Below are 56,111 nucleotides of genomic sequence, written 5' to 3' on the forward strand. Positions count from 1 at the left end.
TCAGCGAGAAGATGCGTGTGACGTCGGTGACGGCGATGCGCAGGCGGATCAGGCCGCCGGCCGGCGCGTCATATTGCGGCTCCTGATGCCAGTTCGCGGTACGCACCGTGCCGTAGGTGCCCGTCTTCGCCGCGTCGCGCGGCCGGAACGCAGCAATGAACTGGCCGTCGCCGCCGAGACGCCAGTCGCGCAGGTTCAGCACGACTTCGGAATCGAATGTGGGGTCGGCCGCGTCCTCGACCACGATCACGCCGGTCATGCCCTGACCCATCTGCGCCAGCGTGTTGCAGTGCGGATGATACCAGAAGGTGCCGGCATCGGGCGGCGTGAAGGCGTAGTCGAAGCTGTCGCCGGTATAGACGTAGGGCTGCGTCATGAACGGCACGCCGTCCATCTTGTTGGGAATGCGCAGGCCATGCCAATGAATGGTGGTGGGTTCGTCGAGCGTGTTGGTCAGCCGCGCCGCATAGGGCTTGCCCTTGGTCATGCGCAGCACCGGCGGCATTCCCGCACCGCCCTGCGCGTCACCCCCCACAGCACCCCACGTCATGATGTTCTTGGTCACGCCGGCGTCGGTAAGCGTCGCTTGGGTCTTCAGCGCTTTCAGCACCTGCGGCTCGGGCGCCGCTTCCGCCATGCCGAACTTGCCGGCGATGCCGATGCCTACCCCGTAAGCGCCGGCGACGGCGGAAGCCTTCAGAAGGTTGCGACGGGTGAGGAGGGGCATGGCGGGACTCCGGAGAATGTCGATGCCTCCTCTTTAAAGTTGACCGCGACCTTCAGCAATATGCCTCGTGCAGCCAAACTGCCGCAGAGCTTGGCATATGATAAGGTTGCAACCACGTCGAAAACCGCGCGCAAAGCACGCGTGAGCCGTGCCAAGTCTTGACAAATCAGGCCGTCCATGCGCTTTTCCGCCCGATTTTCTTGTCGGCGCGAGAGAGCTTTTGAAGCCCCTGCTGCCGTCTTCAAGCCAAATACTGGAAATTGAGATGATGCATCGTTACCGCAGCCACACATGTGCAGCCCTCCGCAAGTCGGATGTCGGCGCCAATGTCCGGATTTCCGGCTGGGTCCACCGCGTTCGTGACCATGGCGGCGTTCTCTTCATCGACCTTCGCGACCATTACGGCATGACCCAGGTCGTCGCCGACCCGGATAGCCCGGCCTTCAAGATCGCCGAGACCGTTCGCGGCGAGTGGGTCATCCGCATCGACGGCGTCGTCAAGGCGCGTTCGGAAGACACCGTCAACAAGAACATGGCGACCGGTGAGATCGAACTCTACGCCCAGGAGATCGAAGTCCTCTCCGAAGCCAAGGAACTGCCGCTGCCGGTCTTCGGCGAGCCGGATTATCCTGAGGACATCCGCCTCAAGTACCGCTTCCTCGACCTGCGCCGCGAGACGCTGCACAAGAACATCGTCAAGCGCAGCCAGATCATCTCCGACATCCGCAACCGCATGACGTCGGCCGGCTTCGGCGAATACACGACCCCGATCCTGACAGCGTCCTCGCCGGAAGGCGCGCGCGACTTCCTCGTGCCGTCGCGTATCCACCCCGGCCAGTTCTTCGCCCTGCCGCAGGCCCCGCAGCAGTACAAGCAGCTCCTGATGGTGGCCGGTTTCGACCGCTACTTCCAGATCGCCCCGTGCTTCCGCGACGAGGACCCGCGCGCCGACCGTCTGCCGGGCGAATTCTACCAGCTCGACCTGGAAATGAGCTTCGTCACCCAGGAAGACGTCTGGGACACGATGGCCCCGATCATGACCTCGGTCTTCGAGCAGTTCGCCGAAGGCAAGCCGGTCACCAAGGAATGGCCGCGTATTCCTTACGACGTCGCGATCCGCAAGTACGGCTCCGACAAGCCCGACCTGCGTAACCCGATCGAGATGCAGGCCGTCACCGAGCACTTCGCAAGCTCCGGCTTCAAGGTCTTCGCCGGCATGATCGCCTCCAACCCGAAGGTTGAAGTCTGGGCCATCCCGGCCAAGACCGGCGGTAGCCGCGCGTTCTGCGACCGCATGAACGCCTGGGCGCAGTCGCTCGGCCAGCCGGGCCTCGGCTACATCTTCTGGAAGGAAGAAGACGGCAAGGTCGGCGGTTCCGGTCCGCTTGCCAAGAACATCGGCGAAGAGCGCACCGAAGCGCTGCGTGTCCAGCTCGGCCTTGAAGCAGGCGACGCCGCCTTCTTCGTCGCCGGCGAGCCGGCGAAGTTCTACAAGTTCGCGGGCGAAGCGCGCACCAAGGCGGGTGAAGACCTGAACCTGGTCGATCGTGATCGCTTCGAACTGTGCTGGATCATCGACTTCCCGTTCTACGAATGGAGCGAGGAAGACAAGAAGGTCGACTTCGCCCACAACCCCTTCTCGATGCCGCAGGGTGGTCTGGAAGCGCTGCAGACCCAGGATCCGCTGTCGCTCAAGGCCTACCAGTACGACGCCGTCTGCAACGGCTTCGAAATCGCCTCGGGCTCGATCCGTAACCAGTCGCCGGAAGCCATGGTCAAGGCCTTCGAGCTGGTCGGCCTCAGCCAGACGGATGTCGAAGAGCGCTTCGGCGGCATGTACCGCGCCTTCCAGTACGGCGCGCCTCCGCACGGCGGCTGCGCCTTCGGTATCGACCGTGTGGTGATGCTCCTGCTCGGCGCCAAGAACCTGCGCGAAATCACGCTGTTCCCGATGAACCAGCAGGCGCAGGACCTCCTGATGAACGCCCCGTCGCCGGCAACGCCGAAGCAGCTGATGGAACTGTCGCTGCGCGTCATGCCGCCGGTCAAGAAGGACTGAGCGAAGATCGCTTGAATGAAAAAAGCCCGGCGCAGGTCGGGCTTTTTTCGTTTTCGGACAAGTCAGAGAGCCGCGTAGATCGCCTGTTTGAGGTCGACGGTGAACCGGCCCCACATGCCCTCCAGCGTCGTATTGGTGAGCGCGACCACCGTCAGCTTCTCTGTCGGATCCACGAACCAGCTGTGGCCGTAGACCCCGCCCCATTGCAGGCTACCGCGTGACAGCGGAACCTGCGCGGCATCAGGATCGGTCACCACGGCCCAGCCGAAGCCGAAGCCCGAGCCGGGCTCCACCTGCTGCCGTAGGCCGTTGGCCTGATCGGTCATCATGGTCGCGACCGTTTCCTCAGATAGCAATATGCCGCCGCCCTGGCGGATGGCTTCGAGAATGCGGAGTATATCGCCCGCCGTGCCCGCCATTCCTGCGCCGCCGGAGTGATAGGACGAAGGGTCGAAGATCCGGTCCGGCGCAAACCGCACTGAGCCCGTCAGCGCTGGAATGACTGCTTCCTGTCCCATCCGCTCCGGCTCGGGAGAGGCATTGAAATACGCAGCCGCCAATCGCTTCCGGTCGCGCACCGAAAACGCGGTGTCTGTAATCCCGAGCGGGCCGGTGACGAGTTCGGCGACCGCATCGTCGAGCGACATGGCCATTTCCTGCTCGATGACGCCGCCGAGAACGTCGATCGCCAGAGAGTAGCACCAGCCTTCGCCCGGCGCGAACCGCAGCGGTGCACTCGCAATGCGCTTCAGGTTCTCCGCGAGCGCCATACCAGGCTCGCCGATGCCGTCCGAAACGCCGGCGCGGGTGTAGGGACCATCCTCGTCGATGAAGCAGTAGCTTAGGCCCGCGGTGTGGGTGAGCAGATGGCGAAGGCGGATGATCGCTTCCCCACCATCGGCAAGCCGCGGCCGGAAGTCGGGCAGTCAGCGTGTGATCGGATCGTCCAAACCCATCCGGCCCTGTTCGACCAGTCGCATGGCGGCAATCGTCACGATCGGCTTGGTGACCGAAGCAAGGCGGAAGATCGTGTCCTCCGTCATCGCCAGTCCGGCCTCCCGGTCCGCCAGCCCGGCTGCGCGCCGGTAGACCGGCTTTCCATCTTGCATGATCAGGACCACCGCGCCCACCAGCCGCTTATCGGCAAGTGCGGCATCGATCGCCTCATCGACGCCCGCGCCGAAGGATACCGCCGCGTTATCAATCTTGATGTCTGGGGGAAGACTCATGAGATCAAACCTTCTATAATCACAATGACCATTCCTGAATATAGCGGATCGCAAGATAATTCCAGAGTGAACGTTGTGAAAAATACAGAAAGTTCGAAACCTGAAACTCAACGCAAGCGCGGCCGCCCACCCGCTTTCGACAGGGAGGTCGTTCTGGCGGCGGCGCGTGACGTCTTCTGGCAGCACGGCTACGATGGCTCATCGATCGCTGACCTGACGGCGTCCATGGGGATTACCCCTCAAAGCCTCTACGCGGCCTTCCGCTCAAAGGCTGATCTCTATCGCGAGACGCTCGATCAGTACCGCCGCATGCCACGGCAGGAGCCGGGCAACCCGTTGCAGGAAAACATCGATACGGTAACGGCTTTCACGCGTTTCCTGCGGAACTCCGCATTCCTGTTCACGGCGCCCGAACATCCCAAGGGCTGCATGATCTCGACCGCGGTGCTGAACTGCGCGGCGGAAAACGAGGACATCGCCTTTCACGTTTCATCCCTGCGGCTGCGGACGCTGGGCGCGTTCCAGGCGCGTATCGAGCGTGGGGTAGAGGAGGGCGATATGCGCGCCGACACCGATGCCGGCTCGCTTGCCCGTTTTCTCGGCGCCATGGTTCAGGGAATGTCGGTCCAGGCGCGTGACGGTGCGGGCGTCGACGAACTCTTGGCAGCGGCTGATCACGCGATCAGCGAATTGAAACGCCACAGCATACGATGAAAAAAAGGCCCGGCGAGCAATGCGCGCCGGGCCTTCCTGATTTCATGTCGAGGCGATCAGTCGTTCGCCGAAACCTTCACGCCGAGCACCTGCGGCAGCGTGTTCGGTGCGCCCATGGCGGCACCCATGATCATCGGGAACGGCACGGGCTTTTCCGGTGCGGCGTTGACCGTCAGGCTCTTCGGGTCGTCGAGGAAGGTGTTGACGGCGGCCGATACGGCGTTCTGCAGCTCGGGGATGTTGAGCTGCGCCAGCATGATCGGCGCCATCGCCTTAAGCGAGTCCGCCATCTGCTTGCCTGACATGCCCTGCTGGCTGCCGGCGTAATCAAGCGCGCGCTTGGTGATAGAGGCGTCGTCGAAGCGGATCTGGGCGCTTTCGAAGGACAGCTGCTGCAACAGGCCAAGCATGGCAAGGCCGAAGGCCTGCTGGGCCTGGTCCTTGTTCTGGTTGGCTTCCGCCTGCTGGGCGGCTTCCTGCAGCGACTTCACGAAGGCGAGCGTATAGCCGTTGACCTTGAAGGCGAGGTTGAGCTTGCCGACATTGCTGAAGTCGAAGGCAAACTCCGACACGTCGATCGTGCCGGGTGCCAGATCCCAGGCGCCCTTCATGGTGATGTCGCCATTGACCTGCTGCAGCGCCAGCTTCTCGATCGCTTCCTTGCTCTGCGGATCGGCTGCCTTGCTGAGGTCGGCCTTGAGGCTCTTGAAGGCGCCGTCGAAATCGAAGCCGGACTCGTCTTCGCGCAGCGTCAGGTTCACGTCGCTGCCGCCGAGCGAGAATACTTCGACGCCATCCTTGACGACCTTCAGCGGGCCGCTGTGGGCGCTCTCGTAGAGCAGCATGGAGGAGAGGCCTTCGCCCTTGGGGTCGGCCGGGACGGAGATGCCGCCGAGCGTCAGCTCGCTGACGGTCAGGGTCGCGCCGTCATTGGTGGTGTTGATATCGGGGAAGGCTGCTTCCTCGATGTAGTAGCCGCCGTCGTCATCTTCCTCGACGCCCGAAAGCGTGATTTCGCCGATCGGCAGCGCGCCGCCGTTGTTCGGCTTGAAGCTGGCGTTCTTCAGCGTGACGGTCTTGCCGTCGACATCGACGCCATCGGCTGCGAGCGTGCCGCCCTGCAGCGTGTAGGCGGCATTGATCTTCTTGAGCAGGTCTTGGCCATCGAGCGCGAAGGCGGAGCCGGCGAGAGAAAGAAATGCCACGCCCGAAAGCATGAGCCGTGTCGTCCGGTAAAATGTCATTGGTGTTCCTCAGATCCAGGTGGGCGGTTGGCCGTCAATCTACGATGGATTTGTGCCGGTTTATATTTCGTGTTTTCTAAAATTATGTTGAAGGGATAAGCAAACAAAGTCCAAATTCGGGCAGAAAGGTTTTAGCGGTCGTTTTCTTTCTGTTCGGAGACTTCATCCACAGCCGCAATGCCCGGATTCCTTGCTCACATCAACCATCTCGGTTAGTCAGAAGGTATGGGACAAGAGATTTTGCCGCCCTCTGGCGGAGACGATGACAGCATTCTTCCGATCGACCTGAAGGCGGCGCTCGAAGAGCGTTATCTCGCCTACGCGCTGTCGACCATCATGCACCGCGCGCTGCCCGACGTTCGCGACGGCCTCAAGCCTGTCCATCGCCGCATCATCCACGCGATGAGCGAGATGGGCATCCGCCCGAACTCGGCTTTCAAGAAATGCGCCCGTATCGTCGGTGACGTCATCGGTAAATTCCATCCGCACGGTGACCAGTCGGTCTACGATGCGCTGGTCCGTCTCGCCCAGGATTTCTCGCAGCGTTATCCCGTTGTCGACGGGCAGGGGAACTTCGGCAACATCGATGGCGACAGTGCCGCCGCCTATCGATACACCGAAGCCCGCATGACCGATGTCGCCGGGCTGTTGCTCGAGGGTGTCGACCAAGACGCCGTCGATTTCCGTCTGACCTACAACGAGGAAGACCAGGAACCGACGGTTCTCCCCGGCGCCTTCCCGAACCTGCTCGCCAACGGCTCGTCGGGCATCGCCGTCGGCATGGCGACCTCGATCCCGTCGCACAACGCACACGAACTCTGCGACGCGGCGCTGCATCTGATCAAGCATCCGGATGCGACGGTCGAGACGCTGGTGGAGCAGTTCATCCCCGGCCCGGATTTCCCGACCGGCGGCATCATCATCGACGACCGCCAGACGATCATCGACGCCTACAAGACCGGCCGCGGCGGTTTCCGCACGCGCGCCAAGTGGGAGACCGAGGATCTCGGTCGCGGCGGTTATCAGATCATCATCACCGAAATTCCGTTCCAGGTGCAGAAGTCGCGCCTGATCGAGAAGATCGCCGAGCTCTTGATCGCCCGCAAGCTGCCGCTGCTGGAAGACATTCGCGACGAGTCGGCTGAAGATGTCCGCGTCGTGCTGGTGCCGAAGAACCGCACCGTCGACCCGACGATCCTCATGGAATCCATGTTCAAGCTGACGGAACTCGAAAGCCGTTTCCCGCTGAACATGAACGTTCTCTCCATGGGCCGTATTCCGCGCGTCATGGCTTTGAACGAGGTCCTGAAGGAATGGCTGGACCACCGGCGCGACGTGCTTCAGCGCCGCTCGCGCTTCCGCCTTGCCGCCATCGAGCGTCGCCTGGAAGTCCTGGGCGGCCTGCTGATCGCCTACCTCAACATCGACGAGGTGATCCGCATCATCCGCGAAGAGGATGAGCCCAAGCCCGTCATGGTCGCGCGCTGGTCGCTGACCGAGATCCAGGTCGAAGCGATCCTCAACATGCGCCTGCGCTCCTTGCGCAAGCTGGAAGAGTTCGAGATCCGCACCGAGTTCGACGCTCTGAGCAAGGAAAAGGCCGAGATCGAAGCGCTGCTCGCCTCTGAGGACAAGCAGTGGCAGACCGTTGCCTGGGAAATCGGCGAGGTGAAGAAGAAGTTCGCCAAGGCGACCGAACTCGGCCGCCGTCGAACCCAGTTCGCCGAAGCGCCTGATGCCGACGAGCAGGCGATCCAGCAGGCGATGATCGAGAAAGAGCCGATCACCGTCGTCGTTTCCGAGAAGGGCTGGATCCGCGCGTTGAAGGGCCACATCTCCGACACCGCGACGCTGACCTTCAAGGAAGGCGATGCGCTGAGGATCGCATTCCCGGCGCAGACGACGGACAAGATTCTTGTCATCACTACGGGCGGTAAGGCCTTCACGCTCGGCGGCGACAAGCTGCCGGGTGGCCGCGGCCATGGCGAGCCGTTGCGCATCATGATCGACATGGACAACGATCAGGACGTGCTGACGGCCTTCGTCCATGATCCGCAGCGCAAGCAGATGATCGTCTCGACGGCCGGCAACGGCTTCGTCGTCGCTGAGACCGACATGGTCGCCAATACCCGCAAGGGCAAGCAGATCATGAACGTCTCCATGCCCGACGAGACCAAGCTGCTCGTGCCCGTATCCGGCGACCACGTCGCCGTTGTCGGCGAAAACCGCAAGCTCCTGGTCTTCCCATTGGATCAGGTTCCTGAAATGTCGCGCGGCAAGGGCGTTCGCCTGCAGCGCTACAAGGATGGCGGCATTTCGGACGTTCGTTGCTTCGCGATCGCGGATGGCCTTGTCTGGGAAGACAGCGCCGGCCGGACGTTCAGCAAGAATAAGGAAGAACTCGCCGAGTGGCTCGCCGACCGCGCTTCCGCCGGCCGCACGGTTCCCAAGGGCTTCCCCCGCAGCGGCAAGTTTGCCGGCTGAAATATATCAGCGCCCCGCTCTTGGCGAGCGGGGCAATTCCTCTAGTTTTGTCCTGTAATCACAACATGGACAAACATCATTCCGAAGGCGGACGGAATGATCGTATGTGGCGTCTTCGTGGAAGGCGGCATGTCCGATCATGGAGGTCCGATCACGGAGGAATGTTGATGAGCGCCTGCAAGACCATTACGCTTTCAGTTGGCCACACCTACAACGCCTCGCCCTGCGAGGTTTACGACGCCTGGCTCAATCCCGAAATCGCCAAACGCTTCCTCTTCGCCACCGATGACGGCCGGGTCATCCGCGCCGATATCGAGCCGCGCGTCGGCGGCCATTTTCTCGTCATCGACAGACGACCGACCGGCGATGCCGTTCATTACGGCGTGTTTCTCGAAATGCGTCGGCCGCGCCTGATGGTGTTCTCGTTCTCGGTCGCCGAACACGATCACAACGCCGATCGCATCCGTGTCGAAATCGAGCCGCTGGGGGAGGGCACGCGCCTGACGCTGTCGCATGAAATGTGCGCCGAGTGGTCGGCCTTCGAAGAGCAGACCCATCGCGGCTGGACTCATGTGCTGAACGGGCTGGAGCGCGAGCTCGATGCGGCTCACACGGTCAAGCTGCCGGAGCTTGTTGCGTCCCAGGCTGTTTCCGAACCATCCAAAGCGAGTGCGCCATAATCGCGGTGACGAGGATGGAGCCGCCTATCAGTGTCATGACCGGCGGCGTTTCCGCGAAGATCAGCCAGATCCAGATCGGCGCCAGAATGGTTTCGAGCAGGTAGAACATGCCGACCTCGGGCGCCGACAGATAGCGCGGCCCACTGGCAAGACACCAGAACGACACGGGCATCAAGACGGCGCCGTTGAAGATGATCCAGGCGGGATGCTCGATCACAAGACCTGTTGGCAGGGCGTTTGCAAGGCCAAGGACGGCGGGAAAGGTGGCGCCAAGCAATGGCACGAAACCCATGGCGCGACGCGATGCGCGCCCGACGGTAATCGCGCTAGCAAGCACCAGCGCCGCCAAGAGCGCCATCGCATCCCCGAAGCTGTGGCCGCCGGCCAACCCGTCGCCGACGATCATGCCGACGCCGAGGATCATCACGGCCATCGTCACGAGCGTCGATACGGATGGGCGCTCCTTCAGGAACCGCCAGGATAGCAGCGCGCCGAACATCGGATTGAAGGCGACGATGAAGACCACGTTCGCGGTGGTGGTGTGAAACACCGCAAGCAGGAATGTGATGGTAGAGAGCCCATAGAGAAATCCCGCAAGAAGGCCCGACTTGCCCGGCACCATCGCCGGCCAGCTTCCCTTCATCCACCGGATCGCGCAAAGGATCAGCAACGTCACGGCAACCGTCGTGATGCTGCGCATGCCGACGATCGACCACATGTCGCCATGTGCAAGGCGTACGAGCGGAATGTCCATGGAGAGCGCAAGGCCGCCGATCGCCGTCAGCAGCAGGCCCTTCCGATGATCGGAAAGGGTAGGGAGAGACATTTAGGGCTGGCTACCTTCGGGAAGGGATGTTGGGTCGAAGCGTTCCCAGCCGCGCGCGGTCAGATGTTCCTGCGGCTGGTAGCGGGTCTTGTAGTCCATTTTCCGCGAGCCTTGAACCCAGTAGCCGAGATAGACATGCGGCAGGCCGAGTGCCTTTGTCCGCCTGATGTGATCGAGGATCATGAAGGTGCCGAGCGAGCGCTTGTCGAGATCGGGATTGAAGTAGGAATAGACCATCGAGAGTCCATCGCTCATCGTGTCGGTCAGCGCTGCCGCGATCAGCTCGCCGCTTGGCCGCGTTTCCAGTCCTGATCCCTCGACACGCCGGCGATACTCGATGATCTTGGTGTTGACGTGGGTATCCTCGACCATGATCGCATAGTCGAGCACCGTCATGTCGGACATGCCGCCCTGCTGGTGGCGATAGTCGAGATAGCGGCGAAACAGCGAATATTGCTCGCTCGATGGCTGCGCCGGAAATTCGGTCGAGATGATATCGGAATTGGTTGCGATCACCCGCTTCATCGACTTGGTCGGCTCGAACTCGTCGGCGAGGATGCGAACCGAGACGCAGGCCCGACAGGCCTCGCAGGCCGGGCGGTAGGCGATATTCTGCGAGCGGCGAAATCCGCCTTGCGTCAGGATGTCATTCATCTCGGCGGCGCGAGGCCCGACGAGATGCGTAAAAACCTTTCGTTCCATCTCATGCGCAAGGTAAGGGCAGGCAGCCGGGGCCGTCAGATAAAACTGCGGAGATGGCGTGGTCTGCGTATTCATCTGCTACGGAGATGTCCTTGGGTTGCATGCTGAAATGACAGCATGACTTAAGAAAAGAAAACGTCAACAGCGCGGCAGTCAGCCGCGCTTTCTGATCGATTATACTTTCGGATATTGGCCGAAAATTTCCCCTCAAAAGGAGGGGAAATCCGCTTATTTCAGAGGCTTGAGCGATCTCAGGCGGTTCTGACCGTCACCGTGCCGACGAGAAAATCGTGCAGCAGGCGGCTGCGTTCGGTGAACAGGCCAACCAGCAGAATCAGCGGCGTCAGAACCGAGTTCAGGATCCAGAACAGCGCCAGGTGAACGATCGCCGTCAGGAAATCCATCTCCCGCCCGTCGACGCGCACGATCGCAATCCCCATCGCCCGCATGCCAAGCGATGCCTGGCTCGAGCCGCCGACCGTAAAGCCGAAATAGAGGCCAGCGACGATCACGAACAGCGCCGGATAGAGAAAGAAACCGAGGCCGAGCGTGACGATCGACAGGAAGAACAGGATCACCGCCGCCGGAATGCAGAGCAGCAGAATGATCACATAGTCGAGGATGAACGCAAAAACGCGCCGGCTCAGCGTGCCGCTATAGGCGCGCCAATCGTCAGGTGCGGCATAAAGCGGGTTCGGGTTGAGCGACATCGTTGCGGTCTCCTTTCGAGAGTGGCTACCGCTGATATGGTGACGCTCGCCCCGAATACAATATTGGCGCGAAGCGATCAGCGCTTGGCGAGGATCTTGGCAACCTCGATGGAGAAGTAGGTGAGGATGCCGTCGCAGCCGGCTCGCTTGAAGGCGAGCAGGGTTTCGAGCATAGCCTTTTCGCCGTCGATCCAGCCGTTCATCGCCGCCGCCTTGATCTGCGAATATTCGCCCGACACCTGATAGGCGAAGGTCGGAAGGCCGAATGCTTCCTTCATCCGCCAGCAGATGTCGATATAGGGCAGGCCGGGCTTGACCATCAGCATGTCGGCGCCTTCTTCGACGTCGAGTGCCGCGTCGCGGATCGCCTCCGTGCCGTTGGCCGGGTCGATATAGTAGCTCTTCTTGTCGCCTTTCAGCAGCCCGCCCGTCGAGATCGCCTCGCGGTAGGGGCCATAGAAGGCGGAAGCGAACTTCGTCGCGTAGCTCATGATCCCGACATCCTGATGCCCGGCGGCGTCGAGCGCACGGCGGATCGCGCCGATGCGGCCGTCCATCATTTCGGATGGGGAAATGATGTCAGAGCCGGCATYGGCCTGCATCACGGCCGCGCGTGCCACCTGGTCGACCGTCTCGTCATTGACGATCTCGTTGCCGCGCAGGATGCCGTCATGGCCGTGGCTGGTGAACGGATCGAGCGCCACGTCGGTGATAACACCGATATTCGGCACGGCCTTCTTGATGGCGATTGTTGCCTGGTTGATCAGGTTGTTCGCTTCCAGGCTGTTCGAGCCGGTCTCGTCGCGCAGCGACATCTCGATATTCGGGAAGGTCGCGATCGCGGGGATGCCGAGATCGGCCGCTTCCTTGGTGGCTTCCACCAGCTTGTCGACGCTCATGCGGTTGACGCCAGGCATGGCGGGGATCGGCTCGACGATGCCGGAACCCGGAACCACGAAGACCGGCCAGATCAGATCGTCGACCGTCAGCCGGTTCTCCTGCACCATCCGGCGCGTCCAGTCGGCCTTGCGGTTGCGCCGCATCCGGCGGTGGCCCGTGATTTCATCGACGAGGTGTGTCTTGTCCTGCATGATCGTTCCAGCTCTTGGCAGTTCCAATTGTTGCTGCGCTCATTATCATGCCGCCAGGCAAATCCAAACCGGGCGAATGGCCGCAACCAATCAACAGCTTGCGATCAACCGCTGGCGAAGACGCCGCAGCACTCTTATTGTCTGACGCATGAACGCTGATTCTCCGACCATACCGAAAAGCACGCTCACCGGCGTTCTCTTTGTCCTGTTCCTGCGCCTGATCGCGATCTCGTGTTTCTGGTTCGGATTGCAGTACTGGGCGATGCTGGTCGGCTACTCGCTGATCGGCGCGGGACGCTTCGATCTTCTGAGCCTGCCGTGGAAGGTGGCGAGCACCAGCCTCGCCGTCCTTTTCCCGGTGGCTGCCCTCGGGCTCTGGCTGGCTGTCTCCTGGGGACCTGTCATCTGGGTGCTCGCGGCCGGTGGCCAGATCATAATGTATGGCTTTCTTCCGGATATTTTCGGAGCCAACAAACTCATCATTCTGCTGCATGCGGCAGTGGCCATTATCTATGCCGTTTTCCGCTTTTTGCTCTGGCAGGAGAAGCGCCGGCGCCGGCAGCAGGTAAGCGTTGATTTACCCTGATACAACAGCGCGTTTTGGTAAGGCACTGTTAAGCCTGCAGTTTAAGTAGAATTTTATCTGTATTCGATAGGGTCTGTCTCAAGGCGGGAAGACAACCAACACCGCCAAACAAAACAGTGAGGCAGTCATCATGAATACGAAAATCAAGCCGCAGGCGGTATCGAACTTCCGTGAACAGCAGGACCTGGGTATCCGCGATCTTTACATGGAATCCCTTCATCTTGTCGAACGTCTTCACCGCCGTCTTCTGGATGTCATCAAGGACGAATTCGACCGTCAGGGTCGCAGCGACGTCAACGCCATCCAGGCTCTCCTCCTTTTCAACATCGGCAACTCGGAACTGACCGCCGGCGAACTTCGCTCTCGCGGTTACTACCTGGGCTCCAACGTTTCCTACAACGTCAAGAAGCTCGTCGACCTCGGCTTCATCAACCACCAGCGCTCGCGCATTGACCGCCGCTCGGTCCGCATCAGCCTGACGGAAACCGGCCAGGAAATCGCCGAAACGGTTGCCAAGCTCTATGAGCGCCACACGGCATCGATCGACAAGGTCGGCGGCATCGGCACCGACGAGTTCGCGCAGATGAACAAGCTGCTGACCCGTCTCGACCGCTTCTGGAACGACTCGATCATGTATCGTCTGTAATAACCCAAGCGACGGTAATCGCTGCCTTATTAGAAATCGCCAAGTGGCGCGAGAAGGCGTAACGGGGCATAAGAATGCACGAGATGGCGCATGAGCGCGCGCCACTCGCGCCCCAGCCTATCCGACCTCCAATCGGACAAAAAACGCATTGCGGCTTCCCTGCCGCAATGCGTTTTTGCTATATAGCCTCTTACATACCATCCACCACGGCAAGATATTCATCCGAACTGAACACGGTTACAGGACGCGACGTGAAATCGAAGACGCGGATCACGCGGAGTCTGAACGTGAGTTGGGGCCGTTGATCAGATAGTCGGCCCTCGAATAGAGGAGTTGTAAAACGACCTAAATCAGGCCCGTCGGGGCCTTTTAATTTACAGTTGTATTGTTATAGCTACACTCGCAGGGACCGCGAGGAGCCAATGTTTGATCTTATCGAAACTATCAGCCTTGTATTCATCGAGGTACAGAGAAAATATACTAAAATAAGATGGGCGATCGTTGGCGTGGCGGTCGGAATGATTGGTGCGTCAGCGGCTGCGCTTTACACTGGAGCATTCGGTCGCATTGTAATCAACGGATACGAGCTAGGAATTAAGGATGTCACGCCGTTCGTTGTCGCGAATCTGGCGGTGGCCTTCCTTCTGCTACTAAGTTCAGCGTCGGCTGCGCTAGACCGGGACAAACTAAAAACCATTGTCAACAGAGACGATGACGGAGAGTTTCTGCGAGCATGGACGCGGAGCTTCGCCACCACGAATTATGCCCCCGCCGATTACCTGACAAGAAAGTGGCTGGAGCGGCCCAACGTAGACAGCAGCACTGAAGGATCGCCTCCGGCCGCACAGCCGGAAGAGGACATTATTCAGGCGATTCGGGGCAACCTCGGACAGCTGATCGAATACTATATCATGAACAAGAGCCAAGCTCGCAACAGCTTCAACGCCAGCTTGTTCGCGGTGATTCTCGGCTTCATCACCATAATTGTCGGTGCCTATTGGGCGTACTCATCAGGCCGGAGCGATGTCACTGCCTATTTGGTGCCATTTGCCGGGGTTATCCTTCAGTTCATTGGCGGTGCATACTTCTATCTATACAACCGTAGCCTTATTCAGCTTAACTTCTTCTTCTCGCGTCTTGCGCAGATGCAGGACACGCTGCTTGCCATCCACCTCACGGAGTCACTTCCTGATGCCAAAGATAAGACAAAGGCCATCGACCGTCTCATCACCATCGTGGCCGAGCGCAGCACCACCGCACCTGCTTACCTGACGAGCCCGCCAGAAAAGCGCACTCCAGCTCGTCGGTCGAAGGCGCAGCCCGCAGCCGTAACGGAGTAGGAGCTATTGTCCGAGCCCATCGATACGGTTTGAAATCTTCTTGGCGGCGTACATCCAGTCGATGCAGTCAAACCATTTTACGCGAATGGATATGAAGCCTACGTAATGACCTCTACCTCTGTCTGTCGTGCTCGGCTAGGAGAGACACCGGACGGAGATCTCGCCAGACGACTGAAACCGGATGCGTTTCCCTGCGCGTCCGGCTTTGCCGTTTGCGCCGACGTGGCATCTTTGCAACGCATGACCGGTCAACCGTGCTTCAAGCGGTAACCCCCTGTATTCAAGCCGCCTTTTAGCCGCTATTACCCGGCAGAATCCTTGCAATGGTTTGGTTCATTCTTCGCTTCGATCGCTATCGAAAGTTGCACTTTTCGGCGGAGACACGAATTGGCCATATTAGCATGGCAGCGGAAATACACGGCAATCGGCGCTTTTCGAATCCGGGGTTTTGATAACCTCGTCTTTCCTGCTCGCGATCATGTGATCGCCGGCAGCGAGAATTTGAGGTGCGCCGTGGCAACGGATGGGTAGTGACTGCGTTATTCGCGGTGACGAAGGGCAAAGCCACCGGTCTCTCAAGCGGCGGCATTATTGTGGTTGGGATGCATGTCTAAAAAAACAGGTACTGAAGCTCTCTCTCGGCGGGCATTTCTTGCTTCGGCCGCAGCCGTTGGCGCAAGCTCGGTAGCGGCGCCGGCTCTGGCGCAATCGGCGATCGATTCGCTTATCAATGCACCGGAGCGCGGTGACTGGGACGACCAGTTCGACGCGAAAGCAGCGTCCCGTACGGCCACTGCCGTGGTGTCGAACACCCCGATCCTCGGACCGCAGTCCGTCCCCAGCATTCAGCAGGCGATTGCCCAGTACCAGCAGATCGCATCCGCAGGCGGTTGGCCGCAGGTAAACCCGGGCCAGCAGCGCCTGCAGATCGGCGTCACCGATCAGTCCGTCCAGGCCCTGCGCCAGCGCCTTTTCGTCACCGGCGACCTGCCGCAGGAAGCCGGCATGTCCTCTTCCTTCGATTCCTACGTCGATGGCGCGGTCAAGCGCTTCCAGGCGCGTCACGGCCTCCCGGCCGACGGCGTGCTCGGTGAATTCACGCTGAAGGCGATGAACATCCCGGCCGACGTGCGCCTGCAGCAGCTGAACACCAACCTGATCCGCCTGCAGACCTTCCCGGAAGAACTCGGCCGTCGTCACGTGATGGTCAACATCCCGGCAGCTTACGTTGAGGGCATCGAGGACGGCAGCGTCGTCACGCGTCACAACGCCGTTGTCGGCCGCCTCAGCCGTCCGACACATCTGGTCAACTCGAAGATCTACGAGGTCATCCTCAATCCTTACTGGACCGCGCCGCGTTCGATCGTCGAAAAGGACATCGTGCCGCTGATGCGCAAGGACCCGACTTATCTCACGAAGAACAACATTCGTCTGATCGACGGCAAGGGCACGGAAGTCGCGCCCGAGACGATCGACTGGAATGCCGAAAAGGCGCCGAACCTGATGTTCCGCCAGGACCCGGGCAAGATCAACGCCATGGCCTCGACGAAGATCAACTTCTACAACAAGAACGGCGAGTACATGCACGACACGCCGCAGCAGGGCCTGTTCAACAAGCTCATGCGCTTCGAATCCTCGGGCTGCGTGCGCGTCCAGAACGTTCGCGACCTGACCACCTGGCTACTGCGCGACACGCCTCCGTGGTCCCGCCAGCAGATGGAGCAGGTGATCACCACCCGCGTCAACACGCCGATCAAGCTGGCCGAGGAAGTGCCTGTATACTTCGTCTACATCTCCGCCTGGGGCATGCCTGACGGTATCGTGCAGTTCCGCGACGACATCTACCAGATGGACGGCAATGCTGAACTCGCGCTCGACACGACCGCGGGCATGGAGCAGCCGGTTCAGTAAGAGCCGTAAGCTGTGTTTGAGTTATAAAAAAACCGCGTCTTTCATGGCGCGGTTTTTTGTTGCGCGTGGATTGCCCAGCAAATGTCGCTCTCCGTATTGCCCTTGAACGGGCAGGGCGCTAATAGCCTAGCGCATTCCAGTTGAGGAGCCCGCCGATGACCAATGCTTCTACCCAGACCTTCTTCAATCGCTCGCTTGCCGACACCGATCCGGAAATCTTCGGTTCGATCCAAAAGGAACTCGGTCGCCAGCGTCATGAGATCGAGTTGATCGCTTCGGAAAACATCGTTTCCCGCGCGGTTCTGGAAGCCCAGGGCTCCATTATGACCAACAAGTACGCCGAGGGATATCCGGGCAAGCGCTACTACGGCGGCTGCCAGTTCGTCGATATCGCGGAAGAGCTTGCGATCGAACGCGCCAAGAAGCTGTTCGGCGTCAACTTCGCCAACGTTCAGCCGAACTCCGGTTCGCAGATGAACCAGGCTGTCTTCCTCGCGCTGCTGCAGCCGGGCGACACCTTCATGGGCCTCGACCTCAACTCGGGCGGTCACCTGACGCACGGTTCGCCGGTCAACATGTCCGGTAAGTGGTTCAACGTCGTGTCCTACGGTGTTCGCGAAGGCGACAACCTGCTCGATATGGACGACGTCGCCGAGAAGGCACGCACCCACAAGCCGAAGCTCATCATCGCCGGCGGCACCGCTTACTCCCGCATCTGGGACTGGAAGCGCTTCCGCGAGATCGCTGATGAAGTCGGCGCCTATCTGATGGTCGATATGGCCCACATCGCCGGTCTCGTTGCCGGTGGCCAGCATCCGTCGCCGTTCCCGCACTGCCATGTCGCGACCACCACGACCCATAAGTCGCTGCGCGGCCCGCGCGGTGGTGTCATCCTGACTAACGACGAAGATCTGGCCAAGAAGTTCAACTCGGCCGTCTTCCCAGGCCTCCAGGGCGGTCCGCTCATGCACATCATCGCTGCCAAGGCCGTTGCCTTCGGCGAAGCGCTGCAGCCCGAGTTCAAGGACTACGCGGCTCAGGTCGTCAAGAATGCCAAGGCGCTGTCGGATACGCTGATCACAGGCGGCCTCGACGTCGTTTCCGGCGGCACCGACAACCACCTGATGCTGGTCGACCTTCGCAAGAAGAACGCGACGGGCAAGCGCGCCGAAGCCGCACTCGGCCGCGCCTACGTCACCTGCAACAAGAACGGCATTCCGTTCGACCCTGAAAAGCCCTTCGTCACCTCTGGCGTTCGCCTCGGCGCGCCTGCCGGCACGACGCGCGGCTTCAAGGAAGCGGAATTCAAGGAAATCGGCAATCTCATCGTCGAGGTTCTCGATGGCCTGAAGGCCGCCAACTCCGACGAAGGCAATGCCAGCGTCGAAGCAGCGGTGCGCGACAAGGTGATGAACCTCACCGGCCGCTTCCCAATGTACGACTACATCGGCTAAGGATAGCGCATGCGCTGCCCATTCTGCGGATCGGAAGACACACAGGTCAAGGATTCACGCCCGGCGGAGGACAATACGTCCATCCGCCGCAGGCGTATCTGTCCTGATTGCGGCGGTCGCTTCACGACCTTCGAGCGCGTGCAGCTGCGCGAGCTCATGGTCTCGAAGAAGACCGGCCGCAAGGTGCCTTTCGATCGCGACAAGCTGGTGCGTTCCTTTGAGATCGCGCTGCGCAAGCGCCCCGTCGACCGCGACCGCATAGAGCGCGCGGTCTCAGGCATCGTGCGGCGTCTGGAAAGCTCCGGCGAAGTCGAAATCAGCTCCGAGCAGATCGGCTTGCAGGTGCTCGAAGCGTTGAAGAGCCTCGATGACGTCGGCTTCGTGCGCTACGCTTCGGTCTATCGCGACTTCTCTCATGCCGAGGATTTCGAGAAGGTGATCTCGGAGATCAACGCCAAGATCGCTCGCGATCCTTTGGATAGCTGAGCGATGAGCGCTTCGTCAGACGACGCGCAATTCATGCAGGAGGCGATCCGCCTGGGTCTCCTCCATCTCGGCCAGACATCCACAAACCCCTCGGTCGGTTGCGTCATCGTACGCGACGGCAAGATCGTCGGCCGTGGCACGACGGCTGTCGGCGGCCGTCCGCATGCCGAACCGCAGGCCTTGGCCGAGGCAGGTGAACTGGCACGCGACGCCACCGCCTATGTCACGCTCGAGCCATGCTCCCACCACGGGAAGACGCCGCCCTGCGCCGATGCGCTGATCGCATCCGGCGTGTCCCGCGTCGTCATCAGCGTTACCGATCCTGATGAGCGTGTGTCGGGCAGGGGCATCGCTATGCTCCGCGACGCCGGCATCACGGTCGAGACCGGGTTGTTGGAGGAAGAGGGCCGCCACTCGCTCGCCGCCTATCTCACCCGCCAGACGAAGAACCGCCCCTATGTGATTCTGAAGCTTGCCGTTTCTCAAGATGGCATGATCGGTCGCTTGGGCGAGGGGCAGATCGCCATCACCGGTCCCGCGGCGCGCGCCGAAGTACAACAACTGCGCGCCGAGACGGATGCGATCCTCGTCGGTATCGGGACTGCCATTGCTGACGATCCGGAACTGACGGTGCGTATTCCGGGGCTTGAGGCGCGCTCGCCGGTGCGGATTGTGCTGGATCCGTTGCTGGAGTTGCCGTTGACGTCGAAGCTGGTGCGGACGGCGCGGCAGGTGCCGGTCATTGTGGTGGGGCGTGAGGAAGTTTCCGGTTCGGAGACTGGGGAGCAAGGATTACCCCCCTCTGTCCTGCCGGACATCTCCCCCACAAGGGGGGAGATCGACCCGTTGCGGGCGGTTTCGCAAAACGCAGACCTTGGAACGAGCGGGCAAGCCCAGCCAATCTCCCCACCTGTGGGGGAGATGCCCGGCAGGGCAGAGGGGGGTATCCCAACCACCAACGCCAACGAAACCACCGCACAACTCGAAGCCCGCCGCCAAGCCCTAGAATCCGCTGGCGTCGAAGTCGTCTACTGCCACCCCTACCACCCGGAACAGCTTCTCCCGGCACTCGCCTCCCGCGGCATTTCCTCGCTGCTGGTCGAAGGCGGCGCCAAGACGGCGCGGCTTTTCCTTGAGGCCGGCTATGTCGACCGCATCCTGCTCTACCAGGGGCCGGGCACCATTGGCGAAGGCGGTATTGAAACGCCGATCCGCAAAACCGATATTCCATCCGATTTCAAGCATGTGGGCACGCGCAGAGTTGGCGACGACAGCCTGGACGAATACGAAGGAGAAGTTTGATGTTTACAGGCATTGTCACCGACGTCGGCACGATCGAATCTGTTTCGCCCCTCAAGGAGGGCATCAAGCTTCGCGTGGCGACCAGCTATGATCCCGCGACCATCGACATGGGCGCCTCGATCTCGCATTCCGGCATCTGCCTGACGGTCACCGGCCTGCCCGAAGAGGGCAGCAATGGCCGCTGGTTCGAGGTGGAAGCCTGGGAAGAAGCGCTGCGCCTGACGACGATCGGCACCTGGAAAGAGGGCAGCCCCGTCAATCTCGAGCGTTCGCTGAAGATCGGCGACGAACTGGGCGGCCACATCGTCTCCGGCCACGTCGACGGCAAGGCCGAGATCCTCTCCGTCACCGAAGAGGGCGACGCCACCCGTTTCCGCATCCGTGCGCCGGAGCATCTGGCCAAGTTCGTCGCGCCTAAGGGCTCGATCGCGCTCGATGGCACATCCCTGACGGTCAACGCCGTCGATGGCACCGATTTCGACGTGCTCCTTATCCGCCACACGCTTGAGGTCACGACCTGGGGCAAGCGCCAGACCGGCGATTTCGTCAACTTCGAAGTCGACACCATGGCGCGTTACGCTGCTAGGCTGGCCGAGTTCCCGGCCGCGAAAGCAGAATAACCTCGCCATTATAGTGCGCCCGCCTCGCATCGCCAAAGCCGAGCTTTTCGGCAAGGCGCAGCGAGGCGGCATTGTCGGGATCGATGATGCAGCTCATCGGCTGTGCCGGAAAGTGCACCTCCGCCCAGCCGATCAACGCCCGCAGCGCTTCCGTCGCGTAGCCCTTTCCCTGAGCGTCCGGCATTAATGCCCAGCCCGTTTCCAGCGTCCCCTCGGTGCTGACCGGCTGCATGTCGCGCTTCATCTCCAGAAAGCCCGCTTCGCCCACGAACCGGCCGCTCTCTTTTTCTTCGATGGCGAGGAAGCCGAAGCCCATGTGGTGCCACATCCCGGCGACGCGCAGCATGCGCCCCCAGCTCTGCTCCCGCGTCGACGCCACCCCGCTGATGAAGCGCACGACCGCATCGTTGCTCCAGAGCGCATGATAAGCCTCGAAATCCTCAAGCGCGTGCGGCCGGAGTATCAGCCGCTCGGTCTCGATCGTCGGTATCTCGGTCATCGCGATCGCTTTCCCCGTCAGGCCCCAGGCTCGCCATCCCAGTAGTCGAGACCGTCGCCGGCGCGTCCCATCACGCGAAACGATCGATCGGGCGATCCCTCGCGGCGCGTCTTCGCGAGAAACTTGCCCGAGTCCGGATATTCGACGATATCGGTCGCGGCCTTCGTCGAGATGCCGAGATAGATGAGCGGGGTGGCACCCGTGTTGATGATCTGGTGCGCCGTCTCCCGCCCGCCCGCCGGTGCGCCGAGCACGTCGCCCTTGCGGATCGGGTAGCGCTCCGTTCCGAAACGATACTCGCCGGTTCCCTCGATCACGAAGAACATCTCGTCCTCGGCATGATGGTTGTGAAAGGGACAGCCCGATTTGCCCGCGGGTACCTCGTTATAGCTGACGCCGAGCCCTTGCAGCCCGAGCATGGCACCGAACGAAATGTCGGCGCTCTCGTAAAGCTCTCCCTGCTTCCAGCGATCGAGGCTGAGTGCGTTCACGTTGACGACGGGTGTTTGCTGATCGTTCATTCTCGTCTCCCTTTGCCCCGAGGAATTATGAGTTTGTGCGGGAAATCAACCCGTTATCTATCAAGGTTCGGCGTTTTCAGGGCGGGGGCCTGCCAGTACTTCGACATTCGCTTGGATGATTCGCGATTTTGCACCGCAGCCATGAGCCGAATTTGCTTGCCATTCTGCCGAAGGCGTGTTTTGACCGCCGCCTGTCGAACGGCAAATCCTCTAGGAAATGAAGGTGACCCATGGCGCGAGAAACCGCTCCTCATATCTTGATCGTTGAAGCACGTTTCTACGACGACATGGCTGATGCTCTCCTGGAAGGCGCAACCTTCGCTCTGACGGAAGCCGGCGCGACCTATGACGTGGTCACCGTTCCCGGCGCGCTGGAAATTCCGGCTGCGATTGCAATGGCTCTCGATGGAGCGGATAATGACGGCACGAACTACGACGGCTACGTCGCGCTCGGCATGGTTATCCGCGGCGAGACCTACCACTTCGATATCGTGTCGAACGAATCCTCGCGCGCGCTGATGGACCTGTCCGTCAGCGAATCCATTGCCATCGGCAATGGCATCCTGACGGTCGAAAACGACGAGCAGGCTTGGTCGCGCGTACGCCGTTCGGATAAGGACAAGGGCGGCTTTGCCGCTCGCGCAGCTCTCACCATGATCGAGCTGAAGAAAAAGCTGGGTGCATAAGGCATGAGCAACGAAAACGTAGAGCGTCCGGTCAAGGCAGCGAACCAGCGTGGCGCCGCGCGTCTCGCCGCCGTTCAGGCGCTCTATCAGATGGATATCGGCGGCACCGGCGTTCTCGAAATCGTCGCCGAATACGAAGCCCATCGTCTCGGCCAGGAACTGGATGGCGAAACCTACCTGAAGGCTGATCCTTCCTGGTTCCGTTCGATCGTCTCCGGCGTCGTGCGCGAACAGAAGCGGCTCGATCCGCTGGTTGCCTCGGCGTTGCAGGACGATTGGGCGCTATCGCGCCTCGACAGCACCGTTCGCGCCATCCTTCGCGCCGGCGTTTTCGAGCTTCTCGACCGCAAGGACGTGCCGGTCGCGGTCATCGTCACCGAGTACGTTGAGATCGCTCAGGCGTTCTTCAGCGACGATGAGCCCAAGCTCGTCAACGCTGTTCTCGACCGCATCGCCAAGCAAGTTCGCGGCGATCAAAAAAAGTAGCGTTTCGCGCGCAAGAATCGGCTCCTTCCTCCGATCGGCTAATCTCCTCTTTCCCATTGCTCCGTAAGGGTTTTCAGCCCTTGCGGGCTTGACGTCCCGTTTTCCTCCCCGCAATCTCCACTCGGCGTTGCAGCATTTCTGTGGGAGGAAATGAGGACGGCGTGTTCGCAGCCGGAGAGGGAGTGAGCTCCGGCTCTTTTGGAGGAAAGAGCGAAATGACGATTCTTTTATGCGTAATAGCGTGCGGTTTGCTTTCGGTGGTCTATGCCATCTGGGCAATCCGGTCGGTGCTATCAGCCGATCAGGGGAACGCCCGCATGCAGGAAATTGCAGGATATATTCGCGAAGGCGCGCAGGCCTATCTGACGCGCCAGTATACGGCAATCGCCATTGTCGGCGTCGTCGTCTTCATCGCCGCCTGGCTGCTGCTCTCCGCCACGGCCGCGATCGGCTTTCTGGTTGGTGCCGTGCTTTCGGGCGCCGCGGGCTTCATCGGCATGCACGTCTCGGTTCGCGCCAATGTGCGCACCGCGCAGGCTGCCTCGCATAGCCTTGCCGCCGGTCTCGGCATCGCCTTCAAGTCTGGCGCCATCACCGGCATGCTGGTCGCCGGCCTGGCGCTGCTTGGCGTCTCCATCTACTATCTGATCCTCACCGGCGTGCTCGGCCACGATCCTGCCTCGCGTGAAGTTATCGATTCCCTGGTCGCGCTCGGCTTCGGCGCATCGCTGATCTCGATCTTCGCCCGTCTCGGCGGCGGTATCTTCACCAAGGGCGCCGATGTCGGCGGCGATCTCGTCGGCAAGGTCGAGGCCGGTATCCCGGAAGATGATCCACGCAACCCCGCAACTATCGCCGACAACGTTGGCGACAACGTCGGCGATTGCGCCGGCATGGCAGCCGACCTTTTCGAAACCTATGCGGTCTCCGTCGTCGCTACGATGGTTCTTGCCGCGATCTTCTTCGGCGGCACGCCGGTTCTTGCGTCGGCGATGATCTACCCGCTGGCGATTTGCGGCGCCTGCATCATCACCTCGATCATCGGCACCTTCTTCGTGAAGCTTGGCAGCAACGGCTCGATCATGGGCGCCCTCTACAAGGGGCTCATCGTCACCGGCCTGCTGTCGATCCTGGGTCTTGGTGCTGCAACGTCGCTGACCGTTGGCTGGGGTCCGATCGGCACGGTCGCTGGTCATGACATTACCGGAATGAACCTCTTCATCTGCGGTATCGTCGGCCTCATCGTCACCGCGCTGATCGTCGTCATCACCGAATACTACACCGGCACCAACAAGCGCCCTGTGAATTCGATCGCCCAGGCATCGGTCACGGGACACGGCACCAACGTGATCCAGGGGCTCGCCGTATCGCTGGAATCGACGGCACTTCCGGCGATCGTCATCGTCGGTGGCATCCTGGCGACCTTCCAACTGGGCGGCCTGTTCGGCACCGGTATCGCCGTCACCGCCATGCTCGGCCTTGCCGGCATGATCGTGGCGCTCGACGCTTTCGGCCCTGTGACCGATAACGCCGGCGGCATCGCCGAAATGGCGCATCTGCCACCGGAAGTGCGCAAGTCCACGGACGCGCTCGATGCAGTGGGTAACACCACCAAGGCCGTCACCAAGGGCTACGCGATCGGCTCCGCCGGTCTCGGCGCCCTCGTGCTCTTCGCGGCCTATTCGAACGACCTGCAATATTTCGCCTCGCATGGTGATCAGTATCCGTACTTCGCCAATATCGGTGCGATCTCGTTCGATCTCTCCAACCCCTATGTCGTCGCCGGATTGCTCTTCGGCGGCCTCATCCCTTATCTCTTCGGCGGCATCGCCATGACGGCGGTGGGACGTGCGGCTGGATCGATCGTCGAGGAAGTGCGCAAGCAGTTCCGCGAAAAGCCCGGCATCATGCAGGGCACCGAGAAGCCGGATTACGGCAAGGCGGTCGATCTTCTGACGAAGGCCGCCATTCGCGAAATGATCATTCCGTCGCTTCTGCCCGTCCTGGCGCCCGTCGTCGTCTATTTCGGCGTACTGTTGATTTCCGGCTCCAAGGCATCGGCCTTCGCGGCGCTTGGCGCATCGCTTCTCGGCGTCATCATCAACGGCCTGTTCGTCGCGATCTCGATGACCTCGGGCGGCGGCGCATGGGACAACGCCAAGAAATCCTTCGAAGACGGCTTCGTCGACAAGGACGGCACGCGCCACATGAAGGGATCTGAAGCCCACAAGGCATCCGTAACCGGCGACACCGTCGGCGACCCCTACAAGGACACCGCAGGTCCTGCGGTCAATCCGGCGATCAAGATCACCAACATCGTGGCACTGCTGCTGCTTGCCATCCTGGCGGGCTGATCGGCCTTAGATCTAGAACCAATGAAAAAACCCGCCGGAGCGATCCGGCGGGTTTTGTGTGGGCGAATGACTTGGCGCTTAGCGCAAGCTGGCCGGGTTCTGCGGCGAAGGACGATCGCCGGCGCCGAACAGGCCCTTGGCCATGTTCGCGGCGCTGCCGCCAGAAAGCAGCTGCTGCAGGAAGGTAAGATCCTTACCACCAGTCGGCGTGACGCGCGTGATCGTGTCGAACGGCTTGCCGTCCTTGAGCGTGTAGTTGGCGCGGCGGACTACGACGCCGTCCTTGTCGAAGTAGATGGCGAGAACGCTCTGGTCCACGACCTTCAGCTTCTGGAACGCCATGGAGCGCTCGCGACGCTGCGAGATGTAATAGAAGACTTCGCCATCGAAGGTGGCGGTCGTCGAAGGCGTGCCCAGCGACAGCAGAACCTGCTCGCGGCTCGAACCCTCGGGAACCAGGTTGAGCGACTGCTCGTCGGCGACGTAACCGCCGTTGAGAACCGTACCCGTTTGGCAGCCGGTCAATCCGGCGGAGGCGATCATGATGGCAATGGCGGCATTGCTGAGGAATTTCTTGTCAGACTTGAAATACCGTTTCTTCAACGACATCTACTCCCTTAACGTATCGATACCAGCCATCGGCCATGCAATGTTACGCTGATGCAAAACCATTGTGGCCTTTCCGGGGTCGGACGTGAGCCATCTGCCGAGTGGCCATCGTCGAAGCGCTGTCCCGAAAGTGGCCACCTTCGCCATTGCAATTCGCGCATGCTTCGGTAAACCAGCTTTCGAAATCATGCAACAAGGCCGGACGCAGGTTGGCGCCAAGAACGAGGCCTTTCCGGAAAAAACAATGATATTCGGGCTCTTCGGCAAGAAAAACAACAATCAGGCGATCGTCGACCGGCAATATGAGGCGCTGACATCGGCCGCCCGCATGCCCGCGCTTTACGAGAGACTCGGCGTGCCGGATACGGTCATGGGCCGCTTCGAAATGCTGTCGGCTGTCATGATCCTGTTTTTTCGCCGCACGCGTGCATCCGAGACAAGCGGCCAGGAAATCGCGCAGGAAATCGTGGATGCATTCTTCCAGGATATCGATTATTCGATCCGCGAACTCGGCATCGGCGACAACACCGTGCCGAAGCGCATGAAGAAACTCGCCGGCATGTTCTACGGCCGGCTCGAAGCCTATTCCAAGGCGATGGACGCTGGTGATGCCGAGGCGCTCGCCGTGGCGCTTGGCCGCAACATTCATCCGAAGGAAGCAGACCCGGTCGATATGCGCGCGCTTGCCGATTGGATGTTTTCCGCTGAAAAACACCTGTCGGCACAGTCCGAAGATACGATCGCGACCGGCTCGGCAACGCTGCCCGCCGTCGCGTGAGGAGACAATGATGAAGAATTCAAACGAAGGCACGCCTTTCTCCTATCTGGTCAAGGTCGGCAACGTCTCGGCCAACCCGGTCGACGTCCATCTGGAAGCCGACAAGGACGAGTTGCAGGCGCTCGCCGAAACCTGGGACGTGATCTCCGTCGACGATTTCCGCGCCGATCTGCAGATCGCGCGCTGGAAGAAGGACGGCATCCGCGTGAAGGGCAGGGTGCGGGCGAGCATCGTCCAGAGCTGCGTCGTCACGCTGGAGCCGGTGCCGTCTAAGATCGACGAGACGTTCGAGCAGATCTTCGTGCCCGAAAACTCCAAGCTCGCGCGCCGCCCGGCCAACGATACCGGCGAAATGATGCTGGACCCCGACGGCCCCGACCTGCCGGAAAGCTTTGTCGGCGATACGATCGACGCCGGCGAGGTCGCCACCGAATTCGCCGCCATGGCGATCGATCCGTACCCCCGCAAAGAGGGCGTTGCCTTCGATGGTCACATAGAAGACACCGGAGAGAACGATAAGAAGCCTTCCGCCTTTGCTGTTCTGAAAGACTGGAAAAAGGACTGAAAGCCGCTCGCGGTTTGACATAATTCAGTTGTCAGCGACGGTAAAACCGGTATTTTGGCCAAAATTTCGCCCTCCTGGGACGAAAAAAAAGGATCAGGGACGCGTGATCAGAATTTCTCTCGACCTCATGGGTGGCGACTTTGGTCCCCAGGTAGTCATCCCCGGTGCCGCAAAGGCGCTGGAACGGCATCCGGACATTTCGTTCGTGATGTATGGCTTGAAGGAACAGTGCGAGCCTATTCTCGACCAGTTTCCGAAGCTGAAGGAGAAATCCGTTCTCCACGATTGCGAACTTGCCGTGCGCATGGACGAGAAGCCGAGCCAGGCATTGCGCCGCGGCCGCTATGTCTCTTCCATGTGGCGTTCGCTTGAGGCCGTGAAGACCAAGGACGCCGATGTCGCGGTGTCCGCCGGCAATACCGGCGCGCTGATGGCGATGGCCAAGTTCTGTCTGCGCACGATGGCCAATATCGAGCGCCCGGCGATCGCTGCGATCTGGCCGACCATGCGCGGCGAAAGCATCGTGCTCGATGTCGGCGCGACGATCGGCGCCGATAGCCAGCAGCTGATGGATTTCGCGCTGATGGGCGGCGCCATGGCGCGCGCACTGTTCGAGATCGACCGTCCGACGATCGGCCTGCTCAATGTGGGCGTAGAAGAGATCAAGGGCCAGGAAGAGGTCAAGGAAGCCGGACGCCTGCTGCGCGAGGCCAATATCGACTCGCTCGATTATTTCGGCTTCGTCGAGGGCAATGACATCGGCAAGGGAACCGTCGATGTCGTGGTCACCGAAGGCTTTGCCGGCAACATCGCGCTGAAGGCGGCCGAAGGCACGGCGCGCCAGATCGGCGAATATCTGAAAGCTGCGATGTCGCGCACCCTGCTTGCCAAGATCGGCTATATCTTCGCCAAGAGCGCGTTCGACATGCTGCGCGAGAAGATGGACCCGAGCAAGGTTAATGGTGGCGTGTTTCTCGGCCTCAACGGCGTGGTCATCAAGAGCCACGGCGGCGCCAATGCCGAAGGGATCGCGTCTGCGATCGAGGTCGGCTACGACATGGCCAAGAATGGCCTCAATCAGAAAATAGAAAACGATTTGCAAAAGTATCATGCCAAGCGGCTGCCCCCTATCGGGCCGGAAGCGGCATGAGCGACGGGATTTGAAGAATATGATCCGTTCAGTGGTTCGCGGTTTCGGATCCGCGCTTCCGAAACGCGTTATGACCAATCGCGACATGGAAGATGTCGTGGACACTTCCGACGAATGGATTGTCCAGCGCACGGGCATTCGCCAGCGTTACCTCGCCGGAGGAGATGAGACGACGTCCTCGCTTGGAGCGGCGGCGGCTCTGGCGGCGCTCGAAAAGGCCGGCATGACGCCCGATGACATCGACATGATCATCTGCGCGACGTCGACGCCAGACAACACCTTCCCTGCGACCGCCGTCAGCATCCAGAACCGTCTCGGCATGAGCCACGGCTTTGCCTTCGACGTGCAGGCGGTTTGCACCGGTTTCGTCTACGCGGTCACCACCGCCGACGCCTATATCCGTGGCGGCCTTGCCAAGCGCGTGCTCGTCATCGGCGCCGAAACCTTCTCGCGCATCCTCGACTGGAATGACCGCACGACGTGCGTGCTCTTCGGCGATGGCGCAGGCGCGATCGTGCTTGAAGCAGCCGAAGGCGAGGGGAGCACTGATGACCGTGGCGTCCTCACCGCGCATCTGCGTTCCGACGGTTCGCACAAGGAAAAGCTCTTCGTCGATGGTGGACCGTCGACCACGGGCACCGTCGGCAAGCTGCGCATGGAAGGCCGCGAAGTCTTCAAATATGCGGTTGGCATGATCACCGACGTCATCCAGGCAGCCTTCGACAGCACCGGCACCACCTCGGACGATCTCGATTGGCTGGTGCCGCATCAGGCAAATCGTCGCATCATCGATGGCTCCGCCAAGAAGCTCAACATCGCGCCCGAGAAGGTTGTCGTCACCGTCGACCTGCACGGCAACACGTCGGCGGCTTCGATCCCGCTCGCGCTCGCGGTTGCAGCCGGTGACGGACGTATCAAGAAGGGCGATCTCGTCATGCTCGAGGCGATGGGCGGCGGCTTCACCTGGGGCGCTGTCCTGCTACGCTGGTAACGGCCCAAAAACCCAAAAAGCTGACAACGAACAAGGGCTTGACCGTAAGGCGCAAGACAAATACTCTTTGCTCGTCCTCACAAAACAAAACCGATGGGCAGGGAAAAAGATGACCGGCAAAACAGTCACGCGCGCAGACTTGGCGGAATCCGTTTTTCGCAAAGTCGGTCTGTCCCGCACGGAATCGGCGGAGCTCGTGGAGACTGTGATCGACGAGATCTGCAACGCCATCGTTCGCGGTGAGACGGTCAAGCTTTCCTCCTTCGCGACCTTCCAGGTGCGCGACAAGAACGAGCGCATCGGCCGTAACCCGAAGACCGGCGAAGAAGTGCCGATCTCTCCGCGCCGCGTAATGACCTTCAAGGCATCGAACGTCTTGAAGACCCGCATCCTGAAGGCGCATACCCTGCGCAAGGTCAAGACCAAGCCGGCCAATCCGGCCGCCTGATCGCTTTCCAAGCTCGTCGCTTGACGAGGTTGATCGACGCTTCCGGTGAATTTTCCGCAACGTTTTCTGTGCGAATTCGAGACGTGACTTGAATTAACGCAAGCAAACCGTTGAAATATGATGAGTCGCGGCTCGGACATATCAGGTGCGAGCCCCTTCGCCTTGCCGACGAACGGTAAGCGCGACGCGCTGAAGATCGCGTGCTGAAAATCGCGTAGGGAGTGAGAACCTTGGATAAGAGCCCGGATGCTTTTCGCACCATCAGCGAAGTAGCGGATGACCTCGATCTTCCGCAGCACGTGCTGCGCTTCTGGGAGACCCGCTTCCCGCAGATCAAGCCGATGAAGCGCGGCGGTGGCAGACGCTACTACCGGCCGGAAGATGTCGATCTGCTGAAGGGCATCCGCCATCTGCTCTATGATCACGGCTACACCATCAAGGGTGTGCAGAAGCTCCTGAAGACCAACGGCAACAAGTTCGTCATCGCCATCGGCCATGGCGATCTCGCAAGCGTCCAGGCGCTGACCGGCCAGAGCGAAAGCGAAGCCGGCGAGCCCAGGGTCGGCATGTCCGAGGAAGATCAGCTGGTCGGACGCGCCAAGGCGCCCGCTTCCCGCCGCTTCTTCAATTTCGGCGGTGGCGACGACGAGGCGGCTGAGGTATCGCTCGGCAAATCGAGCGTCGGCAAGGAAGATCGGGCGCTGTTGCAGGAGGCGCTCTATGATCTCCTGGAATGCAAACGCCTTCTCGACCAGGTCCGCTGAGGCCGGCGTCAGGCCGCCCGAGATCATCTGATATTGCCAGCCAGGAGCTTCGCGTGCCGGTTCCCACAAAAATGTATGACGCCTTCCTCTTCGACATGGACGGAACGCTGCTCAACTCCATCGCCGTGGTCGAACGCGTCTGGACCGGCTGGGCGGTGCGCCATGGGTTCGAGCCCGAGGTTTTCCTGAAGACAATCCACGGCGTTCGCGCCAGCGACGTGATCCGCAATCTGGCGCTGCCGGGTGTCGATCCCGAGCACGAAGCAAAATTGTTGCTGCAGGAAGAGCTTGAGGATGTGAACGGGATCATTGAGATACCGGGCGCCATAAAATTCCTGAACAGCCTGCCGCCCGAGCGCTGGGCCATCGTCACCTCTGCACCTTCAGAGCTTTTCAAGCTCCGAATGACCGCAGCCGGCATCCCGATGCCGAAAGTGATCGTGACGGGTGAGGAGGTTTCATCCGGAAAGCCGAGCCCGGAGGGCTATCGCCTTGGCGCCGAACGTCTCGGCGTCGATCCGGCCAAGTGCCTCGTGTTCGAGGACGCGGTCGCCGGCATTCTCGCGGGTGAGGCGGCGGGCGCGGATGTGGTCGTTGTGACCCAGACCCACGCCACGCCTTTTGAGACCCCGCATATGTCGATCGCCGATTATGTCGGCAGCAGCGTCACGATCGCCGAAGACGGGTGCATCGGCTTTACGCGCGGCTAGCGCCTACTGCTTGCGCGGCAGGCCTTGCTTCTGCATCCGCTCGAATGCGGCCATCATCTTCGCCTTGACGGAACCGAGCGTTCCCAGCTCGTGGCCGCAGGTGAAGCACGTCAGCATGTCGCTATCCAGCGGCTGCGGGCGTTCGAACTTCATTCTGGTGTTCCTGCACTTCGGGCAGGGGATCTCGATTTCCATGCTATGTCTCCCTGAGCAATCTGACGTCCCAATAGTCAGATGATCGCGGCAGGGCAAGCTCTTTACGGCGGCGGAGAGCTTCGTCGCACGCGGTCTGCCGAAAAGAACTGGTGAATTTCTGAGTGATGTCGATTTTTCGCTTGCGCCGAAAATCCCAAAAGACTAACAGGATCAGGCCGTAAAGGCAGGTCGGGGCGTAGCGCAGCCCGGTAGCGCACTTGACTGGGGGGCAAGGGGTCGCAGGTTCATTATACGGGATCAGCGATTGTGTTCAGATCTGTAGGTACGGCAATGTGACGGAATGTAGCGCAGCCTGGTAGCGCACTTGACTGGGGGTCAAGGGGTCGCAGGTTCAAATCCTGTCATTCCGATATTTTCAAGGGCTTATCGCAAGATAGAGCTGATTTCAGGAAGGCCGGTTAGCTCAAAGCTCGCTGGCCTTTCCGTTTCTACTCGCTCATATTCTGGCTATCTGAACACCTGAACACTTGTCTCGGGTACGTACAGCGGCTGCGTCACACACTTTATGCCTGCTCATCCGCCGACTAGGCGGATCCCGTTTCTTCGAATGTTAGCCGACCGCCGATGCCCATCGCTACAGGCGAGTCGAGCTTTCATTCGAAGTAGAAAAACAAACAAGTCGGGCGTTAGCCCGTCAATTTTTCCATTTTTTGTCTTCCGTATGATACATCCGAAGCGGTGGCCCGCTGGTTTTCGGGTTAATTGCTTTCGCATTTGGGCAGCAAGCCGCAAAATGTACGCTGGTGTTCGCCTGACATCGTCGCGAGGCTGATGGTTCAACCGGTCCTTTCAATCGGCGCGAGAAACAGGGCCCTTTTGCCTCATAGGCGGTCGATGAGAAACTGCCGGGTTTCCTCCCGTTCCTCACGGGCGTCAATTCGTCTGATTGTCGTCGGAAGGAGATCTGCCTCGCTGCCCCGTCTCGGGACAGCACTTCTTCTTCTCTGAGACCTGATCGCGGTTCGTTCCCGCGGAGGCATCAAACCGGTCGAAGCCTTAACTGATGTTGTCCGTCCTGATACGCCGCAAGCGACACAAGAAGAGCGATGTTATCGGCAATCGAAATCCCCATTTCTCTGGAGGCGTTGATATCAGTCGTTGTCATTGCAGAATGTTAGTTACGGACAAGATGTATGCTGGCTTTGCCAGCATTTCTGTTCCAACAAATCGTCGCGATTGTTCAAAGCGGATCTGGTTCAGCCAAGTGAGACCAAGCTGTAATGGTCGTTCTTTTCGCCGACAATAAGCCCACATCATTCCATCGTCGGGTGATTATCCCGTCTATCCGGTAGTCTCTTTCCCCTCGTCAGAAGGCTTCTTCCGTCGCGAGGGAGGGATATCGCCCAGGCTATTTAGCTGTGTCGAACCGCGCTTGACGTTCACATTGAACACGCCCCATCCGCTATCGCCGCTTGGCGGCACAAATTCGATGCCCTGCTTCTCATAGAAGGATTTAAGGCTGGCGAAGAGGTACCGGGAAACTCCCTTGTCGCCCCGCTCTGCCCGCTGGATTGCCTTCCTAGAAGTACCGGAAATGACCTCGACGTCGTCCTGGCTTAGGCCAAGGAATTCACGCGCGATGCGCAAAAGTATCGGAGGGAACTCATCCATAAGGATTCATAAGCATGGATCTGTGGGTCGATCAAAAAATTTCGGAAACAATTGTTGACGTCCAACAGAAATGACGTCCAATGGACGCCAACGGAGTCGAAAAGACTCCGCGGGAGTTTGCGAATCCTTTCAATTTGAATCGAGGACATCCGAATCATGGACATCCGCATAACAAGTGAAATGCCTCGCCTACGGAAACTGATCACGGATCTCGAGCGGCTGGAGGCGGGTGACGCCTCTGCACCTGCCCTCATGTCTGTTCCTGTTCTTGATCAGTGGAGCCGTGCCCAGCGGCAAGTGAACTGCCTCGATGGTGAGGTCGAAGGCCATCTGTACCTTCCCGACGGCAGGATCGTTACCAGCGAAATCTACGCACACGTTCATGCTGACGACGAACACTTTGTTCGTACCCTCGACGGTTGGTATCGGCTGGGTACTGAGAAGAAGGGCGAACTGCCATGAGCGACACGTTGAAGATCCACTTCATCGAAGACATCGCCCGGCTGAAACGCCTTACCGCCGATCTGGACAATCTGGCAGCAGGGTTGATCACTGCTCCAGGACTTATGGCCAGCCCAGTCTTGAACCAATGGATTCCAAACTTTTGCCAAGTGAGCTGCGCTGAGGGCACTGTTGAAGGGCATCCTGCTCATCAGGATGGAGCTCGCATCACGACCAGTCAGCTCTTCGCGATCGTCCGTGACGATGACGAATCCTTTATCCGAACGCTAAACGGCTGGTACCGGCTGGGTTCGGAGGCGATACGATGAGGCACCGGATCACAGCGGCGGCCTTCCGCGAAATCCGAAAGAGACCAGGCGTGCTACTCGCTACCTGTGCCCTGCGGCGCGCCGTCCGTCATACGCCTCAGTTTCGCGAGAATGCGCCCGGCTTGGTCGTGGTGATCGTCGAGAAAGAATGGATACGTCGTTTCGAGCGTGCAGCCGAGCTACTCATATCCGGGCAACACAGAGCGTTTTTTCGCGCGGACACCACAAGGCATCAAGTCGTGATCTTCGAAACAGGATCGAGGCTACAGCCAGACGTCGATGTTCTTCGCGCGAACGCACAGACGATCGTGATTGCTGACAGCCACCGCGCGCTTCCGCGCAACGTGAAGCTGGCGGCTGACGCGGTTCTTACAGTGGACAAGCCGACGGCTCGGCACATACTTGCGGTCCGAGAGCTAACTGGCAGACCAAGGATTGCTGTGGAGGTTGCTCAACGGTTGGTCGACGAGGATTGGGCCACAATCGACGCCCTGCTGTGCCGCCAATCGCTGGATGGCGTAAACTTCGACGACCTAGGGCAAACCCAGGATTCAGAGCCCCCGGTGCGAGTTTCCAAACTTAGCCAGTTGCCTGGGCTGGCCGCTGTTCGAAGCTGGGCGTCGGACCTCGCCGTCGATCTTGGAGCCTGGAAGGAGGGGGCGCTCGCCTGGTCGAATGTCGACCGCGCGGCGTTGCTGATCGGACCTCCCGGCACCGGGAAGACCATGTGCGCCGGCTCTCTCGCCGCTGAACTCGAGATGCCTTTGGTAGCGACGTCTGCGGGCCAATGGCAATCGAGCGGCAGCGGACATCTGGGGGACATGCTCCGCGCGATGCGCCGATCCTTCGAAGAAGCACGATCTAAGCCAAGTGCCGTTTTCTTCATCGACGAACTGGACTCGATCGGTAATCGAGCGAACCGAAGCAACAGCGTCTTCTATGAGACGCAAGTCATGAACACATTCCTCGAGCTCTGCAGCGTTTCTGCGGGGTGGCCAGGATTCATCTTGCTCGGCGCTACCAACCGCGTAGGGGACATTGATCCGGCAGTTCTTCGTGCCGGCCGGTTCGAGCACCACATCGTCATCGATCCACCGACACCGGCGGAGCGCGCCGCAATCCTGTCTCATCACCTCCAAGGATTCCCGGCTGATCGTCTTCAGCGGTTTACCGACGATCTCGACGATCCCACGCCTGCAGATCTCGAGCTCCTGTCGCGAGCGATCAAAAGACTCGCACGCAAGGAGCGACGGCAGATCGATCTGGTGGATGTCGAAAAGTGCATGCCGGCGCGGGTGCCGCTTTCCGCGGAAATGCTCCAGCGAGTGGCGACGCATGAGATCGGGCACGCCATTGTTGCGCTCAACTCCGGCTGGGCGGACCGGGTCGATGTCAGGTTATCCGAAACGCTTATCGAGAAAGACGGCGTCCAGTCGGCGGGGCGCGCCGAGTACGCCACCAAGGATTCGATTGCGCCTACGGAGGAGAATCTGCGAGCGCAGATCCGGATAAAACTCGCTGGTCTTGCTGCAGAAGAAGTGGCGCTTGGCGGTCGGTCAATTGGGGGCGCGTCGTTCACCGGGTCCGACCTCGATGTCGCAACTGGCATCGCGAAGAGGATGGTCGCATCGTTCGGCATGGGCGACGTGCCGCGCTTTTATGCCAGTGCGGCCACCGTGGGTTCTGAATTTCCGCTACCACCAAGGCTGTCGAGAGAAGTTGATCGAATTCTTCAGACGGAGTTCGAAAATGCGAAGATCATACTGAAGCAAGATCAGGCGCGCCTGACGACTCTATCGGTCGCCCTTGTCGCCAAGCGGAGACTTTCTGTTGGATCCGCGGACATGGACAGTGTTTAGCGCGAGGTCCTTCCAATGGCATGGCGTTCGATGACGCATCGCTCTCCGCGGCTGCAACAAATCGGAATTGTTAGCCAACGCGAGTAAGTCACGCCGAGGCTAGTCGGCGATCAGTTCTCAGAAAGGATGCACTATGAGGAAATCCAACTCCATGTGGGTTCTGATGCCGGTGAGAATCCGGAAGGACATCTTTCGGGATGTGCAAAGCCTCTCTAGGCTCACAGCAAAGTCCAAAGCGCATATCATCCGGCGGGCCGTTGAAACCTATATGCTCTACGAGGGGGCAGATATGTTTGAGGAAATCAGAAATCGAGAGCGAGCTGCCGGCGGCCGGGCTGTGGATGTGAGTGACATCACCAGACACCTTGAGGAGATAATCGTTCGCTTTGACGACTGATTGCCGGAGGATCCTATGTTGCCGCCCATTCAAGCACCCGCACGACAACGAATGATCCCGACCATCGTATTCCATTGGCAGCGAACCTATAGCCAAGCTGCCCAGATTCAGGCGGTGCTCGACGGTCGCGAACCGACAATTGACGATATGATCGCCGATGGTCGCCGGCAACCAATCTACCGTTTCTCCGCGTTCGCAGTCCCAGTACCCTCTGTTCAAAGGCGTCACAGGTTTTGTCGGCTGATCGAGACAGCAGGCTTCCGGAAAGACAAAAAATCAGCGATCCTGGATCGCTCCGATCGAAGGTGAGGGTCCGGCAGCGGCACTCAAGGCCGCACTGGATGAGGCGAAAGTCTCAGCCGTGCATTACTACGATATCCTGGTTACATTTATCGTCAGCGTCAACCTGGATGGGCTGCTATGAAAACACTCGTCATCCAATGGGAATCCTTCAACGGTGGCGAAGTCTACATGGCCCACTTCCCGGAGCCGTTCCCGATGGATCACTCCGAGTATCAAGCATTCGCAGCCGTTTTCTCCGCTTGGGAGCGACGCCAATGGCAAGGATTTGGCGAGGTCAAGGTTGATGATCGAAGAGGGCCAGCCGACCTGATCCATGCCTTGCGTCGGCTCGGGTATCAGATCGTCAACCGCGGACCGGTTCCGCCCGGTCTTGACTGAATCTTTGCTCATGAGATTTGGAGGGCGTCCGCTGCGACCGCTTTTTTACCGTCGACGCGATCCGCCGTTGCCAGTGACTGACGAAGTAGTAACGGAGCGAGTGTTGCTGCCGACGGTTTCTCTTGTCACCATTGGGTGTGGATAGCGAGGGATGACTTGGATGACGGATACGGTGTCGGGTTGCGTGACAGCGGAAGCAGATCAAGGACTCGATCGCGAGGCAGTGTCGCGGTTCCGCGGCATGCTTGAAGCGAAGAGGAGGGGCACGACCATGGAAGACCTGAGTTCGGAAAAATTGTTTCAGTTGGCTGAGGCAATCGTCGCCATCATTCAAAATCGAAAAAACCATCGCGTGGAATCCTCGAGTTCATGCTGCGCTAGCTGAGAACCAGCAGCCGAAGGGTGGCCCAGACGCTGGTTCGAATGGTGGCCTAGGCTACTATCCTTGCGCCTGTAGACTTCCTGTAGAGCTGTTTAGTCAAGAATTCCTAAGGCATTTGCTACAGTCAAAAAATAGTTGCGGGCAGTGGCGTTCATCTGACGCTCTCCCAGGGCGCGCAGCGCTCGAGTTTTCACGTTCGTTGCCGCGCCGTTCTCCGGATCGATAGCGAGCAGATAGTCGGCTTGTTCGGTTGCCCATTGATACTCACCAGCCTCAAGTGCCTTTTCGGCGCCTTCCAGCATTTTCGGACAGCCGCCGATCATCTCGATGAGCTTTTCCGCCCGCTCCTTGTTGGTCAGCGGAAAAATGTGAGTCGGGTTTCCATCGAACCAGCCCGCATTCTGCGAATATATGCCACGGACAGACCACGCGACARTACCGTAGAACTCCTGCAGGTATGGATGTTGCGCAAGCTTTTCCGGCAACTTGACTTCCTCAACCAGTTCTTCTGGTGTCTTGCCATTTCCGATGCCCTCCATCGTCTTGTCGTAGACGAACTTGATGCCGTCCCGGTAGGCCGTGAGTGCATCCTTAGCTTCGGTGGCGCTTTCGATCGTGCCCATATGGCCGGGCACGATGAAATCCGGGTTGAGGGAAAGCAGCTTGTCCAGACTCGCAATCCACTTCTCGACCGGGCGCGTCGGCAAGCCGCGTAGCGGCGCGATATTCGGGAATGTCTTCAGCAAGACGTCGCCCGCGATGAGCACCTTTCGATCGGGGAGCCAAATTGAAATATTCTCGTCGGCCTCGCCCGGCGTGAAGATCAGATGGAGCGGGACACCTGCGAGGACGAGGTGTTCCTCGTCGCCATCAAACGTGTTTGTCGGCGGTAAGAACCCCTCGCGGGTATGGGGCGTCACCCTGCCGTACTCCAACTGCGTTCCGGCGTTGATAAAGTCCGCGTCGGGTAGGCGCATACCGAAAGCATCGCCGCCATCACGCTGACCCCGACCCATGCCGGCCGTCGTCATCATCAGAAGCTTGTGGCTATAGATGGCAGGCTTTTCATCGCCCGCAAACACGGACGCGCCTCCGGTATGGTCGGGGTGGTTATGAGTGTAGATGATTGCCTTTACCGGATGGATCATGCGCTCCCCGAACGCCTGCATGATAGCCTTCGCATCCACAGGGTTCGCAGAGGTGTCCACGATGATTGAGCCGCCCTGGCCCTGGATCAGGGTAACGTTGCTCGCCGAGTAGCCAATGGCGGCAAATACGCCCTCGGTAACCTCAATGATCCTCTTCCGAAACTCCTCGGAATGGGCGACCAGCTTCTCTCGATCGGAGTGTTGGTCTCCGGCGAGGGCGGGAGCCGCTGCGCCGAGTGTCGATACGGTGGGCATAGCAACTTCCGTCTTCCGATTGAACCATTCGTGCACCCTACTCAAAAACGAGTTGCGTTGGATAGGTCCCTTTCCTGTAGCGGGGCGACTCCAGCATCAGGCAAGCGTGAATGTGACCCCAATGTTTCCGCGCGTCGCTTTCGAGTAAGGGCAGATCTGATGTGCTTCATCGACGAGCTGCTGCGCGACTTCGCGATCGACGCCCGGTATTCCAACTGCGAAACGAGCTGTCAGCGAATAGCCGCTCGTCGGGGAGAGATTGAGGTCCACCTCTGCATCGATCGTCACTTCGCCGGAGAGCTTGATGTGCTTCTTCTGCACAAGGATTCCAATGGCACTCTCGAAGCATGCAGACCATCCGGCGGCGAACAGTTGCTCGGGGTTAGTGCCAGGCTTGGCGGTCCCGGGAACGCCAAGCTTTAGGTCGAGCTGGCCATCTGAACTGCGCGCAACGCCGTGCTCGCGGCCGCCGCTGGTGTGGGTCTTTGCCGTGTAGAGGACTTTAGACTTCTGATCCATCATGAGCTCCTTGGTGCAGGATGGGAAAAGGCCGTCCGGCGCTCATCGCCGGAGGGGCTTGCCGATGCGAGTGGACTATTCGGCCGCGACAGCGGTGCGACGGGCGGACGAGATTGCCTTCAGGATCTCTTCCGTCGTCACGATGGCGCTGGCGTAGTTCGGCATGTTGATTTCCAGGGCCGCATGCATCATCTCGTTGGAATAGTCGGCGACAGCGTCCTTTACCACGGTGACATCGTAGCCGAGTTCGGCCGCGTACCTGACGGTCGCCTCGATACAGGTATGGGCAATCAGGCCGATGACGATTACCCGGTGGATGCCCTGCCGCTTTAGATGATTGTCGAGGTCGGTGTTGGCGAAACCGCTCGAGCACCAATGCTCCTGTGCGACGGTCTCGCCGGCAACGGGCACGAACTCGGCTCGGAACTCGCCACCCCAGGTTCCGTACTCGAAGCTTCTGCGCTTCCATGCCCGTGTCTGAATGGGAGTGATATACTTCCAATTTTCGTAGTCACCTTCGCGCAGACGGTGATGCATTGCAAAGAAGACCCTGATTTTGGCGGCTCGGGCGGCCTTGAGTATCTGCTCCATGTGCGGGACGCAGTTGTTCGCCTCTGCGACTGCCTGGATGTGCGGCCAGATTTTCCCGCCCTCGCTGATGAAGTCGTTGTACGGGTCGACCACCAGCAGACCGGTGATATCGGGATCGTAGGATAAGTCGCTCATGTTGGCTCTCCTGCCGTTTTACGCAGCTTTTGACGACTGCTGGCCGCGTAGGGCGAAGCGTTCGATGCTTGCCGCGAAGAGCGGGGTCTCTCCCTTGTTGTGGGCGATCGACATCGGCTGGCGCTGCGTCCGGAAGATTTCGAAAGGAATGCCCTGGCGGTCGAGTCCAGCCAGCATCTCGTCGGTTGCGAAGGATTGCACGCGGTTGGTGAATTCGCATCGATCCTTGCCGAGCGCCTTGACGCTGAGCTCCCACGTCACGTGAATGACGACCCGTCCGGTCGGCGTGAAGACGTCGGAATCCGAGTCAAGAATAAGGTGGGTCTTCTCGCCCAGCGTCTCGTGGTAATGCTGGACCATCAGGCTGCCGCCGATGGTCTCGACGTTAATAGACATGCGGGTGCCGTCCGGCGCCGTGGTGAACCCGGCGGCGATATGAGCGGGCGAGCAGCCCTGATATTCCTTCTCCGGCAGCGAGAAGCACCAGGATGGAATGTCGATCTTCTCGATCGGCGCATTGATGATCGCTGTGAAGCTGGAATCGACGATCTGGTTGTCACGCATTTTCATTCTCCTTGATTGGGCACGACTAAGCGGTGGGTTTGGCGCAGTATGACCGCGCCGGGCGACGTCAGATCTGGTCGCGCAGCGGCTTGAAGGAGGCGCGCAATTCCGCAGTGAACAGCTCCGGCTGCTCCCAGGCGGCGAAATGCCCGCCTTTTGGCGGTCGGCCGTAATGGATGAGCTTCGGATAGGCCTTTTCGGCCCAGCTCTGCGGCGCCTGGTAGATCTCGTCCGGAAAGGCGCTGACAGCGACCGGGATCTTGATGTCGCGCGGATCGAAGAATCCGCCGGAAGGGAAATGGGCATTGTCCCAATAGAGGCGCGCCGACGAGATCGCCGTGTTCGTCAGCCAGTAGAGGGTGACGTTGTCGAGCACGTCGTCTGGGGTCAGCCCTTCCTTCTCGCCGTCGAAGGAGCGGGCGATCATCCGGTAGCTGCGGATATCATGGTCGAGCATCCAGGAGGCGAGCCCGATCGGTGAATCCACGATGCCGTAAAGCGTCTGTGGCCGGTTGTTCATCTCGATCGCATAGCCGAGGCCGTTCTTGTAGAAATCGTCGAGCTGTTCGTAGGCGCGCTTTTCATCGGCCGAGAGATCGGCCGGGGTCGGCGCACCTGACGACAGAAGCTTGGCGATATCGGCCGGTACTGTAGCCGCCATGTTCGTGTGAATGCCGAGAAGGCCGGCGGGCTCCTGCACCGCCATGAGTTCGGTGACGGCGTTGCCCCAGTCGCCGCCCTGGGCGACGTATTTCGTATAGCCGAGGCGCTGCATCAGCACGGCCCAGGCCTTTGCGATGCGGGGTGGGTTCCATCCCGCCTGCCGGGGCTTGCCCGAAAAGCCGTAGCCCGGAAGCGATGGAATGACCACGTGGAAGGCATCGGCCTCGCTGCCGCCGTAAGACGTAGGATCTGTCAGCGGCTTGATGATCTTTAATTGCTCGATGATAGACCCAGGCCAGCCATGGGTGATGATGATCGGCAGCGCGTTTTCATGCTTCGACTTGATGTGGATGAAATGGATATCGAGCCCGTCGATTTCGCTGATGAATTGCGGAAAAGAATTCAGCCGAGCTTCGACCTTTCGCCAGTCATGGCTCTTCCAATGCTTGGCGAGCTTCTTGATCGTGTCGAGCCGGACACCCTGGCTATCGTCAGGGACGTTTTCCTCGTCCGGCCACCGGGTCGCAGCAACGCGACGATGAAGATCCGCGAGCTGTTCCTCGGTTGCGCTGAACTTGAACGGCTTCAAGTCGGACGTCGCGGTCGTGGCCGCGAATGCGTCCGGGATCATACTCATAGCACTCGCGGACGCAGCGACCGCAAGCAGTGTTCGACGGGTGACCGTTGGCTGTATATGGGACATGGCGTCCTCCTTGCGTGTTCGCCTTGCTTCTACGAGGAGGAGGGTCACATCAAAGGAGCGCTGCAACTATTGCACCAAGGTATGGCCGATACCTTGGTATTAGAGGGACGTCTCGGCTAGATCGCCATGCCGCTGTCGCTAGTGAACTCTCAACAGCGATCGGAACCGCGCGCGATGCCAGTTCATCAACGCGAGGCTGCCGTGATGCTTGCCTTCTCCGTCGACGGCATGGAGAAGTGCATTGTGACGCCCGGCCCCTGGTTGGGTTCAGCCCAAAGCCGTCCGCCATGACTCTCGATGATGGAACGACAGACTGAAAGACCGATCCCCATCCCGTCGTTCTTCGTGGTGTAGAACGCCTCGAAAATCCGCGACCCTCCGTCCGGGGGGAAACCAATTCCATTGTCGCTGACCGCGACGCTTATCTGTCCGTCACCGTCAAGGTCGGTTCGGATCTCGACAAGTTTCAGACGATCCTTGACCCCGGAAACTGCGTCGATGGCGTTCCGAAGTAAATTGTTGATCACTTGCTGAAGTTGAACGCGGTCGCCGTTGACCCGAGGGAGGGCGTTGGCGAAGGACGTTCGAACCGCGACGCTGTTGCGTCTCTGGTCTCCAGCCGAGAGTGCGATCACCTCGCTCACCGCGTCGTTGATATCGATGTCTTCGAATTCGATACTGCGCTTGCTGAATAGCGCCCGCAGTCTGGCGATGACTTCGGTCGCTCGATTGCCATCCCTTATCGTCCGGCGCGCTGTTTCAAGGGCCGTTTCGACGTTGGGTGGATCCGCTGAAAGCATTCGCAGACAGGCGTTTGCATTTGTAATGATGCCCGACAAGGGCTGGTTGACCTCATGTGCGATCGCCGCCGACATCTGCCCGAGGCTGAGGATACCCGTAACCCGCGCCAGTTCAGATCGCAGTCGATCACCCGCCTCTTCCGCAAGCCGCCTGTGCGTGACGTCCTGGATTGCTCCGAGCAACTCGCGATGCCCGTCCTGGTGGTCGATAGCATGACTTATCACTCTAACATGTTTGATGTTGCCGTCCCGGTCCAGCAGCCGGAGTTCATAGTCCAGATTGCCTTTGCCTTCACGAACCGCTGTCATCTTCTCAGCAAGAAAATCGAGATCGTCGGGGTGGATCCTTTCCCGTATCCGATCGAGTGTGACCTGCTCATCCTCGGTGAACCCGTATATGCGACGCCATTCCTCAGAAAGCGTCAATTTGCCAGTTTGGACATTCCAGGAGAACGTCCCGGTGTTGCTAACTCGCTGGCCGGCCGCGAGGAACGCCTGACTCCGACGCAGTTCTTCTTCTGCTTGCTTTCGGTCGTGGATATCGGTGAGCAGGCCATACCAGCGAACGATTTTACCAGCCGCATCTCGGAGAGGCTGTCCCCGAACCTGGAACCAGCGAAAAACGCCATCGTGACGGCGGTAACGGCTCTCGTAGTCGTAGGGCTCGCCGCTTTTGAGGGAACCCATGAACGTGTCGATGTTGACTTGTACGTCGTCGGGGTGGGTTATTCCATTTGTGGACCAATCCTGCACCTGGTCCAGCGAGATTCCGAAATAGGTAAGTAGCTGCTGATTGCTTCCGTCGAGCGTTCCATCGGGCTGCGACAGTATGATCATGCCGGGAACCATATTGACGATATGGCGGAATTCCCTCTCGCTGTTCTCCAGAGCCACCTCTGCGCGCTTGCGATCATCGATGTCGTTCAGAAGGAAGTACCATCGCACCACGGCTCCTTCGTGGTCGCGCTCTGGGGTTCCCCGGACCTGGAACCAGCGATAAACACCGTCGTGCCGCCGAAGCCTTTCCACGACTTCGTAGGATTGGGCGGAGGCGACCGCCTCCGCGAATCTAGCGACACCCCGCTCGCGGTCGTCTGGATGGATGATGTCATTGGTCTGCCACTTCCGAAATTCCGATAGATCATAGCCGACATAACGCAACGCCTGATCGTTGACATCTTCGATCGCTCCATCGGGACCGATCACAACGATCAGCCCAGGAATAGAGTTGACGATCAACTGCAGCTCGATCTGGCTCTCGCGCAACGCCTCGACGGCTTTGCGTCGATCGTCGATATCGGTCAGCAGGCCATACCAGCGGACGATCCTGCCATGATCTTCTCTGACCGGGTGGCCGCGGACCTGGAACCATCGGAATTCGCCGTCATGGCGACGGAAGCGCGTTTCAAAATCATAAGGCTCCCCCGTTCGAAGCGACGTCGCGAATGTCTCGACACAATACTGCAGATCGTCGGGGTGGGTGATGCCGTTGGTAGCCCAATTCGCGACTTCCTCGAGCGGCAGTCGAAAGTAGTCGAGAAGCTGTCGATTGGCACCGTCCAACCGACCGTCGGGCGTGAAGAGCGCGACCATCCCGGCTATGGTGCCGACAATCAGGCGGGATTCCTGTTCGCTGTTGGCAAGGGCAACCTCGGCACGTTTTCGATCATCGATGTCGATCAGCAGATGGAGCCAGCGCTGGATGTCGCCCGCCTCGTTCCGAAGCGGTAGGCCCAGCACATTGTGCCAGCGATAGACGCCGTCGGTCCGCAGATGGCGGCTCTCGACGTTGTATGATGTCCCCGCCATGTGAGCGGCGAGTTGGGCTTCGATCGTTTCGTTCAAGTCATCCGGGTGGACGACCTCCGATGACTTCCAACTCTTTAGTTCGGAGAGACCCAGCCCGAAATACGAAAGGGTCAACTGGTTCAGGCCTTCGACTTCCCCAGTAGGAGTAGTCACGGCAACGGGTATTGGAATGCTATCGACGACAAGCTGGAAGTCGAGTGCGGCCTGTGATCTCTCCCGCTCTTGGACAACGGCTTCAACGTCGGTGGCGACCCCGCACCACTTCACAACTTCACCGGGGCTCTCTTCAAGAGGCGCCCACTGGATGAGGAAATGGCGAAATTCGCCGAGAGCATTTCGCAGGCGTGCCCGGACAGTTCCGTCTTTCTCTGCGGACCTGACGCTCTGCAGGTGAGCGGCAAGCGCTCCAAGATCCGCCGGGTGCACCACATCCTCCCAGCGCCAAGCCTCGTCCGACGCCAATCGGAGTCCCGTGAACTCTACCCAGCTCCGGTTGACAAAATGGACTTGGCCGTCCGCCAGCATGGTCCAGACCATGCCGGGCAGCGCATCGAAGAATTGGCAGACATCAATCCCCATCGCCCACCCAAGCCCTTGTTTTCGGCGGATAGCCTACAATATCAAGCCGTTGACGGCTACCGCCCGGCAGTTGACTTTTAACGTTGCGACATGGGCCGGATTGCCTTCCTTCCAAAGCGCGCGACACGAACTTCGCTATCAATCCAGCAATGACGAGCGCCGCAGAGCATCCTGGAGGTCCTCGCCGCTAAAGGGCTTGAACAGACAGTCCCACGCCCCAGCTCGCATCAGCCTAGACCGCACGTTCTCATCCTTGATCGCCGTTATGAAAATGATCGAGATTTGCCGTCCTCTTCGACCAAGTTCCTGCTGCAGCTCCGGCCCCGTCATACCAGGCATCGCCACATCCAGGATCATGCCGTCGCTCGTCTCTGACGCCTTGGAATTCAGAAACACCTCAGCAGACGCGAAAGCGTCCACGGATAAACCGAACGAGCGGAGAAGATCCGGGAGGGCTTCGCGGACGGATTCGTCGYCATCGACGACCGAGACATGCCTTTTGCTGTTCGTCATAAATACCTCTGTGTGTCGCTTGTCGTTGGTACCTCTGACGGTCCTGCGCGTTCCTGATCGCCGCTCGAAGACGTCGGGACCGAAAATCCTACTGTCACACCGTGGTCTGCGTTTGGTTCGGCCCACAGTCGTCCGTTATGGTTCTCGACGATCGAACGGATGACAGAGAGGCCGATGCCCATGCCGTCGGGCTTCGTAGTGTAGAAGGCATCGAAGATACGGTCGATTCCCTGGGGATCAAATCCTACGCCTGTATCCTCGATTAAAAGGCGGATCTCTCCGCCGCTTGCCTCTGTCTTCAGACGGATTCGTCTCGGTCGGTCTTCTACCGCCAACAGCGCCTCGATTGAATTCCGGAGAAGATTCATGACAACTTGCTGAAGCTGCACGCGAGCGCCGGCCGCGCGCGGCAGATCGTTGGCTAAGTCGGTCGTCAAGGACGTTTTCGAGTGCTGCAGATCGCTCGACATCAAGGCAATGACTTCGCCAGCAATCTCATTGATGTCGATTGCCTCAAGCGGGGGCGGTTTCCGGCTGAACAGCTCCCAAAGGCGGGCAATCACGTCGGCGGCGCGGTTCGCGTCGCGGATCATCCGGCGGGCTGTGTCCTTGGCCACATTGATGTTTGGGGGGTCTCCAGTCAGAACTCGCAGGCACGTGCTTGCGTTGGTGACTATTCCGGCAAGCGGCTGGTTGACCTCGTGGGCAATCGATGCGGTTAAAACGCCGAGGCTGGTGACGCGGGTCACGTAGGATAGCTCCGAACGCGCCTGATTCAGTGCTTCTTCTGCCTTGCGGCCCTCCGTAACGTCCTGCACGGCACCAATCAGCTCCTGTTCGCCATCCTTGTTCCGCTCGCTGTGCGCGAGAACACGGACGTATTTCACCGATCGGTCTGGAGTGACTAGAGTTATGTCATAGTCGAAATCGCCGTCTCCTTCGTTAGCTTTATCGATTACCTGCCCGACCGCCGCCTGACTGTCGGGATCCAGCCGAGAAAGGACCACGTCGAGCGTCACCTGCGTCGCTGGATCGACTTCAAATATGCGATAGGTTTCCGCCGACCAGGTGACTTGGCTCGTACCAAGATTCATCAGGAAGCTTCCGGTCTTGCTGAGTCGCTGGGCGTCCGCGAGAAACGCCTCGCTTCGGCGCAGCTTCTCCTCTGCCCGCTTTCGGTCATCGATGTCGGTCAATAGACCGTACCACCGGATTATCTTGCCATCGGCGTCGCGCAGGGGAAGCCCTCTGAGCTGAAACCATCGCCAGGTGCCGTCGTGACGGAGAAACCGGGTCTCGTAATCGTAGGGTTCTCCCGTGGCGATGGAACCCATAAAGCTATCGATGCATGTCTGCAGATCGTCGGGGTGTGTGATTCCGTTGCTCGACCAGTCATTCAACTCCGAGAGCGGACGCTCGAAATAGTCGAGGATCTGCTGGTTGCCGTCGATCAACTGGGCGTCCGGCGAGAAGATCGCAATCATGCCCGCAATGCCGTCGACGATCAGGCGGGACTCGCGCTCTCGCTCGGCCAGCGCTCGCTCGGCGCGCTTCCGGTCTTCGATATCGATGTGGGTTCCGTACCACTTGACGATCTTTCCATCATCGTCAAGGAGCGGGGTCGCGCGAAACAAAAACCACCGATAGCCCCCATTGGATCCGCGCATTCTTGCTTCGAAGTCTGCGGGAGTTCCCGATGCAAGGCAGGCGTTCCAGGACTCCGCTAGATGACTGGCATCCTCCGGATGAACGACGGATGTCCAACCGGAGCCTTCTGCCTGTTCGGCGGTGAAGCCTGCATAGTCCAGCCATCTGTCGTTCACGAAGTCGCAGTAGCCATCGGGAAGACTGGTCCACACGGTGAGAGGCATCGCGTTGACAATTTTCCGAAGCTCCAGTTCGTTAGATCGGAGGGCATCCTCGGCCCTTCGCCGATCATCGACATCTATGTGGAGCGCGTACCACCGGGCGATGCCGCCGTTCTCGTCCGCGAGGGGATAGCCAACGATCTGAAACCATCGGTATTCGCCGTCAGCGCGCCGGAGTCGCACCTCGGCTTCGTAGGCCGTTCCGGTGCCGACAGCGCGTTTGACTGCTTCTGTCAGCCCCGGCATGTCATCTGGATGGACGACATCGCTGCTACCCCACTGTCGCAGTTCTTCGAGCGTCCGGCCGTAATATTGGAGGAGATGTCCGTTGATCGTATCCACGTTGCCGTTCGCATCGAGGACTCCGATACCCGCGGGAATGCTCTCCAGTATTACCTGGGTCTCATCCTTCGTGCCGGAGCATTGAGGCTGGAGCCTGGAGCCGCACCATTCAGTCGCCACACCATACCACTTCACCACTCGGTCGTTCTCGACCATGGGGTTGCATCGAACATGGAGGCCGCGAGATCCGGTCGCGGGATGCCTGATCGGAAAGTGTATTTCAAACGGATCGTGTCCACAAAGGAACGAGTTCCAGCGCCCTGCGAGGATTTCCGAACCGTCGGCAGACGTGGCGAATTGCCAAGCCGTAGCCGCCGCGGTGAGGCCGAGAAAGTCGATCAGAACACTGTTCATGAAATCGATGCGGCCGTCCGGGAGGGCAGTAAAGATCATTCCCGGCAATGTCTCCAGAACCCGAGCGAGTTCCACTTCCATACCTATCCTTTCCAGGGACCGTTCCCTGGAGGGCATCCTCCGATCTAATAAACTTTCCGTATATTGTCCTATAGTATCGGTCGGCGCTGGCGTAGGCGGTGGCGTGCAAGCGTGCCGATTGATGGCCGGCGTGGCCAGGTCGCTGCTCACACGTGTTGCCGTCGACGCGGGTGTTCAAGCTCCTCGAGAGCCGCACGCACATTTGGATTGCGCTTCAGAACTGCCCGTGATGCGACCGTTTGCTATGGAACGGCTTAGTGAACGTCATGCTGCCCGCTCAAAGAAAGCCACACTCCGTTCTGGCGCATCTCTTCCGGTGATGGCAGCGATAGCCACCGAAGTTGGCTCGCGTCAGCGCGATCCCGTCCATCTATGTTCTAAACGGAGCGTTGTTCGGCCGGGACGCTGAGTCGGAGATCGAGGATATTGCGTCGCGACGCATGCTGTGAAGATATTCGCTCAGCGAGAAGGAGTCGGTCATGGATCGCATTGATGCAATGAAGGTCTTCGTCACGGCCGTCGAGGAAGGAAGCCTGGCTGGTGCCGCCCGAAGGCTGAAGCGATCCCCGACAGCGATCAGCCGGGCCCTGGCATTGCTCGAGCAGCATGTCGGCGTCGAATTGCTTCACCGCACGACGCGGAGCCTGAAGCTCAGCGAAGCGGGCCAGCGCTACGTGGAAGCCTGCCGGAGGGTCCTGGTCGACCTTGAGGAGGCTGACCTGATCGCCGGAGCAGAACGATCCTCACCGCGGGGAATCATCACCGTCTCCGCGCCGCCCATTCTCGGCGAGGAGGTGCTGCGGCCGATTGTTGACAGCTTTCTCCGTGAGCACCCCAGCGTTTCTATTCGCCTCCTGATGCTCGATCGCTTCGTCAATCTCGTCGACGAGGGCGTGGACGTGGCGTTGCGGATAGGCAATCTCGCAGACTCGACGCACATTTCCATTCGTATCGGCGGCGACGTCCGGCGCGTCGTGGTGGCCGCTCCGGGCTATCTGGAAAGACATGCTTCGATTCAAGAACCGTCCGATCTTCCCAAGCACGATCTCATCACGTTTACGAATTTCGGGCTGGATTCCTGGGCCTTCGCACCAGCCAAGGGGTCATCCATTCCCAGAACCATCCATTTCTCGCCGCGCTATCTCGTCAATAGTGTCCGGGCGGCTGCGGCATCGGCTGCTGAGGGGATGGGCGTGACGAGGCTGTACTCTTACCATGTCGCCGAATATGTCCGCGACGGGCGGCTAGAGATCCTGCTCCGGGACGATGAACCGCCGCCGCTGCCGGTCCATATTCTCACGCCTCAGGGGCGTGCCGCAGTTCCTAAAGTTCGGGCATTCCTCGACTTCGCAGCTCAGCGTCTACGTTCGGAACTGGGACGCATCGCGGCTGAAGCCGGAAGTCTCAAGTGATTATGCCGAGTCACGGTTGATTGTCTGCAGCAAGGCGACTGTTCTTATGAGCCTTAATTGCGGCTAGAAAAATTGGCGGACAGAGGATGTCCGGAGCGGCTTGTTTTTGAGAGCTCCGGGCCAGAAAGCTCATTGAGCAGCTACTCAGAATACGAGCCAGGCTAGTTGTCGTCCGGCTCACCGCCGTCGCGCGTCTAATGGACACCGAGCGCCGCGGTGCCCCCGGGAAGGCGGCTGGGAGATCACCGGCGGACGTGAACGCGGCGGCTTTCGCATCCACTCGTTCGGGAAGTTGGGATATGAGTTCCTGGGACAGCCGTCCGCCCAGTGTGCTGTCCATCAAGCGGAGAGACTTTGGTGTCGCCGATACCATCRCACAATATCATCGGCGCTATTAACGGGCGATCCATTGAAGCATTCGACTTTGTTCAATCCCAAGGCAGGTCGTCACGTCTGCGGGAGGCCGACATTCCAGCGCGGCGATATCGAACTCCAGCGCAGGCGCCGGCATAAGCAAGCTACGTTGCCAACGCCCAGAACCGAATCACTGAAATTGGAACATGAAAATGCTCGACCTCGATCTACTAAGCCAGTTCCCGCGCGTCCGGCTGATGCAGGGACCTACGCCGATCCAGCGCTTGAGCCGACTTGAGCAGGTGCTTGGTAGTCGGCAAAAAGGCGTCGCCATCTGGGTGAAACGAGACGACCTGATGGAGTTGGGCGGCGGTGGCAACAAGCTTCGAAAGCTTGAGTTTCTGCTTGGGCAGGCGATCGCGGACGGCTGTGACACCGTGATCGCAACAGGCGGAGTGCAGTCGAACTTCGCCCGACTGGCTGCCGCAGCCTGCGCGAGGATCGGACTCGCGTGTGAGATCGTTCTTGCCCAAATGGTGCCCCGCAAGACGGAGATGTATCAAGCCAATGGCAATGTCCTCCTCGACCGACTGTTTGGTGCGCGCGTTCATATTTTGGAAGTGGGAGACGATGCGGGCGCATTCGCTCTCCGTCGGGCTTCTGAGGTTGCCGCATCCGGAGGAAAGGCCTTTGTAGGCACGCTCGGCGGTTCGACTCCGGTCGGGGCTCTCGGATATGTCGACTGCGCGTTTGAAATTGCGGCGCAGTCGAGGGAAATGGATACCGTGTTCCAGCAGATCGTCGTCCCCAATGGCAGCGGCGGCATGCACGCCGGGCTCGTGGCGGGGGCGGCTGTAGGCGGGCAAGATCTTTCCCGAGTAAGAGCATACACCGTTCTGGCGTCAGAGGACGCATGCGTCGCCGCGACCGCAGACAAGGTCAATGCGGTCTTCGAGCTCCTCGGCAAGGATGACCGCGTTAAAGCGGCAGACCTGACGATCAGCGACACGCAGCTTGGTGGCGGCTATGGCATGCCTACCTCCGATATGGTCGAAGCGGTCAGGACCGTTGGTCGCTCAGAAGGCCTGCTCATCGATCCCGTCTACGGAGGCAAAGCCTTCGCCGGAATGCTTTCCGACATAGAAACCGAAGTCATCGCGCCAGGTTCGAACGTCCTGTTCGTCATGACGGGAGGTTCCCCTGGGCTCTATGCGTACTCAGACGCCCTGAACAGCAACTGATCCTTATTCAGAGGGTCATCAACTTCAACTCGACCAAAGTGAGGAATACCATGGCTACGAAACCAACGATCGCCATCATCATCGGCTCCACGCGCCCGAGGCGCTTTGCCGACAAGCCAGCCCAGTGGATATTGAAGCAAGCGCAAGCCCGCAACGACATCGTTGTCGAGGTGGTCGATCTTCGCGATTATCCCTTGCCGTTCTTCGACGAGGTTGCTTCCAACGCGTGGGCGCCTAGCCAGAATGCCGAAGCTGTCCGCTGGCAGCAGACCGTTGGGCGCTACGACGGCTACATCTTCGTCGTCGCCGAATACAACCGCTCCATCACCGGGGTGCTGAAAAATGCCCTCGACCAGTCCTACGTGGAGTGGGCTCGGAAGCCGTTCACCGCCATTGCTTACGGCTCTGCTGGTGGTTCGCGTGCGCTCGAGCATCTGCGTGGGATCGGCGTCGAGTTGCAGATGGTTTCGACCCATGCAGCCGTCCATATCGGCGGCAGCGATTTCTTCACTGTTTTCCCGATGGGTGGCAACAAGCCGATCGAGGAGATCGAGGCCAATCTCCTGCCGTCGGCGACGACTGCGCTCGACGAGCTCGTCTGGTGGGCTAAGGCGACGATGGCCGCCAAGGCGGCAGAGGTCTGATCCCGATAATTCCTTGTCGTGGGGGCAGTTGCCGCCCCCCACGACATTGTTCTTTTTAAGCGGTCACGGCCGCCTAGAGTTTCTTGAGCGGCGCTGGAAGAAGGTCTACCGGAAAGTCCTGGTAGGAAACCGGCCGCAAGAACCGGAAGATCGCCAATGTACCGACGGAGGTCGATCTCCCGTCCGACGTGGCCGGATAAGGGCCGCCATGTACCATTGCCGGTGAAACCTCGACGCCCGTTCCGAAACTATTGACGAGAAGGCGGCCTGCAAGAAGCTCCAACTGCGGGATCATCGGCGAGGCGAGCGGAATGTCGCCGGCGTCGACATGCAGGGCGATGGTCAACTGGCCTTCCAAGGATTCGACGACTTTTTGCAGGTCTGCTTCATCCCGGCAGCGTACGATCAGACCGGAGGCGCCGAAGACCTCTTCCTGAAGCTCGGGCTCCGCGAGAAACGCCGCAGCCTTTGTTTCGAAGAGGGCGGCCGCAGCCTGGTAGTCCGATCCGTCTTTTCCCGCGGCGACCTGGGACACTGAGGAAGAGGCCGCCAGCCGGGCAACGCCCTCGCGATAGGCCTCGCATATGCCGCCGGTGAGCATGGTTTGAGCTTGAGATCCTGCAAGCGCTGCAGCGGCGCTTTCGATGAAGGCATCGAGACCCGCATCGTCGATCGCGATGATCAGACCCGGATTGGTGCAGAACTGACCAGCGCCGAGGGTCAGCGAGGATGCGAAAGTTTTTCCGATCTCGGCTCCCCGGCTCCGAAGTGCATTCGGATAAAGGATGACCGGGTTGATGCTACTCATCTCGGCGTAGACAGGTATCGGCTGCTTCCGCTCCGATGCAATCTTCATCAGCGCGGTCCCCCCGCGACGCGAGCCGGTGAAGCCCACGGCGCGTATCCGATGATCAGCGACCAGGGCCTGGCCCACCTCGAATCCTGCGTCGAACAGAAGCGCGAAGGTTCCCGACGGAAGACCGCATGCCGCGACGGCGTCGGCGACGGCTTTGCCAACCAGCGCAGACGTTCCGGGATGGGCGGAGTGCGCCTTTACGACAACCGGACAGCCGGCGGCGAGGGCGGATGCGGTGTCGCCTCCGGCGACAGAGAAGGCGAGGGGGAAGTTCGATGCTCCAAACACAGCAACCGGTCCGAGGGCGACATTGCGCAGCCGAAGGTCTGGTTTCGCGACCGGCTTGCGGTCAGCGTCGGCCGGATCGAAACGGAGTTCCCGGAAACTGCCCTCGCGCACCTCTGTTGCGAACAGGCGAAGCTGCCCGACCGTTCGGGCGCGCTCTCCTTCGATGCGTCCAGGCGGCAGGCCCGTCTCGTCGATCGCGCGCAGGACGAGTTCGTCGCCAAGTGCAAGTATTCCTTCGGCAATAGCTTCAAGGAAACGCGCCCGATCCTCGAGCGAGGTCTCCTTGTAGACCGCGAAGGCTTCCCAGGCCAAAGCCGTGGCCTTCTCCACCTGCTCTTTCGTCGCGCCCGCGAAGCGCGGCTCCATAGGTGTGCCGTTGGCGGGATTGATTGCAGAGAAAGCCGCAGCCGCGCCGCGCACGTTCGCGCCGCCTATAAGAAGGTCGCCGGAGAGTGTCATCGTGGATCCTTTCGAAATGCGAAGCCTTGACCGTGACCGCACGCGGGATCGGAGGATCGACATAACCGTCAACGGATGGCTGTCGAACTCACATAGGCGTCGATAAAGGGCATGCCAACCCTCACGGCGCAAAAAAGTAATACTTTTCATGGGGCGAAAAAACGGCGTGCGTTTGAACGCCCGCCGGATTTCAGTAAGGTCTCGGAAAGTTGCGCCTCTTTCGTGAATGTGCCGAGCCTCTGCGCGAGGATTGCCTCGTCTACTTGTCGGCCAGAGACTGGGTGTAGTGTCCGAGCCGGGCTTCGACGTCCGGATCCTTCTGCAGGCCCATGTCCAGGAGGCGACCGATATTCTTCTGAGCCACCGGACGCTGGACCGACGTAATGAACGCATCCCAGCCTGCCGCGATCTCAGGGTCGCTCGGGAGACTCGCAAAATCGACCAGGCGCTTGGTGTCCGCGATCGCCTGGCGATCGAAGCCGGAGATCCGGGTCGCAAGGGCATCGACGAACGGATCGAGCTTGTCATCGTCGAACGAACGGTTGACGTAGCCGTACTTCTCCGCGAGATCGCCGTTAATGTCGTCGGACCCGAGGAGCACTTCCAGCGCGCGGCCGCGTCCCATCAACCGTGGAAGCCGTGCCATAGGTCCGCCGCCGGGAACGAGGGCCGCGCCGACTTCCCATTGGGACAGGATCGCCTTCTGGCGGCTTGCGAAACGCATGTCGCTGGCGAGGGCAAGTTCGCTGCCGACCCCAGTCGCACGCCCTCGGATCAGGGCGATTGAGACCACTGGAGACTTGCTGATGCGTACCAGCATATCGGGGAGGGGATGGAGACCTGTCGGTCCCGAGGGAAGGCTGGTGGACTCGGCAAGGGGTGGCGTGAAGTTGTAGTGGGTGAGAAAGAACCCGGGAACCGAGCTGTCGAACACCACGACCCTGAGATCAGGATCCGTCTCGATCTCAGCGACCACCTTTTCCATCTGAGGGATCGTCTCCGGTCCAAAGATGTTGAACGGTGGATTGGCGAAGGTGACGCGCCAGTAGGAGGCCGTCCGCTTCTCGACCTTAATCAGCGCCTGCTGGCCTGGGTCTGCTCTGACTTCCGGCGAACCGGCTTGTCCTGCGACTTTTGTCTGACCGGAAAACGCGAGAGCCGGCAGCATAAGAAGGGCTGCGGCGGTGAGGAACTTCGAGGACATGGCGACTGCTCTTGTCAGTTTTGGTGATCTTGCTTTCATGATTGCCTCCATCTTGGATTTGAAACGAACATGTTTCGCTATTGATCGATCTCGAGGACGAGTTCGATCTCGACGGGCATTCCTAGCGGGATGCTGGAAACGCCGAGCACAATGCGGGGCGGGATATGGTCCGGCCCGAAGATCGCAAGGAGCAGTTCGGAGGCGCCGTCTGCTACCTTCGGATGCTCGCGAAAATCTGGCGGCGTCGCGATGTAGACGCCGAGCTTGGAAACGGTCCGAATCCTGTCGAGCGAGCCCAAGTGCGCCCGAGCCGCGGAGAGCCCGCTCAGACACGCGGTTCGGGCGGCGTCATAGCCCTCTGCAACGGAGAGGTCCTTGCCTACCACGCCCATGTACAGCGGGACGTGCCCAACGACTGGAAGCATGCCACTGAGGAAAAGCAGCGACCCGCTCTGCACTGCTTCGACATAGGCGCCAAACGGCGTCGGTGCCGGTGGAATGACCAGATCCAGTTCCCTGATGCGCGCCTCAGCGCTCGCCACTACCATTTGCCGAGGTGTGCTCCGTTGTCGACGTGCAGCACCTCCCCGGTGATGTTGGACGATTCCGTCAGATAGACGACGCCATCGACGATCTCCTGGACCGCAGTGACAGTACCCATCGGCGACAGTGATTCCAGAAAGTCTCGCGGGTTCTTTGCGTGCAAGGGCGTATCGACGACGCCGGGCGAGAGCGCATTCACGCGGATATTATCCTTGGCGAACTCGAGCGCGAGGCTCTTGGTGATCGCATTGAGGCCGCCCTTGGTGATCATCGGCAGCGACGCCGTCACCCCTGCGATCGGATGGTCTGTCAGCGACGAAGTGATCGTCACAATGCTTCCACCTGATTTCTGCCGCAGCATCTGCCTGACGGCATGCTTCGAGAAATGGATGAATCCTTCGACGTTCGTCGCCGAAAGACGCCGGAAGTCATCGATCGTGTATTCGAGGAACGGCTTGGTGAAGAAGACCCCAGCATTGTTGACGAGCGCATCTATGGAGCCGAATTGTTCGACGGCCGCGTTCGAGACGCGCTCGGCGGTTTCAGGATCCGCGACGTCGCCGCTGATCAACTCCAGTCGGCCCGCGCGGTCGAACAGAGTGGTCTCACTGATGTTCCGGGAGCTTCCGACGACGTTCCAGCCCTTGTCCAGGAATGTCTTGACGAGCCCAGCCCCGATCCCTTGCGACGCTCCGGTGATGATAACAGTCTTGTGCACGCTCATGCCTGCCTCCGTTCTGGCGACGAGGGTTCCTTCGTCCGCCGGGTGGCGGTCGTCGCCTTGTTCCTCGTGCGATGCGTTGATCCAGCCATCGGCCGGGAGCTGCCCGGCGGTCGCGCCGTCGTCCGCTCTGCCAAGACCATCGCGCCGAAAAGCCGGACCCGATATTGTACTAAG

General features: G+C 60.0%; 54 protein-coding genes, 1 tRNA gene and 1 pseudogene (1 of these 56 cut by a window edge). 32 read left to right on the plus strand and 24 right to left on the minus strand.

Annotation, left to right across the window (positions count from 1 at the left end; translation table 11 throughout):
* A protein-coding gene (locus AC1DOG_RS10290) for a multicopper oxidase family protein (RefSeq protein WP_477927782.1) crosses the window boundary here: on the minus strand, nt 1-727 show its 5' portion. The gene continues 689 nt to the left of window position 1, outside the view; 727 of the gene's 1,416 nt are visible here — the first part of the coding sequence; it begins with the start codon at nt 725-727; its stop codon lies off the left edge, out of view.
* Nucleotides 728-995: 268 nt separating this feature from the next.
* Between AC1DOG_RS10290 and aspS the strand changes: the two genes are divergently transcribed.
* On the plus strand, nt 996-2,786 hold the full coding sequence (gene aspS / locus AC1DOG_RS10295) for an aspartate--tRNA ligase (RefSeq protein WP_477928151.1): 1,791 nt from the start codon (nt 996-998) through the stop codon (nt 2,784-2,786).
* A gap of 62 nt (nt 2,787-2,848) precedes the next feature.
* Here the strand turns inward: aspS and AC1DOG_RS10300 are convergent.
* Nucleotides 2,849-4,015, minus strand: a pseudogene (locus AC1DOG_RS10300) (serine hydrolase domain-containing protein).
* Between the two features lie 24 nt (nt 4,016-4,039).
* Between AC1DOG_RS10300 and AC1DOG_RS10305 the strand changes: the two are divergent.
* Nucleotides 4,040-4,729 carry a TetR/AcrR family transcriptional regulator gene (locus tag AC1DOG_RS10305; protein WP_477927784.1) on the plus strand — a complete coding sequence of 230 codons (690 nt, stop codon included), beginning with the start codon at nt 4,040-4,042 and terminating at the stop codon, nt 4,727-4,729.
* A 56-nt stretch (nt 4,730-4,785) separates the two neighbouring features.
* On the opposite strand, the gene AC1DOG_RS10310 is transcribed toward AC1DOG_RS10305, so the two are convergent.
* Entirely contained in the window at nt 4,786-5,973 is a 1,188-nt protein-coding gene (locus AC1DOG_RS10310) for a hypothetical protein (RefSeq protein ID WP_477927786.1), read from the minus strand.
* Nucleotides 5,974-6,198: 225 nt separating this feature from the next.
* Between AC1DOG_RS10310 and parC the strand changes: the two genes are divergently transcribed.
* Both parC and AC1DOG_RS10320 read left to right on the plus strand, forming a co-directional pair.
* Entirely contained in the window at nt 6,199-8,457 is a 2,259-nt protein-coding gene (gene parC / locus AC1DOG_RS10315; RefSeq protein ID WP_113008505.1) for a DNA topoisomerase IV subunit A, read from the plus strand.
* Nucleotides 8,458-8,624: 167 nt separating this feature from the next.
* Nucleotides 8,625-9,137, plus strand: a complete 513-nt coding sequence (locus tag AC1DOG_RS10320) for an SRPBCC family protein (protein WP_047513216.1) — start codon at nt 8,625-8,627, stop codon at nt 9,135-9,137.
* On the opposite strand, the gene AC1DOG_RS10325 is transcribed toward AC1DOG_RS10320, so the two are convergent.
* From AC1DOG_RS10325 to hemB, 4 genes are all read right to left on the minus strand, one after another.
* On the minus strand, nt 9,073-9,963 hold the full coding sequence (locus AC1DOG_RS10325; RefSeq protein ID WP_477927789.1) for a DMT family transporter: 891 nt from the start codon (nt 9,961-9,963) through the stop codon (nt 9,073-9,075). The genes AC1DOG_RS10320 and AC1DOG_RS10325 overlap by 65 nt on opposite strands.
* On the minus strand, nt 9,964-10,740 hold the full coding sequence (locus AC1DOG_RS10330) for an arginyltransferase (protein WP_018898697.1): 777 nt from the start codon (nt 10,738-10,740) through the stop codon (nt 9,964-9,966). It lies immediately after the preceding gene.
* 176 nt (nt 10,741-10,916) lie between these two features.
* Complete coding sequence (locus tag AC1DOG_RS10335; protein ID WP_018898696.1) at nt 10,917-11,375, minus strand: RDD family protein; 459 nt, start codon at nt 11,373-11,375, stop codon at nt 10,917-10,919.
* A 77-nt stretch (nt 11,376-11,452) separates the two neighbouring features.
* Nucleotides 11,453-12,466, minus strand: coding sequence for a porphobilinogen synthase (gene hemB, locus AC1DOG_RS10340; RefSeq protein ID WP_477927791.1), 1,014 nt, complete (start codon nt 12,464-12,466; stop codon nt 11,453-11,455).
* Between the two features lie 148 nt (nt 12,467-12,614).
* Between hemB and AC1DOG_RS10345 the strand changes: the two genes are divergently transcribed.
* From AC1DOG_RS10345 to AC1DOG_RS10380, 8 genes are all read left to right on the plus strand, one after another.
* Nucleotides 12,615-13,052: a DUF6163 family protein gene (locus AC1DOG_RS10345; RefSeq protein WP_477927793.1), complete on the plus strand. Its 438-nt coding sequence runs from the start codon at nt 12,615-12,617 to the stop codon at nt 13,050-13,052.
* A gap of 130 nt (nt 13,053-13,182) precedes the next feature.
* Complete coding sequence (ldtR, locus tag AC1DOG_RS10350; RefSeq protein WP_018898693.1) at nt 13,183-13,698, plus strand: transcriptional regulator LdtR; 516 nt, start codon at nt 13,183-13,185, stop codon at nt 13,696-13,698.
* A 422-nt stretch (nt 13,699-14,120) separates the two neighbouring features.
* Complete coding sequence (locus AC1DOG_RS10355; protein WP_477927795.1) at nt 14,121-15,038, plus strand: TRADD-N-associated membrane domain-containing protein; 918 nt, start codon at nt 14,121-14,123, stop codon at nt 15,036-15,038.
* A 606-nt stretch (nt 15,039-15,644) separates the two neighbouring features.
* Complete coding sequence (locus AC1DOG_RS10360; RefSeq protein WP_112973538.1) at nt 15,645-16,949, plus strand: L,D-transpeptidase family protein; 1,305 nt, start codon at nt 15,645-15,647, stop codon at nt 16,947-16,949.
* 155 nt (nt 16,950-17,104) lie between these two features.
* Complete coding sequence (glyA, locus tag AC1DOG_RS10365) at nt 17,105-18,403, plus strand: serine hydroxymethyltransferase (protein ID WP_477927797.1); 1,299 nt, start codon at nt 17,105-17,107, stop codon at nt 18,401-18,403.
* Nucleotides 18,404-18,412: 9 nt separating this feature from the next.
* Nucleotides 18,413-18,889, plus strand: coding sequence for a transcriptional regulator NrdR (gene nrdR, locus AC1DOG_RS10370; protein ID WP_047513200.1), 477 nt, complete (start codon nt 18,413-18,415; stop codon nt 18,887-18,889).
* Nucleotides 18,890-18,892: 3 nt separating this feature from the next.
* Entirely contained in the window at nt 18,893-20,191 is a 1,299-nt protein-coding gene (gene ribD, locus AC1DOG_RS10375; RefSeq protein ID WP_477927800.1) for a bifunctional diaminohydroxyphosphoribosylaminopyrimidine deaminase/5-amino-6-(5-phosphoribosylamino)uracil reductase RibD, read from the plus strand.
* Entirely contained in the window at nt 20,191-20,811 is a 621-nt protein-coding gene (locus AC1DOG_RS10380; protein WP_477927802.1) for a riboflavin synthase, read from the plus strand. The genes ribD and AC1DOG_RS10380 overlap by 1 nt, the downstream gene beginning before the upstream one ends.
* Here AC1DOG_RS10380 and AC1DOG_RS10385 read toward each other — a convergent pair.
* Nucleotides 20,774-21,310, minus strand: a complete 537-nt coding sequence (locus AC1DOG_RS10385; protein WP_477927804.1) for a GNAT family N-acetyltransferase — start codon at nt 21,308-21,310, stop codon at nt 20,774-20,776. The genes AC1DOG_RS10380 and AC1DOG_RS10385 overlap by 38 nt on opposite strands.
* Nucleotides 21,311-21,327: 17 nt before the next feature.
* Complete coding sequence (locus AC1DOG_RS10390) at nt 21,328-21,831, minus strand: cupin domain-containing protein (protein WP_477927805.1); 504 nt, start codon at nt 21,829-21,831, stop codon at nt 21,328-21,330.
* Between the two features lie 230 nt (nt 21,832-22,061).
* Between AC1DOG_RS10390 and ribH the strand changes: the two genes are divergently transcribed.
* The 3 genes from ribH (at nt 22,062) to AC1DOG_RS10405 (ending at nt 25,357) form a co-directional block, all read left to right on the plus strand.
* Nucleotides 22,062-22,517 (plus strand): 6,7-dimethyl-8-ribityllumazine synthase, encoded by a 456-nt coding sequence (ribH, locus tag AC1DOG_RS10395; RefSeq protein WP_018898685.1) that lies wholly within the window; start codon nt 22,062-22,064, stop codon nt 22,515-22,517.
* Nucleotides 22,518-22,520: 3 nt separating this feature from the next.
* Complete coding sequence (nusB, locus tag AC1DOG_RS10400) at nt 22,521-23,003, plus strand: transcription antitermination factor NusB (protein ID WP_018898684.1); 483 nt, start codon at nt 22,521-22,523, stop codon at nt 23,001-23,003.
* Nucleotides 23,004-23,218: 215 nt separating this feature from the next.
* Nucleotides 23,219-25,357: a sodium-translocating pyrophosphatase gene (locus AC1DOG_RS10405; protein WP_413390931.1), complete on the plus strand. Its 2,139-nt coding sequence runs from the start codon at nt 23,219-23,221 to the stop codon at nt 25,355-25,357.
* A gap of 78 nt (nt 25,358-25,435) precedes the next feature.
* Here AC1DOG_RS10405 and AC1DOG_RS10410 read toward each other — a convergent pair whose 3' ends face one another.
* Complete coding sequence (locus tag AC1DOG_RS10410; protein WP_111561165.1) at nt 25,436-25,966, minus strand: outer membrane protein assembly factor BamE; 531 nt, start codon at nt 25,964-25,966, stop codon at nt 25,436-25,438.
* Nucleotides 25,967-26,153: 187 nt separating this feature from the next.
* Between AC1DOG_RS10410 and AC1DOG_RS10415 the strand changes: the two genes are divergently transcribed.
* The 7 genes from AC1DOG_RS10415 to AC1DOG_RS10445 all read left to right on the plus strand — a co-directional run bounded on the left by AC1DOG_RS10415 (nt 26,154) and on the right by AC1DOG_RS10445 (nt 31,372).
* Nucleotides 26,154-26,744, plus strand: coding sequence for a ubiquinol-cytochrome C chaperone family protein (locus AC1DOG_RS10415; RefSeq protein WP_181459187.1), 591 nt, complete (start codon nt 26,154-26,156; stop codon nt 26,742-26,744).
* A 10-nt stretch (nt 26,745-26,754) separates the two neighbouring features.
* On the plus strand, nt 26,755-27,309 hold the full coding sequence (locus AC1DOG_RS10420; RefSeq protein WP_477927809.1) for a YceD family protein: 555 nt from the start codon (nt 26,755-26,757) through the stop codon (nt 27,307-27,309).
* A gap of 103 nt (nt 27,310-27,412) precedes the next feature.
* Nucleotides 27,413-28,459, plus strand: a complete 1,047-nt coding sequence (plsX, locus tag AC1DOG_RS10425; RefSeq protein WP_026283034.1) for a phosphate acyltransferase PlsX — start codon at nt 27,413-27,415, stop codon at nt 28,457-28,459.
* 19 nt (nt 28,460-28,478) lie between these two features.
* Nucleotides 28,479-29,450: a beta-ketoacyl-ACP synthase III gene (locus AC1DOG_RS10430; RefSeq protein WP_477927811.1), complete on the plus strand. Its 972-nt coding sequence runs from the start codon at nt 28,479-28,481 to the stop codon at nt 29,448-29,450.
* A 109-nt stretch (nt 29,451-29,559) separates the two neighbouring features.
* Entirely contained in the window at nt 29,560-29,898 is a 339-nt protein-coding gene (locus tag AC1DOG_RS10435) for an integration host factor subunit alpha (RefSeq protein WP_018898677.1), read from the plus strand.
* Nucleotides 29,899-30,128: 230 nt separating this feature from the next.
* The gene (locus AC1DOG_RS10440; RefSeq protein ID WP_047513173.1) at nt 30,129-30,662 is read left to right on the plus strand and encodes a MerR family transcriptional regulator; all 534 of its coding nucleotides are present in this window, start codon (nt 30,129-30,131) and stop codon (nt 30,660-30,662) included.
* A gap of 71 nt (nt 30,663-30,733) precedes the next feature.
* Entirely contained in the window at nt 30,734-31,372 is a 639-nt protein-coding gene (locus AC1DOG_RS10445; RefSeq protein WP_477928153.1) for an HAD family hydrolase, read from the plus strand.
* A gap of 3 nt (nt 31,373-31,375) precedes the next feature.
* Here AC1DOG_RS10445 and AC1DOG_RS10450 read toward each other — a convergent pair whose 3' ends face one another.
* Nucleotides 31,376-31,525 (minus strand): hypothetical protein, encoded by a 150-nt coding sequence (locus AC1DOG_RS10450; protein WP_018898674.1) that lies wholly within the window; start codon nt 31,523-31,525, stop codon nt 31,376-31,378.
* Nucleotides 31,526-31,864: 339 nt separating this feature from the next.
* Between AC1DOG_RS10450 and AC1DOG_RS10455 the strand changes: the two genes are divergently transcribed.
* A tRNA-Pro gene (locus tag AC1DOG_RS10455) sits at nt 31,865-31,938 on the plus strand.
* Between the two features lie 931 nt (nt 31,939-32,869).
* Here the strand turns inward: AC1DOG_RS10455 and AC1DOG_RS10460 are convergent.
* On the minus strand, nt 32,870-33,199 hold the full coding sequence (locus tag AC1DOG_RS10460) for a helix-turn-helix domain-containing protein (protein WP_477927814.1): 330 nt from the start codon (nt 33,197-33,199) through the stop codon (nt 32,870-32,872).
* A gap of 156 nt (nt 33,200-33,355) precedes the next feature.
* Between AC1DOG_RS10460 and AC1DOG_RS10465 the strand changes: the two genes are divergently transcribed.
* From AC1DOG_RS10465 to AC1DOG_RS10490, 6 genes are all read left to right on the plus strand, one after another.
* Complete coding sequence (locus AC1DOG_RS10465; RefSeq protein WP_477927816.1) at nt 33,356-33,661, plus strand: hypothetical protein; 306 nt, start codon at nt 33,356-33,358, stop codon at nt 33,659-33,661.
* Nucleotides 33,658-33,969: a hypothetical protein gene (locus AC1DOG_RS10470; RefSeq protein WP_477927817.1), complete on the plus strand. Its 312-nt coding sequence runs from the start codon at nt 33,658-33,660 to the stop codon at nt 33,967-33,969. The genes AC1DOG_RS10465 and AC1DOG_RS10470 overlap by 4 nt, the downstream gene beginning before the upstream one ends.
* Nucleotides 33,970-34,019: 50 nt before the next feature.
* A complete protein-coding gene (locus AC1DOG_RS10475; protein ID WP_477927819.1) occupies nt 34,020-35,828 on the plus strand; it encodes an AAA family ATPase in 1,809 nt (602 codons plus the stop codon).
* A gap of 133 nt (nt 35,829-35,961) precedes the next feature.
* A complete protein-coding gene (locus tag AC1DOG_RS10480; protein ID WP_477927821.1) occupies nt 35,962-36,225 on the plus strand; it encodes a hypothetical protein in 264 nt (87 codons plus the stop codon).
* Between the two features lie 420 nt (nt 36,226-36,645).
* Complete coding sequence (locus tag AC1DOG_RS10485) at nt 36,646-36,906, plus strand: hypothetical protein (protein WP_477927823.1); 261 nt, start codon at nt 36,646-36,648, stop codon at nt 36,904-36,906.
* Between the two features lie 160 nt (nt 36,907-37,066).
* Complete coding sequence (locus AC1DOG_RS10490) at nt 37,067-37,291, plus strand: hypothetical protein (protein WP_477927825.1); 225 nt, start codon at nt 37,067-37,069, stop codon at nt 37,289-37,291.
* 89 nt (nt 37,292-37,380) lie between these two features.
* Here AC1DOG_RS10490 and AC1DOG_RS10495 read toward each other — a convergent pair whose 3' ends face one another.
* The 8 genes from AC1DOG_RS10495 to AC1DOG_RS10530 all read right to left on the minus strand — a co-directional run bounded on the left by AC1DOG_RS10495 (nt 37,381) and on the right by AC1DOG_RS10530 (nt 48,212).
* Nucleotides 37,381-38,691: an alkyl sulfatase dimerization domain-containing protein gene (locus tag AC1DOG_RS10495; RefSeq protein ID WP_477927827.1), complete on the minus strand. Its 1,311-nt coding sequence runs from the start codon at nt 38,689-38,691 to the stop codon at nt 37,381-37,383.
* A gap of 96 nt (nt 38,692-38,787) precedes the next feature.
* A complete protein-coding gene (locus AC1DOG_RS10500) occupies nt 38,788-39,210 on the minus strand; it encodes an organic hydroperoxide resistance protein (RefSeq protein WP_477928155.1) in 423 nt (140 codons plus the stop codon).
* Between the two features lie 75 nt (nt 39,211-39,285).
* Nucleotides 39,286-39,936, minus strand: coding sequence for a cysteine hydrolase family protein (locus tag AC1DOG_RS10505; protein WP_477927829.1), 651 nt, complete (start codon nt 39,934-39,936; stop codon nt 39,286-39,288).
* 18 nt (nt 39,937-39,954) lie between these two features.
* Nucleotides 39,955-40,500 (minus strand): hypothetical protein, encoded by a 546-nt coding sequence (locus tag AC1DOG_RS10510; protein ID WP_477927831.1) that lies wholly within the window; start codon nt 40,498-40,500, stop codon nt 39,955-39,957.
* A 67-nt stretch (nt 40,501-40,567) separates the two neighbouring features.
* The gene (locus AC1DOG_RS10515) at nt 40,568-41,866 is read right to left on the minus strand and encodes an epoxide hydrolase family protein (RefSeq protein WP_477927833.1); all 1,299 of its coding nucleotides are present in this window, start codon (nt 41,864-41,866) and stop codon (nt 40,568-40,570) included.
* Between the two features lie 185 nt (nt 41,867-42,051).
* Nucleotides 42,052-45,054 (minus strand): PAS domain S-box protein, encoded by a 3,003-nt coding sequence (locus AC1DOG_RS10520; protein ID WP_477927835.1) that lies wholly within the window; start codon nt 45,052-45,054, stop codon nt 42,052-42,054.
* Between the two features lie 138 nt (nt 45,055-45,192).
* Nucleotides 45,193-45,567: a response regulator gene (locus AC1DOG_RS10525; protein ID WP_477927837.1), complete on the minus strand. Its 375-nt coding sequence runs from the start codon at nt 45,565-45,567 to the stop codon at nt 45,193-45,195.
* Nucleotides 45,564-48,212: a PAS domain-containing protein gene (locus AC1DOG_RS10530; protein ID WP_477927839.1), complete on the minus strand. Its 2,649-nt coding sequence runs from the start codon at nt 48,210-48,212 to the stop codon at nt 45,564-45,566. Before AC1DOG_RS10530 ends, AC1DOG_RS10525 begins: the two co-directional genes overlap by 4 nt.
* Nucleotides 48,213-48,691: 479 nt before the next feature.
* On the opposite strand from AC1DOG_RS10530, the gene AC1DOG_RS10535 reads away from it, so the two are divergent.
* The 3 genes from AC1DOG_RS10535 to AC1DOG_RS10545 all read left to right on the plus strand — a co-directional run bounded on the left by AC1DOG_RS10535 (nt 48,692) and on the right by AC1DOG_RS10545 (nt 51,863).
* On the plus strand, nt 48,692-49,624 hold the full coding sequence (locus AC1DOG_RS10535) for a LysR family transcriptional regulator (protein ID WP_477927841.1): 933 nt from the start codon (nt 48,692-48,694) through the stop codon (nt 49,622-49,624).
* A gap of 566 nt (nt 49,625-50,190) precedes the next feature.
* On the plus strand, nt 50,191-51,219 hold the full coding sequence (locus AC1DOG_RS10540; protein ID WP_477928157.1) for a D-cysteine desulfhydrase family protein: 1,029 nt from the start codon (nt 50,191-50,193) through the stop codon (nt 51,217-51,219).
* 50 nt (nt 51,220-51,269) lie between these two features.
* Entirely contained in the window at nt 51,270-51,863 is a 594-nt protein-coding gene (locus AC1DOG_RS10545; protein WP_477927843.1) for an NADPH-dependent FMN reductase, read from the plus strand.
* Nucleotides 51,864-51,936: 73 nt separating this feature from the next.
* On the opposite strand, the gene AC1DOG_RS10550 is transcribed toward AC1DOG_RS10545, so the two are convergent.
* The 4 genes from AC1DOG_RS10550 to AC1DOG_RS10565 all read right to left on the minus strand — a co-directional run bounded on the left by AC1DOG_RS10550 (nt 51,937) and on the right by AC1DOG_RS10565 (nt 55,937).
* Nucleotides 51,937-53,466, minus strand: coding sequence for an aldehyde dehydrogenase (NADP(+)) (locus AC1DOG_RS10550; protein ID WP_477927845.1), 1,530 nt, complete (start codon nt 53,464-53,466; stop codon nt 51,937-51,939).
* Between the two features lie 259 nt (nt 53,467-53,725).
* Nucleotides 53,726-54,709: an enoyl-CoA hydratase/isomerase family protein gene (locus AC1DOG_RS10555; RefSeq protein ID WP_477927847.1), complete on the minus strand. Its 984-nt coding sequence runs from the start codon at nt 54,707-54,709 to the stop codon at nt 53,726-53,728.
* 38 nt (nt 54,710-54,747) lie between these two features.
* Entirely contained in the window at nt 54,748-55,218 is a 471-nt protein-coding gene (locus AC1DOG_RS10560; protein ID WP_477927849.1) for a RidA family protein, read from the minus strand.
* A complete protein-coding gene (locus AC1DOG_RS10565) occupies nt 55,212-55,937 on the minus strand; it encodes an SDR family NAD(P)-dependent oxidoreductase (RefSeq protein ID WP_477928159.1) in 726 nt (241 codons plus the stop codon). Before AC1DOG_RS10565 ends, AC1DOG_RS10560 begins: the two co-directional genes overlap by 7 nt.
* Nucleotides 55,938-56,111: the final 174 nt, after the last annotated feature.

This window comes from Rhizobium sp. 01N48 (assembly GCF_056399145.1).

Bases quoted from the DNA above. Each gene is read 5' to 3' on its own strand.
- aspS (WP_477928151.1), top strand. From the start codon at position 996: ATGCATCGTTACCGCAGCCACACATGTGCAGCCCTCCGCAAGTCGGAT.
- AC1DOG_RS10305 (WP_477927784.1), top strand. From the start codon at position 4,040: ATGACCATTCCTGAATATAGCGGATCGCAAGATAATTCCAGAGTGAAC.
- AC1DOG_RS10310 (WP_477927786.1), bottom strand. From the start codon at position 5,973: ATGACATTTTACCGGACGACACGGCTCATGCTTTCGGGCGTGGCATTT.
- parC (WP_113008505.1), top strand. From the start codon at position 6,199: ATGGGACAAGAGATTTTGCCGCCCTCTGGCGGAGACGATGACAGCATT.
- AC1DOG_RS10320 (WP_047513216.1), top strand. From the start codon at position 8,625: ATGAGCGCCTGCAAGACCATTACGCTTTCAGTTGGCCACACCTACAAC.
- AC1DOG_RS10325 (WP_477927789.1), bottom strand. From the start codon at position 9,963: ATGTCTCTCCCTACCCTTTCCGATCATCGGAAGGGCCTGCTGCTGACG.
- AC1DOG_RS10330 (WP_018898697.1), bottom strand. From the start codon at position 10,740: ATGAATACGCAGACCACGCCATCTCCGCAGTTTTATCTGACGGCCCCG.
- AC1DOG_RS10335 (WP_018898696.1), bottom strand. From the start codon at position 11,375: ATGTCGCTCAACCCGAACCCGCTTTATGCCGCACCTGACGATTGGCGC.
- AC1DOG_RS10345 (WP_477927793.1), top strand. From the start codon at position 12,615: ATGAACGCTGATTCTCCGACCATACCGAAAAGCACGCTCACCGGCGTT.
- ldtR (WP_018898693.1), top strand. From the start codon at position 13,183: ATGAATACGAAAATCAAGCCGCAGGCGGTATCGAACTTCCGTGAACAG.
- AC1DOG_RS10355 (WP_477927795.1), top strand. From the start codon at position 14,121: ATGTTTGATCTTATCGAAACTATCAGCCTTGTATTCATCGAGGTACAG.
- AC1DOG_RS10360 (WP_112973538.1), top strand. From the start codon at position 15,645: ATGTCTAAAAAAACAGGTACTGAAGCTCTCTCTCGGCGGGCATTTCTT.
- glyA (WP_477927797.1), top strand. From the start codon at position 17,105: ATGACCAATGCTTCTACCCAGACCTTCTTCAATCGCTCGCTTGCCGAC.
- nrdR (WP_047513200.1), top strand. From the start codon at position 18,413: ATGCGCTGCCCATTCTGCGGATCGGAAGACACACAGGTCAAGGATTCA.
- ribD (WP_477927800.1), top strand. From the start codon at position 18,893: ATGAGCGCTTCGTCAGACGACGCGCAATTCATGCAGGAGGCGATCCGC.
- AC1DOG_RS10380 (WP_477927802.1), top strand. From the start codon at position 20,191: ATGTTTACAGGCATTGTCACCGACGTCGGCACGATCGAATCTGTTTCG.
- AC1DOG_RS10385 (WP_477927804.1), bottom strand. From the start codon at position 21,310: ATGACCGAGATACCGACGATCGAGACCGAGCGGCTGATACTCCGGCCG.
- AC1DOG_RS10390 (WP_477927805.1), bottom strand. From the start codon at position 21,831: ATGAACGATCAGCAAACACCCGTCGTCAACGTGAACGCACTCAGCCTC.
- ribH (WP_018898685.1), top strand. From the start codon at position 22,062: ATGGCGCGAGAAACCGCTCCTCATATCTTGATCGTTGAAGCACGTTTC.
- nusB (WP_018898684.1), top strand. From the start codon at position 22,521: ATGAGCAACGAAAACGTAGAGCGTCCGGTCAAGGCAGCGAACCAGCGT.
- AC1DOG_RS10405 (WP_413390931.1), top strand. From the start codon at position 23,219: ATGACGATTCTTTTATGCGTAATAGCGTGCGGTTTGCTTTCGGTGGTC.
- AC1DOG_RS10410 (WP_111561165.1), bottom strand. From the start codon at position 25,966: ATGTCGTTGAAGAAACGGTATTTCAAGTCTGACAAGAAATTCCTCAGC.
- AC1DOG_RS10415 (WP_181459187.1), top strand. From the start codon at position 26,154: ATGCAACAAGGCCGGACGCAGGTTGGCGCCAAGAACGAGGCCTTTCCG.
- AC1DOG_RS10420 (WP_477927809.1), top strand. From the start codon at position 26,755: ATGAAGAATTCAAACGAAGGCACGCCTTTCTCCTATCTGGTCAAGGTC.
- AC1DOG_RS10430 (WP_477927811.1), top strand. From the start codon at position 28,479: ATGATCCGTTCAGTGGTTCGCGGTTTCGGATCCGCGCTTCCGAAACGC.
- AC1DOG_RS10435 (WP_018898677.1), top strand. From the start codon at position 29,560: ATGACCGGCAAAACAGTCACGCGCGCAGACTTGGCGGAATCCGTTTTT.
- AC1DOG_RS10445 (WP_477928153.1), top strand. From the start codon at position 30,734: ATGTATGACGCCTTCCTCTTCGACATGGACGGAACGCTGCTCAACTCC.
- AC1DOG_RS10450 (WP_018898674.1), bottom strand. From the start codon at position 31,525: ATGAAGTTCGAACGCCCGCAGCCGCTGGATAGCGACATGCTGACGTGC.
- AC1DOG_RS10460 (WP_477927814.1), bottom strand. From the start codon at position 33,199: ATGGATGAGTTCCCTCCGATACTTTTGCGCATCGCGCGTGAATTCCTT.
- AC1DOG_RS10465 (WP_477927816.1), top strand. From the start codon at position 33,356: ATGGACATCCGCATAACAAGTGAAATGCCTCGCCTACGGAAACTGATC.
- AC1DOG_RS10470 (WP_477927817.1), top strand. From the start codon at position 33,658: ATGAGCGACACGTTGAAGATCCACTTCATCGAAGACATCGCCCGGCTG.
- AC1DOG_RS10480 (WP_477927821.1), top strand. From the start codon at position 35,962: ATGAGGAAATCCAACTCCATGTGGGTTCTGATGCCGGTGAGAATCCGG.
- AC1DOG_RS10485 (WP_477927823.1), top strand. From the start codon at position 36,646: ATGAAAACACTCGTCATCCAATGGGAATCCTTCAACGGTGGCGAAGTC.
- AC1DOG_RS10490 (WP_477927825.1), top strand. From the start codon at position 37,067: ATGACGGATACGGTGTCGGGTTGCGTGACAGCGGAAGCAGATCAAGGA.
- AC1DOG_RS10500 (WP_477928155.1), bottom strand. From the start codon at position 39,210: ATGGATCAGAAGTCTAAAGTCCTCTACACGGCAAAGACCCACACCAGC.
- AC1DOG_RS10505 (WP_477927829.1), bottom strand. From the start codon at position 39,936: ATGAGCGACTTATCCTACGATCCCGATATCACCGGTCTGCTGGTGGTC.
- AC1DOG_RS10510 (WP_477927831.1), bottom strand. From the start codon at position 40,500: ATGCGTGACAACCAGATCGTCGATTCCAGCTTCACAGCGATCATCAAT.
- AC1DOG_RS10515 (WP_477927833.1), bottom strand. From the start codon at position 41,866: ATGTCCCATATACAGCCAACGGTCACCCGTCGAACACTGCTTGCGGTC.
- AC1DOG_RS10520 (WP_477927835.1), bottom strand. From the start codon at position 45,054: ATGGGGATTGATGTCTGCCAATTCTTCGATGCGCTGCCCGGCATGGTC.
- AC1DOG_RS10530 (WP_477927839.1), bottom strand. From the start codon at position 48,212: ATGGAAGTGGAACTCGCTCGGGTTCTGGAGACATTGCCGGGAATGATC.
- AC1DOG_RS10535 (WP_477927841.1), top strand. From the start codon at position 48,692: ATGGATCGCATTGATGCAATGAAGGTCTTCGTCACGGCCGTCGAGGAA.
- AC1DOG_RS10540 (WP_477928157.1), top strand. From the start codon at position 50,191: ATGCTCGACCTCGATCTACTAAGCCAGTTCCCGCGCGTCCGGCTGATG.
- AC1DOG_RS10545 (WP_477927843.1), top strand. From the start codon at position 51,270: ATGGCTACGAAACCAACGATCGCCATCATCATCGGCTCCACGCGCCCG.
- AC1DOG_RS10550 (WP_477927845.1), bottom strand. From the start codon at position 53,466: ATGACACTCTCCGGCGACCTTCTTATAGGCGGCGCGAACGTGCGCGGC.
- AC1DOG_RS10555 (WP_477927847.1), bottom strand. From the start codon at position 54,709: ATGAAAGCAAGATCACCAAAACTGACAAGAGCAGTCGCCATGTCCTCG.
- AC1DOG_RS10560 (WP_477927849.1), bottom strand. From the start codon at position 55,218: ATGGTAGTGGCGAGCGCTGAGGCGCGCATCAGGGAACTGGATCTGGTC.
- AC1DOG_RS10565 (WP_477928159.1), bottom strand. From the start codon at position 55,937: ATGAGCGTGCACAAGACTGTTATCATCACCGGAGCGTCGCAAGGGATC.